Below are 57,671 nucleotides of genomic sequence, written 5' to 3' on the forward strand. Positions count from 1 at the left end.
TTTTGTTCTCTCAGCCGGTTCGCTTAGCGCCCTGTGCCGTGACAACGAGGACGCATTATAGGGAGTTTTCTGAGGCTGGCAATAGTTTTTTGAAAAAAAATGTTCAACAGCATATTTAATAATCAGAGCATCGATTTTAGCGCTATTTATAAACATTTATTGCTCAAAAAACAGATCAAATAGGTACTCTTCTCTTTGTTCTGTTCATTTACCTTTAAAAACACAAAACTGCAGGCATAAAAAAGAGGCCTATTCAGGCCTCTTTTTCAATTTAATGACATCTTCTATATATTATTACTATATATAAAGATACTTTATGACTGTTTTGCAATGATCTGATTGTCATCTAAGTCCAAGATAATTTCTTTACCCGGAACTAATTTACCCGACAAGATATCTTGCGCTAATGGGTTTTCAACCTCTTGCTGGATAGCACGTTTCAATGGACGAGCACCATAGATTGGGTCGAATCCAACTTCACCCAGTTTTTCTAATGCTGCTCCCGTAATAGTCACGTGATAGCCACGCTCTTCTAAACGCTGATACAAACGACGTAATTGAATTTGAGCAATAGCGGCAATATTCTCTTTACCTAATGGATGGAATACCACTACCTCATCAATACGGTTAATAAATTCAGGTCTAAAGTGGTGACCTACAACATCCATAACAATAGTTTTCATTGCCGGATAATCAAGAGTACCGAAGCGCTCTTGAATTAAATCCGAGCCTAAATTTGATGTCATAATGACTACGGTATTACGGAAATCAACGGTTCTACCTTGTCCATCTGTTAAACGACCATCGTCTAATACCTGTAATAAAATATTAAACACATCAGGATGCGCTTTTTCTACCTCATCTAATAAGATGACAGAATAAGGACGGCGACGAACAGCTTCTGTTAGGTAACCACCCTCTTCATAGCCCACATATCCTGGAGGCGCCCCCACTAAACGTGAAACAGAGTGTTTCTCCATAAACTCAGACATATCGATACGCACCATCGCATCATCACTATCAAATAAGAAATCAGCGAGCGCTTTACACAATTCAGTTTTACCAACCCCGGTTGGCCCTAAGAATAAGAACGAACCAATTGGGCGATTTGGATCTGATAATCCAGCACGGCTACGACGAATTGCGTTAGAGACCGCATTTACCGCCTCATCTTGGCCGATAACGCGTCTATGTAATTCCTGTTCCATTCTTAACAGTTTTTCACGCTCCCCTTCTAACATTCTAGACACAGGGATACCTGTCCAACGCGCTAAGATTTCTGCAATTTCAGCATCTGTTACTTTGTTACGTAACAGTTTCATATGCTTATCTTCAGTTTTATTGGCTTCAGCAAGTTGTTTTTCTAAAGTAGGAATTTGACCATATTGGATCTCTGACATTTTTGCCAAATCACCACTACGGCGAGCCTGCTCTAGTGCAATACGCGCTTGCTCTAATTCTGCTTTTATATGCTGAGTACCAGTAAGCTCTGCTTTTTCTGCTTTCCACTCTTCTTCTAAGCTAGAATACTCTTTCTCTTTTTCTGCAAGTTCTTCATTTAACATAGCTAAACGTTTTTTACTTGCATCATCAGATTCTTTTTGCAGTGCTTGCTGTTCAAGTTTTAGCTGAATAATTCTTCTATCCAGTCTATCTAATGCTTCTGGTTTTGAATCCATCTGCATACGTAAACTTGCACCAGCCTCATCGATTAAGTCAATTGCTTTATCTGGCAACATACGATCAGAAATATAACGATGAGACAAAGTAGCTGCTGCTACAATCGCCGGATCCGTAATTTGTACATGGTGATGCAATTCATAACGCTCTTTTAAACCACGCAAAATGGCGATGGTATCTTCTACCGTAGGCTCCGCCACATAAACTTTTTGGAAACGACGCTCTAAAGCCGCATCTTTTTCAATGTATTGGCGATACTCATCTAATGTAGTGGCGCCGACACAGTGTAATTCACCACGTGCCAAAGCAGGTTTCAACATGTTTCCTGCATCCATCGCACCATCAGCTTTACCGGCACCAACCATAGTATGTAATTCATCAATAAACAGAATGACACTACCTTCCTGTTTAGATAAATCATTTAATACCGCTTTTAAACGCTCTTCAAATTCACCACGATATTTAGCCCCTGCTAATAAAGATCCCATATCAAGTGAAAGCACACGTTTATTTTTTAAACCCTCAGGAACTTCTCCATTAACGATCCGTTGAGCTAAACCTTCAACAATCGCGGTTTTACCTACACCTGGCTCACCAATTAATACTGGGTTATTTTTAGTACGACGTTGTAATACCTGGATTGTTCTTCTTATTTCTTCATCACGTCCAATAACGGGGTCAAGCTTGCCTTGTTCTGCTCGTTCTGTTAAATCAACAGTATATTTTTTCAATGCTTGACGTTGGTCTTCTGCATTTTGATCGTTCACTGTTTCTCCACCACGTATTTTTTCAATGGCTAATTCTAAACTGGCTTTGTTAGCTCCGGCGGCTTTTAGCATGTCAGCAACCTGACCACCACTTTCCATGGCAGCTAAAAGAAAAAGTTCTGATGAAATAAATTCATCACCTTTTTTCTGAGCTAACTTATCGCATAAATTAAGATGTTTAATTAAATCGTTTGAAGGGTGAACTTCTCCACCAGCACCTTCCACTTTTGGTAATCGAGATAATGCATCATTAATTCTTTCATTAAATTGTGAGGCATTAACACCTGTGGATGTTAATAGTGGGCGAATAGAGCCACCTTGTTGATTAAATAACGCACTCAGTAAATGTATGGGTTCTATAAATTGATTATCGTTCCCAAGTGCCAATGACTGGGCGTCTGCGAGAGCTTGCTGGAATTTATTGGTTAATTTATCCAGACGCATAACACCTCCAAGTAAAATTCGATTTAAAATTTATCACTGGAGAATAGATGAGGTCATTTAGACAATATTCAAGCTCAAAATGACAATTTTGAGCAAAAATATTTGCCTATATTTGGGATAAGGAAGAATAAACGTTGGAGAGCGTCTATTTGATCCAGATTAATGAGGCCATACGTCCGGTAGTATGTTCACGTCGATAGGAGAAAAAGCGTGATTTATCGCTAACAGTACAAAAGTCCCCACCATAAATCTGATTTACCCCACTTTCCTGCAGAATTATTCTCGCTAACATATAAATATTAGCTAAGTATTTGCCATTGTGGGGAATAAATGCGCTATCAAAGGCAATATTTTTTTCTACAAAAGCGAGACGGACTTCTGCCCCTACTTCAAAAGCATTAGGGCCTATTGCTGGCCCTAACCACGCCATAATCTTCTCATTAGAGGCTTTAAATTGAGCGAGTGTCTGTTGTAATACACCTTGGCAAAGCCCGCGCCATCCACCATGGGCAGCGCCAACTTCCGTTCCATCAATGGTACTAAATAGCACAGGTAAACAATCTGCGGTCATGATAGCGCACACCTTATTAGCACTAGAGGTGTAAAGGGCATCGCCTTCAACGGTATGATTGTCTTGATTATCCAAATTAACCACCTCAATACCATGAACCTGTGTTAACCATAATGGCATTTCAGGTAATTGAGCTTGTTGACAAATGATACGTCTATTTTGTTCTACCAATAGCGCATCATCGCCCACATGTGCCCCTAAATTAAGGCTGTCATAAGGTGGCAAACTAACACCGCCAGTTCTTAATGTGCTACATGCGCCAATATTGTCAGGCTGTGGCCAATCAGGATAAATCAATGAGGTCATTTACCAGTCCATTTCATCTTTAAACTGTTCTGCGTCCACTTTTAGTACGCGAATAAGTTCTACCATATCATCAGGCAACGGTGCATGCCATTCCATTTCAATTCCGGTAATAGGATGATAAAGGCGTAACATTGTGGCATGTAGTGCTTGTCGGTCAAAGCGACGTAACGTCTCACGAAATTCTTCACTAGCCCCTTTCAAAGGACGCGGTCTACCACCATACAGTTGATCACCAATTAATGGATGATGGATATGAGCCATATGGACACGAATTTGGTGAGTTCGACCGGTTTCTAGACGCAAACGTAAGCGGGTATGGGCACGGAAATGTTCCATAACACGATAATGTGTCACCGCAGGTTTTCCCATTGGGTGCACTGCCATATGGGTACGTTTGGTGGGATGTCGAGAAATTGGCTCATTAACCAGCCCTCCTGCTGTCATCCTTCCTGTTGCAACCGCTTCATATTCACGGGTGATTTCGCGACGCTGTAATGCTTCTACCAAGTGCGTTTGAGCGGGAACTGTTTTTGCAACAACCATCAAACCTGTTGTATCTTTATCTAAACGATGAACAATACCAGCACGGGGAACATTAACAATCTCTGGATAACGATAAAGAAGTGCATTTAATACGGTGCCATCAGGATTACCTGCACCGGGATGAACAACAAGATCTCTTGGTTTATTAATCACCAAAATATCATCATCTTCATAGACGATATTTAACGGAATATTCTGAGGCTCCCAACGAACATCCTCTTCGATTAAGGCATCGACTTCAATTTTTTCACCGCCAAGCATTTTTTCTTTTGGCTTATTGATGATTTTATCGTTAACCTGCACTCTATTGTCTAAGATCCACTCTTTTATGCGTGATCTTGAATAATCAGGGAACAATTCGGCCAAAGCCTGATCTAAGCGTTGACCCAGCTGTGAATCTGCGACTGTAGCATTAAGTCGTATTTGTTGAGACATAAATAGTTTCTATATTAAGTTAGTATTTTGACGGCACAGCCGTTTCATTTAAAATGAGTTATAGTATAACCGATTTCAGGGAGCTTCACGGAGAGACTCCCAAACCTATTCAGAGGATAATCAATACGTGATGAGACGCATGAAATACCTAGTGGCAGCGGCCACTGTAAGCCTGTTACTTTCTGGCTGTTCTAGTTCAGACAAAGACGCAACTGCTGATATGTCTCCTTCTGAGCTTTATGCAACAAGCCAAGAAAAATTGCTAGATGGCAATTATGGAGCGGCTATCAAACAACTGGAGTCTCTCGATAATCGCTATCCTTTTGGTCCTTACTCACAACAAGTTCAGCTTGATCTGATTTATGCTTATTATAAATCAGCTGAGTTACCAATGGCGATTTCCGCTATTGACCGCTTTATGCGATTAAACCCAACCCATCCAAATATTGACTATGTTCTATATATGCGTGGGTTAACCGCTCAGGCATTAGATGATAGTGCATTACAAGGATTCTTTGGTATTGATCGCTCAGACCGTGATCCTCAGCATGCAAGAGTGGCTTTCAAAGACTTTAGCCAGTTAGTTCGCTACTATCCTGATAGCCTCTACACAGCAGATGCCACAAAGCGTCTTGTTTTTCTTAAAAACCGTTTAGCGAAATATGAACTCTCTGTTGCGAAATTCTATACCAAACGAGGGGCTTATGTCGCGGTTATTAATCGAGTTGAACAAATGATGCGTGATTATCCAGATACCGAAGCTACACGTGAAGCGCTTGTGTATATGGAAAATGCCTACAAAAAACTAGGCTTAACTCAAGAAGCAGATAAAGTTGCCTCACTGATTGCAGCCAACCCTGCTTAAACGTTTTTACTATCAAAAACAGTAGCCTAGCGCTGCTGTTTTTTTATGCTAATTCAAAGGCTAAAAACTTACTTTTCATCAGACCAACCCTCTTAATATGAACGAATAAACACAACTCTACAAGCACTCTTTTTCAGCTATTTATCATTTGTCACGTTTCTATTACTTGTTATATAAACTTCTAACAAAAAGTGATCTTGATCATGTTTTAAATTGTGTATCACGATATTCTGAACCTATCCAAGATGGAGTAATAAAGAGGTAACTATATGATTATAAATATCACTAGCAAACAAATGGACATTACCCCAGCACTACGTGAACACATTGAAAGCCGTTTAACTAAACTTAACAAATGGCAGGTAAATTTAATCAATCCTCATATTATTCTCACTAAGGATCCAAAAGGTTTTAGTGTTGATGCAAGTATTCATACTCCGAATGGACAACTTGTAGCAAACGCACAACATGTTGATATGTATGCGGCAATTAATGATCTCTTGGCAAAATTGGAACGTCAATTAAATAAAGTTCAGCATAAAAATGAGTCTCGACGTGCGGCCAATAGCTTAAAAGAAGAAAATTTACTCGTAAATGAAATATAAGTAGTGAAGCTTGATTAAAAATTAGAATAATTCACTGACTCAAAACGCCTCTGCGCATCCTCGTGATGCGCTTTTTATTGTATTTTTCTTGACTCCTCACCCATCATCATGTTTGATAGCTATATGTTAAATAGTTAATCAATCCATATAATGATGACTCACTCTTTTTTGCCATTCTTCTTTTTCTTTTTACTCTATTCTTAAAGAGGCTTTGTTTATTTCAGAAAGAAAAGTAAGAACGACAATAGCCTCCAAAAATGGAGGCTTTTTTATTTAAAATGGTACGATACAAAAGTATAGGGCACTAACATGGAAAAACTCGATTTATTAGCAATCAGAGATAAAATCACTGCGCTAGATTCTGAACTACTTTCACTATTAGCTCAAAGACGCCAATTATCGACTGAAGTTGCCCAATTTAAATTAAATACCCACCGCCCTATTCGAGATAAAAACCGTGAGCGTGAACTGCTTGAACTATTAATCGAAAAAGGGAAAAACGTTGGATTAGATGGCTTTTATATCAGCCGTATTTTCCAAATGATCATCGAAGATTCGGTGCTCACGCAGCAAGCCATTTTACAGCAACACCTTAATGCGACTGCAAATGAATCTGCAAGAATTGCTTATTTAGGCCCTAAAGGTTCTTATTCTCATATTGCCGCTCGCCAATATGCAGCCCGCCATTTTGATACTTTTGTTGATTGCACTTGCCATAAATTTGAAGATATTTTTACACTGGTAGAAACAGGACAAGCAGATTACGGTTTACTACCTATTGAAAACACCAGTTCTGGTGCAATTAATGATGTTTATGATTTACTACAAACGACCTCGCTGTCGATTGTTGGCGAAATTCGTATTCCGATAAACCATGCTTTATTAACAGCAGTTAAGAGTAGCCTAGAAGAATTACACACTATTTATAGCCATCCGCAACCATTCCAACAGTGCAGTCACTATTTAAATCAATACCCTCACTGGAAAATTGAATATTGTGAAAGCACAGCCGCGGCAATGGAAAAAGTTGCATTAGCACAATCTCCCCATGTAGCCGCTATTGGCAGTGAAGCTGGCGGATCGCTTTATAATTTAACACCACTTGCTAGTAATTTAGCTAATCAACAAATTAATGTTACTCGTTTTATTGTGATTGCCCGTAAACCTATTGATGTATCAGAACAAGTACCTGCAAAAACCACCTTTTTAATGGCAACGGGGCAACAAGCAGGGGCATTAGTTGATGCTTTAATTACCTTAAAACAATACAGCATTATTATGACTAAATTAGAGTCTCGCCCAATAAATGGTACACCTTGGGAAGAGATGTTTTATATTGATGTACAAGCTAATTTACGGGATATCAATATGCAAAAAGCATTACATGACTTATCAAAAACATCTCGTTCACTCAAAGTATTAGGATGCTATCCTTCAGAAAATATTGTACCCGTTGAAATACAATAGCTTATTACCCTACTTTATAACCAAAAGCCAGATAGCTTATTGTTATCTGGCTTTTCTACTGTTATGACTCCATTCCCAGGATAATTTAGCTAATTATAAAAAACCATACATAGCAGCAAATACCCAGCCAAAAATACAAGAAACAGTGACACCAATTAATCCCGGTAAAATAAAGCTATGATTAATAACAAAACGACCTATACGTGTTGTTCCTGAACGGTCAAATTGGATAGCGGCTAAATCACTGGGGTAAGTAGGAAGAATATAATAGCCATAACACGCCGGTGCTGAAGCAACAATATAGGCAGGATCAATACCAATACCTAAAGCCAAGGGGACTATTGCGGCTAATGCGGCGGCTTGTGAATTAACAAACTTAGAAACAAGTAATAAGACAACGGCATAAGCCCAAGGATACTCACGAACTAATTGTCCTAATGCAGCTTCTATTTCTTTCATATGTGCAGAGAACATGGTTTCTGCCATCCAAGCAATACCATAGACCGCCACAATGGCTATCATACCGGAGCGAAAAACTTCATTTTTAGAAATCAGTGAGGGATTAGTTTTACAAATAATAATAATAGAAGCCCCCGCTAATAACATAAACATTTGAATAACTAATACCATAGATAATGGTTTATTATTAAATACGGGACGTAATTCAGAAAATGCACCTAATACAGCAACAACCGCAATCGCACCTAAGAATATCCACATTGCGACCCAATTTTTCATTGGTAATTTTTTATCTAACAATGTTGCAGTATCACCATAAACGTAATCATGATTCTCTGGTACGGAAATAAAATCTTGGAAGCGCTGATCTTTATCTAACTCTTTACCTCTAAACCAGCTAAAAATCCCAATGGCTAAAATACCAATAAAGGTTGATGGAATGGTAATCGCTAATAAATCTAAAAACTCAAGATGCTTACCATTAAAAGTGACATTACCTAACATTGCCACTAAGGTGACGACCGCAACAGATACAGGACTTGCGATAATTCCCATCTGTGAACCAATAGTACTGGCTGCCATCGGTCTTTCTGGACGAATATTATTTTTAATCGATACATCATAGATAATAGGTAAAATGGTATAAACCACATGTCCAGTACCACATAATATAGTCAGGGTACAGGTAACGAGAGGTGCAACGATAGAAATATACTTCGGATTTTTTCTTAATAATTTTTCAGCTATTTGCAACATCACATCTAAACCACCCGATGCTTGTAACGTTGCAGATGCAGAGACGACAGCAATAATCACTAACATCACATCGACAGGCGGTTTACCCGGAGGTAAATTAAAAATAAAGACTAAAATAACCAGCCCAACTCCGCCTAATAGACCTAATGCAATTCCCCCTTTCCTTGCTCCATAAAATAAACAAACTAATATAATGGCGAGTTGTATTATAAAATCCATCATTAACCCCTTAAAAAACGCATCGGAATAGAAATAAAAAATAATACAATTAAATCGTTAGCACTTTTTGCAAAAAAACAACGTCGACCAATATAATTTACGGCATCTGTTATAGGTATTTTTTTGATCGTTGTTATAGTTTTAATATCCGCTCATTATTTTATGCAAATTTAAGATCTCACCGACAAATAGTTTAAAAAGAAAAGACAATCTTGAACATTTATCATTAGCTAATTAAACCCATAGACAACAATTACATAACAAATAAATTTAAAATAATATAATGTTGTCATTATTATGTGATTACTAAAAATAGAAATTTCATTCATTTTTTCTAAATGTATATTGGTTTTATTCATTGTGAATATTGAATAAGTAAGGAATAGATATGCATACAATTATCATGCTACTGCTAGGTTTGAGCTATTTGAATTTCGTTGATAGTGCTCATAAAGGAAAAGGCTATTACTCCTATTCATTAGATCACCATATAAGTTCAACTCGCTGTACCGTAAGCCCATGCCCCGATCCGAAAGATTATTAAGTTATAACTATCAACGTTAGGAGAAGAAAATGAAGAAATTAATTATTTTTATACTATCAAGTTTATTCGCTTTTTATGCTAGTGCTTATACTTGGGATAATAAAATCAAAGATACCAGCACTGTTAATCAGTATTGTCAACATAATAGCAATACCCAACAATCTACTCGCTGTGTTTGGCCCCCTTGTGATGATGAGTGGTAATATTTATCGCAAGATATAACATATAAAATAAAAAACGAATAACATAACCTGTCATTCGTTTTTCTTACTATAAGTATTAGGTATAGCGTTTATGTATATTTATACTAAATCCGGCTATCATTGGCTTTTTGTAATAACGCACCACTCTCTTTCATAAATTGTGAAGCATAATCACCGAACCAATCACTTACATTATTAAATGAGCCAATAAATTCATCTTTTGTGTTTATATCTAATAAGGCTATAGCTTCACCTAATGAATGATGATATCTACGGATCAAGTTAATGTTTTCTTGTGAAGATAAAATAATATCGGCATATAATTGTGGATCTTGAGCAAAGAGCCTACCAATCATCGCTAGCTCTAAACGATAGATGGGAGAAGATAATCTTAATAAACTGGCTAAATCGACATTCTCTTTCACCAAATGTTGCCCATATGCAAAAGTAGTAAAATGTCGCAATGCTTGGATAAAACTCATATTTTTATCGTGCTCTTGTGCAGTAATAGCCTCGACTCTTGCTCCCCACACCATAAGTTGCTCAAGCAACCACTCAAAATGTGATAAATCTCGCCCTTCACAATAAGCGATTACTTGTTTTGCTAAACTTGGCACATCTGGACCAAACATTGGATGTAGTCCTAAAACAGGACCATTATGTGCTTTTAACATCGCCTCTAAAGGCGCTTGCTTGATTGAGGCTAAATCTACCAATAAACAATTTTCTGGCAAGGGCGGTAATTGTTCAATAACATCAACCGTTAAATGGATTGGGACACTGATTATCACCATACCGGCATCCGCAAAAATAGCCGGAGATTTACTTTGCCACTCATCCGCTTCAAGACTTTCCACTTGATAGCCAGAAAGTGTAAAGAGACGAGAAAAAAGTCTCCCCATTTTTCCGTTCCCCCCCACAATGACAATTTTGCCTAATTGGGGATTAAGTGTTTTAAAGCCTTTATCATTTTCTTTGCTATATGACTCTCTCATTACTCGACGTAAAACATCTTCAATTAAATCAGCAGAAATACCCATTTTTTCTGCTTCATTACGTCGAGAAGCAAGCATTGCGGCTTCTCTATCTGGTGCATAGATAGGTAACCCGTAGCGATTTTTAACTTCTCCCACTTCTGCTACCAATTGCATTCTTTTGGCGAGTAAAGAAAGCAATGTTTTATCCACCTGATCAATTTGCTCTCGCAAATTTTGTAATTCTTCAGCCATCTATGCTTGCCTCTTCTTATTAAAGTGTTATTGGGTTAGCTAACTTTTCTTAGTTGCGCTGCACGCTGTGCTAAAACTGGCGAAATTTGCTGATGCAGATTTCTTAACACCGATTCAGTGGTTTCCCAGCTAATACATGCATCAGTAACAGAAACACCGTACTTCATCTCACTACGGGGCTGCTCTGATGACTGATTGCCTTCATTAATATGGCTTTCTAACATAATTCCTGTTATTGATTGATTACCTTTTTTAATTTGCTCAATCACTGAATCAACCACGACAGATTGACGACGGAAATCTTTATTTGAATTACCATGACTGCAATCGATCATCAATGATGGTGTTAATCCCGCTTTTATCATATGGGCTTCACATAACGCGACATCTTCTTCATGGTAATTAGGTTTCTTACCCCCACGCAAAATAACATGTCCATCAGGATTGCCTTGTGTTTGTAATAAACAGACTTGTCCTGATTGATTAATGCCCATAAAACGATGTGGCATAGAAGCAGCTTTCATCGCATTAATAGCCGTATCTAAATTACCATCTGTGCCATTTTTAAAGCCGACAGGCATTGATAAACCTGATGCCATTTCACGATGGGTTTGAGATTCGGTCGTTCTTGCCCCAATAGCTGACCAACTAAATAAATCACCTAAGTATTGAGGATTGTTAGGATCTAAGGCTTCCGTAGCTAAAGGTAAACCTAGCTGAACCAACTCTGTTAATAGTTTACGGGCAATATGTAAGCCTTTTTCCATCTCAAAACTACCATCCATAAACGGATCACTAATTAAACCTTTCCAACCCACTGTTGTACGAGGTTTTTCAAAATAGACACGCATCACAATATACAGACTATCACTTAACTCAGACGCTAAGACTTTTAGACGTTTTGCGTAATCTAACGCAACATCGACATCATGAATAGAACAAGGGCCACATACCACTAATAAACGCGGATCACGACGTTGAACAATTTCAGAAATAGTTTGACGTGATTGAGTAATGGCATGCAGATCATTACGACTCAACGGGTATTTTTGTTTTAACTCTTCCGGTGTAATTAACACCAGCTCTTCGCTGATGTTGACATTATTGAGTGCGTCTTTTTGCATGATCATAATCTTTACCTTTTTTATGTCTGTCATTGTGATTTTTGTGTGTCTAAACGATAAGATAACATGCAATGTAAATAAATCAATCCATATTTTCAATAAAAAAGGCGTAATCGTAATGATATGTTTACATAAGAGGGGTGCTATTTAATTTATTTTTATAAATCAATATATTATCAATATCAAAACAACACAAAAAAATGTGATTAAGATAAAACAAAAATAGCAAACTGTAATTTTAATTTTACAACCGCAAGAAATTGGCTTTCACCTAGCAGATGAAACGACTTTATAAGAGATGTTATTTAGTGGTGAGGAAAATAGGTAAGGAAGTGAGCTATTATCGAGTGCTTATAAGAAGATAGAAAATATTAGAGGAAATAGAGCAGGTTATAGTCAAAAAAAGGCCAGCTGATGCTGGCCTTTTAACCATAACTTTCGGATGTGCGAAAGCGTATTATTTAGCGTTAAGACGCTCTTTAATACGTGCAGCCTTACCTGAACGCTCACGCAGGTAGTACAGTTTAGCTTTACGAACCGCACCACGACGTTTAACTGTGATGCTATCTACGACTGGGGAGTGAGTTTGGAATACACGCTCAACACCTTCGCCATTAGAAATTTTACGAACAGTAAATGCAGAGTGCAGACCGCGGTTACGAATAGCGATAACCACGCCCTCGAATGCCTGCAGACGTTTTTTAGAACCTTCAACGACCCATACCTTAACTTCTACATTATCGCCTGGACGAAATGAAGGTACATCTTGCTTCATTTGTTCTTGTTCGATTTGTTTAATAATATTGCTCATAATAACTCTCTTACCCTAGGTAAACTGATATTAATGACACTTTGTGTCAGACTTACTCTGCTGTTCTTTGCAAATGTTCCTGCTGGAATTCTGCTAACAGCACTCTTTGCTCGTCAGTCAGAGCTAGGCTTTCCAGAAGCTCAGGTCTTCTTAGCCAGGTCCGGCCCAGCGATTGTTTCATACGCCAGCGATTAATATGAGCGTGATTACCAGACAGTAACACTGCCGGAACCGCCATACCATCTAACACCTCTGGACGAGTATAGTGAGGATGATCCAGTAATCCTTCTGCAAAAGAGTCTTCTTTCGCCGAAGCCGCATGTCCAAGAACACCGGGAACAAAACGTGCTACTGCATCTATCATTATCATGGCAGGGAGTTCCCCACCACTTAATACGTAATCACCAACAGACCACTCTTCATCGATTTCGGTCTGAATGACACGCTCATCTATTCCTTCGTATCGACCGCAAACCAGAATTAATTTCTCATTTGTGGCCAATTCGCAAACACCTTGTTGATCGAGTTTGCGCCCTTGAGGTGATAAATAAATCACCTTTGCACCATCACCTGCCGCAGCTTTTGCTTGATGAATAGCTTCCCTTAACGGTTGTACCATCATCAACATACCGGGACCACCGCCATAAGGGCGATCATCTACTGTATGATGTCTGTCATAAGTGAAATCTCGGGGATCCCAACATTCCACATTCAGCAGACCATGCTTCACTGCCCGACCAGTCACCCCGTACTCGGTTATAGCGCGGAACATTTCAGGAAATAGGCTAATTACCCCAATCCACATTTGCACTGTCCCACTGTTGAGAACCGTTAACCGGAGAATCTAAAAACCAGGATCCCAATCAACGATAATTTTTTTCGCTGAGAGATCGACTTTCTTGATAACCTGCCCATCAAGAAACGGAACTAACCGCTCCCTGACACCGAATGCATCTTTCAGATTTGCTTTGATTACCATGACGTCATTTGAGCCCGTTTCCATCATGTCGTTAACGACACCTAAATCGTAGCCCTTGTCAGTTTCTACCTGACAACCCATAAGATCTTTCCAGTAATACTCACCGTCTAGATCAGGAAGTTGTGTAGCACTTACGACAATTTCAAAATTAGTCAAAATATTTGCAGCATCTCTGTCGTCAATACCTTTTAGCTTGACGATAATATCTTGATTGTGGTGTTTCCAAGTTTCTATCTCAATGGATTCCCATTGACCATGTCGTTGAATAAACCACGGTTGATATTCAAAAATGTTTTCGGCATGTTCGGTGGAAGAAAAAACTCTGAGCCAACCACGGATCCCGTAAGGTGAGCCCAACTTACCCATAACAATAGGTTCTACAGGCTCTTTAAAGGTTTTTTGTTCGCTCATTGTTACCACCGCGACAGATTAAGCGCTTTTCTTCGCTGATTTGATCAGGCCAGCAACACGTTCTGAAACAGTTGCGCCTTGAGCAACCCAATGTTCAACACGGTCTACGTCTAAACGTAATTCTTCTGCATTACCGGTTGCCAGTGGGTTATAAAAACCTACACGTTCAATAAAACGACCATCACGCGCATTGCGGCTATCGGTCACGACTACTTGGTAAAACGGACGCTTTTTTGCGCCGCCACGAGCTAAACGAATTGTTACCATAACATCCTCATTAGTTAACAAAACAACCAGACCCCATCGAGGAATGGCGTCCGGTTGTCATATAAAAAGCCCGAAAAGTTTACTCACTTTGGTGAAAAAAGCAATCCAAAGCGACGTTTTTTTCGGACTTTTTGCTTTTAGCGACCTGGAAAGCCTGGTGGCATCATACCTTTCATGCCACGCATCATCTTAGCCAAGCCACCCTTCTTCATCTTTTTCATCATACGTTGCATATCATCAAACTGCTTTAATAAGCGGTTGACGTCTTGCACTTGTGTTCCCGATCCCATCGCAATACGACGTTTACGAGAACCTTTGATGATTTCAGGTTTTTGACGCTCTTTTTTCGTCATTGAGCTAATAATAGCTTCCATTTTGACTAAAATTGAGTCGTCCATTTGTGATTTCACCGCATCAGGCACCTGAGACATGCCGGGCATTTTACTTAGCATACTCGCCATGCCCCCCATGTTTTTCATTTGCTTTAACTGATCTAAGAAATCATTTAAATCAAAACCGTCCCCTTTTTTTAGTTTAGTTGCCAGCTTTTCAGCTTGCGCTCGGTCAACTTTACTTTCGATATCTTCAATTAATGAAAGAACATCGCCCATGCCTAAAATACGTGAGGCAATACGATCGGGATGGAAAGGTTCTAATGCTTCTGTTTTTTCACCAACACCGAGGAATTTAATTGGTTTCCCTGTGATATGACGAATAGATAATGCGGCACCGCCACGAGCATCACCATCAACTTTAGTTAATACCACCCCTGTTAAAGGGAGTGCTTCATTAAAGGCTTTTGCGGTGTTGGCAGCATCTTGCCCTGTCATTGCATCAACAACGAATAGGGTTTCTACTGGATTGATTGCTTTATGAAGTAGTTGGATCTCCTCCATCATGCCTTCATCAACATGTAAACGACCCGCAGTATCCACCAGCAATACATCATAAAATTGGAGCTGAGCATGTTTTAACGCATTGCTAGCAATGGTGACGGGATTTTCTTGTACCGTTGAAGGGAAAAAGTCAATACCAACCGTTTCGGCTAAGGTTTCCAGTTGTTTAATCGCTGCGGGACGATAGACGTCAGCAGAAACTACTAATACTTTCTTCTTCTTTTTCTCTTTTAAAAATTTACCAAGTTTAGCAACACTTGTCGTTTTACCCGCACCCTGTAAACCTGCCATTAATACCACGGCAGGAGGCTGAGCTGAAAGGTCAAGATCGTTATTAACCTCTCCCATCGCATTTACCAGCTCATTTTGTACAATTTTGACAAACTCCTGACCTGGGGTCAGACTTTTGTTAACTTCATGACCTACTGCACTCTCTTTGACACGTGCAATAAACTCACGAACCACGGGCAAAGCCACATCAGCTTCTAATAAAGCCATACGCACTTCGCGCAGTGTGTCTTTAATGTTTTCTTCGGTCAGTCGGCCTCTGCCGCTGATATTGCGCAATGTGCGCGATAATCTGTCACTTAAATTCTCAAACATTATCTTAGCTCAGTGTTAAAGTTGGGCTTGTCTGTCGTCTATTTCATCGATTATATCACGATGACGCGCAGATCTCTGCATAGAGATTTACGCTTAATGACTTCAATAGTTGGAGCGGAATTCACCTAGCGCTATACTAAACAATTATGTACCCTATTATGTAAGCGAAACTATGCCCGTTATATCAATCTCTATCGTTGCTGTCTGCGCTTATTTACTCAGTCTGGTGTTTATTCTCCCCAGTTTGCTGAGAAAAGAGCAAAATGGATACCGTGGATTAGCGCTGCTTTTTGCGGTGGTCGCCCTTGTGACCCATGCTATCTCATTAAAATTTTTGATTTTCCGTCCACATAGCGGGCAAAATCTGTCACTCACCAATTTAGGGGCGGTGGTCAGTTTAATGGTCTGCGTTATCATGACCATTGTTGCTTCCCGTGGTAGAGCTTGGTTTTTGCTGCCTATTGTTTATTGCTTTTCCATAGTCAATCTCATTATTGCCGCCTTGATGCCAGGTGAGTTTGTCACCCACCTTGAAAGTAGCACATCGCTCTTTATTCATATTGGGCTTGCTTTATTAAGTTACGCCACTTTGTTAATTGCTGCTTTATATGCCTTACAACTCAGCTGGCTCGACTATCAACTAAAAAATAAGAAACTAAAATTTTCACCACAAATGCCACCATTAATGTCAATTGAACGTAAAATGTTTCATATCACCCAAGTGGGGGTGGTATTACTGACATTAACCTTGTGTACCGGCCTGTTATATATGGATAATATTTTTGGTAAAGAAAATATCCATAAATCAATATTTTCTATTATTGCGTGGTTTGTCTACATCATTTTATTATGGGGACACTTCCGTGAGGGTTGGCGTGGGAAAAAAGTGGTTATTTTTAACCTGATCGGTGCCATTATTTTGACATTAGCTTTTTTTGGTAATCGTTTATTGCAAGAGTTAATGCTTAATTAATCTTTTCATTTTAAGGTAGCAAAAGGAACTCAATTTTGGAGCATGTGTCGACAACAACGCTCATTATCATACTTATCGGTATGATCTTTGCCTCAGCCTATTTTTCAGGCACTGAAACTAGCATGATGACTATCAATCGTTATCGGCTACGCCACGCGGCCAAGCAAGGTAATCGCTCAGCCAAAAGAGTAGAAAAACTATTACAGCGTCCCGATAGATTGATTAGCTTAGTATTAATTGGTAATAACCTGATTAATATTGTCGCTTCCGCTCTCGCCACCATTGTGGGAATGCGTTTATATGGCGATGCAGGCGTTGCTATTGCAACAGGTGTATTAACCTTTATCATTCTTATTTTTGCAGAAGTACTACCAAAATCTATCGCAGCGCTTTATCCCGAACGAGTTGCTTACCCAAGTAGTATTTTTCTGTCACCTTTACAGAAAATTATGTTACCCGTTGTGTGGTTTTTTAACCAAATTACCTTAGTGTTTATGCGCATTTTCGGTATTAAATCCCCTGTAATACAAGGTAATGCGGTGTCAAAAGAAGAACTACGCACCATTGTGAATGAATCAAAATCGAAACTGTCACAGCGTAACCAAAATATGCTGATTTCTATTTTGGATTTAGAAAAAGTGACTATTGGCGATATTATGGTGCCGAGAAATGAAATTTTTGGTATTGATGTCAATGATGAGTGGAAATCCATTGTCAGACAGTTAACTCACTCCCCCCATGGGCGTATTGTCCTTTATCGTGATACCCTCGATGACGTCATTGGTATGCTACGAGTACGCGAAGCTTACCGTCTTATGACAGAGAAGAAAGAATTTACTAAACAAATTTTGATTAAAGCTGCTGATAAAATCTATTTTATCCCAGAAAGTACGCCACTTAGCTTACAACTAGTTAATTTTCAACGTAATAATGAAAAAGCCGGTATTGTCGTCGATGAATATGGTGAAATTCAAGGATTAGTCACCGTTGAAGATATCCTAGAAGAGATTGTCGGTGATTTTACTACCTCAATGTCTCCTTCTTTAGCAGAAGAAGTGATCCCACAAAAAGATGGTTCACTATTAGTGGATGGCACAACTAATATCCGAGATATCAATAAAGCCTTTGCTTGCCATTTACCAGAAAATGAAGCTCGAACAATTAATGGGGTTATTATTGAAGAGTTGGGTGATTTACCCGTAGTAGGTGCCAAAATAACGATTGATGGTTATGAATTTGAAGTGTTGGAAGTGCAAGACAATGTGATTAAGAAAGCCTTGATCCGCCATCTTACGCCCTCTCGTCACTAGCGATTATTAATAGCGGTTCAATGTAATTGGCGTTGGCCGTTATGATACCCCCCATCAAATTAAAAGAGACAACAAATCAAGATCAAATAGCTTGAGTTATTGTCTCTTTATCTATATCGCAACTGTAACTAGATTTGTAACTCTTTGAGTTTGTCTTCTGGTAGTGCTAATTCATCATTATGATTAATGCCAATAGTGTGAGATAAAATGTCTCGTGCAATATCTTGAGCTTCAGCTAACGAGTGCATTTCATAAGTTCCGCATTGGTAGACATTAAGCTCAGGAATATGGTTTTGATCTTTAACCTTCAATACATCTTCCATAGCTGCCTTCCATGCATTAGCAACACGTTGCTCATCAGGCTGACCAATTAAGCTCATATAAAAGCCTGTACGACATCCCATTGGCGAAATATCGATGATCTCAACACCTTCACCATTTAAGTGATTACGCATGAAACCTGCAAATAAGTGCTCTAACGTATGAATTCCTTTCTCAGGCATGGCTTTTTTATTTGGGACAGTAAAGCGTAAGTCAAAAACGGTAATAGTATCACCAGAGGGTGTTTTCATCGTTTTAGCAACGCGTACCGCAGGTGCAGACATACGTGTATGGTCAACAGTAAAGCTATCCAATAACGGCATAAAAAACCTCCTAAGAAAATTTTTAAATATTTTTAAGAGAACATGAAACTTTCTGCGAGCGCCTCGGTCTTAGTAATGAATACGCGCAAAATGTTATCATCCCTATTTCTCTATAGAATTTATTCAGCCACACAAATTTTAGTGTGGCTTTTTTCTATCTGAGTTTTAAGAAGCCACACCATCATTATTTGGCCCGGCATGGAGCTTCAAATATTCATCGAAAGAAATGGTATCACTCTTTTCTAAGTCTGCCTGACGTTTAATAGATGAAATTCTCTCATGTTCAAAAGCATCATCTGTTAACACTTCATAAGCGGTATTGACTAATTGTTGATGATATTCTTCAGCTAAAGATAGACCATAACCACCAATACCTTGTGCTTTAATTTTTTCTAATAATCTGCCAGAGAAGGTTAATTGCGGATTATCAAACATTTCCTCTAACTTAAGGCAAACTTCTAGATATTTAGTTCCAGAACAGCTATCTAATACCTTAGCTACGCGCTGTAAGTCAGCAAAAAGCGCTTTCCCCACTTGTGCTAATGGCTCTTTTCTTTCACCACAACCCATGCCAATAACTTGACCTGGCTTACGCCCTTCTAGAATAACGTTATTCCAATTTGCACGACAGCAGGCCAATTCTTCTGCATTCATTTCTGGTGCATCCGCTAATACACACCAAATCAAGAATAAATCTAAGAAACGGATTTGTGTTTCATCAACGCCGATAGGCGTAAATGGATTGATATCTAATGAGCGAACCTCGATATATTCGATACCACCACGTAATAATGCATCAGAAGGTGATTCATCCCCTTTGACTACGCGTTTAGGACGAATAGGCGCATATAATTCATTTTCAATTTGTAATACGTTAGTATTTAATTGAATATACTTACCGTCTTTCTTTACACCTAATTTAGCAAATTCTTCTGACGGTTTATGAATGGCCTTTTTCAAACCTTTCACATAAGTCTCTAGATGATTAAAAGTAATATCTAAATCACTCTGTGACTTATTGGTATAGCCTAAATCACTTAAGCGCAACGAAGTTGCATAAGGTAAGTATTTTGCGCCTTTAGGGGTATTTTCAAAGGGTAAATTGGTTTTTCGACCTTTTAAGAATGAACCACAAATAGCTGGCGAAGCACCAAAGAAAAAAGGAATTATCCAACCAAAACGGTAGTAATTACGGATCAAACGTAAATAACCGTCTGAAATCGCCTCTTTACCTGTTTCTTCATCGGTGATATTTGCCCACGCTTGCCAAAATTCGATAGGTAACGAAAAATTGTAATGCACACCAGAAATAGTTTGCATTAACGCACCATAACGATTTTTCAGCCCTTCACGATATAACGTCTTAAAACGCCCAACATTAGAGGTACCAAATTGCGCTAATGTTATTTTATCTTCGGCTTCAATAAAGCAAGGCATACTCATCGGCCACATACGCTCATTGGTTAAATGACGTGCCGTATAGCGATGCAAATCACTTAAAAAATGTAAGGTGTGATCAATATTATCGTCAACAGGAGTAATAAACTCTAACAGAGACTCAGCAAAATCTGTCGTGATCCATTTGTGAGTGAGTGACTTACCTAGCTCGACAGGGTGTCCTGTAGCCGCTAAATGACCATCAGGAGTAACTCTTAAGGTTTCTCGCTCTATACCACGGTGGATACCACATAAAACTTTAGGATGGGCTTCCAACCAAGAAAGCGCTTTAGATACGTCCGGGATCAAAGGTGACCTCCCGCGTTGGTTAATGTTAATAAGTAGATAACAGTTACTTTATCGCAAAGTCACCAAATTGTCGCTGATTAGATGATATCGGCGTTATTAGTTGATGCGAAACAAATCGATAATATATAAACAATGCAGGAAAAAGAAAAAGCAAAAAGCCCCGCGATAAGCGAGGCTTTAAAGATGGTGCATCCTGGAGGATTCGAACCTCCGACCGCTCGGTTCGTAGCCGAGTACTCTATCCAGCTGAGCTAAGGATGCAGTCGTACTAATTTAACTAAGATAAGCTAACTTTATAAAAAGATGGTGCATCCTGGAGGATTCGAACCTCCGACCGCTCGGTTCGTAGCCGAGTACTCTATCCAGCTGAGCTAAGGATGCGTCGTTATCTTTTTTGCCTCTCACATTACATTGTGCAATGTCGAGAAATAAGTGGTGCATCCTGGAGGATTCGAACCTCCGACCGCTCGGTTCGTAGCCGAGTACTCTATCCAGCTGAGCTAAGGATGCACGTTGTTTTATTTTACTCTTTTAATGCAAATTATTCACTATTTGCACCAAAATAAAAACCCCATACATTTAATCATGGGGTTGGAATATGGTGCATCCTGGAGGATTCGAACCTCCGACCGCTCGGTTCGTAGCCGAGTACTCTATCCAGCTGAGCTAAGGATGCAAATCTAAATGGCGGTGAGAGAGGGATTCGAACCCTCGATGCAGCTTTTGACCGCATACTCCCTTAGCAGGGGAGCGCCTTCAGCCTCTCGGCCATCTCACCATATTTAGAACCACTCGAAGAAGTTCTTTGTGAACATCTCGTCTCTGTGTGGCGCACATATTACTTTCTCAGCCTGAGAAGTCAAACAATTTTTCTCAACTTTTTACGAATATAGGTTCGTTTGAACACTTCACAAACAAACTGATGCGTTTATCAGCAAGAAAGGCTAAAAAAGAACTGAATACCATGATATCGCTGATGAAAAATCATTCAAGCATTTTATCTCATCGACGAATAATTTTATTCCCCCTGCTAATAATTATGAATCGAATGATAAGCAGTAAAAAGACTTTCAATTCTGTCAATCAGAATAAGCGGATAGTGTAATAATAAATACAGTTCAAAAGAGCGAGGTGAAGAACGAGAAAGAAAATGGAAAGTTCTATAGAAAAGAAAAGCGCCCAGACCCGGCAAAAGTGTGGACGCTTACGAAGAAAGGGTAACTAGCTAAAAATAAGAGATTGCTTAGTAGTTATCTGTGGGCTGAGTTTTCTCGGCCTGAATTCGTTGATAGATCTCTTCACGATGGACAGATACTTCTTTGGGGGCATTTACGCCAATACGTACCTGATTACCTTTAACCCCTAAAACGGTTACGGTTACATCATCGCCTATCATAAGCGTTTCACCAACTCGACGAGTTAGAATAAGCATTCTTTGCTCCTTGAAAATTTACAAGAGTCGGGTCTCTAGAATTTCCCGGCCATTATCCATCATACATTGTCAATTCGTATAATCATTATTTATCACATATAGCCCATACTTCATAACAAAATATAAATTTTGTGATTGATTATTTAACGGATTGTCAATATTACATAAAGCGTTACCCCTAAAAACTAGGGATAACGCTTTTTCAGGTAGCTATCGCTTAAAGATGCGATTCTACCCACTCGTCAACACTCGCTAAAGCAGCGGGTAACGCTTCAACATCTGTACCACCAGCTTGTGCCATATCAGGGCGACCACCACCTTTACCACCGATTTGCTGAGCGACAAAACTAATTAGCTCACCTGCTTTTATTTTAGCAGTCAAATCCTTAGTCACACCGACAATTAAGCTCACTTTACCATCAGAAATAGTAGAAAGTACAATTATTGCTGAACCTAATTGATTTTTTAAATCATCAACCATTGTTCTTAACATTTTTGGTTCAACATTATTCAGTTCACGAACTAAAAGTTTGATACCTTTCACATTCTTAGCTTGGCTTCCTAACGAGGAGCTTTCTTGAGCTGCTTGCTGATCTTTCAGTTGTTGAAGTTCTTTTTCTAATGAACGGTATTTTTCTTGAACCGTTTTAATTTTCTCAACTAAATTACTACCATCACTTTTAAGTGCATGTGCCACAAGAGAAATCAGATCCGATTGCTCATGAACACTTTCAATCGCTGTAGCCCCCGTAATCGCTTCAATTCGGCGAATACCGGCCGCAGTCCCTGATTCACTCATAATGCGGAATAAACCAATATCACCCGTTCTGGCTGCGTGAGTACCACCACAAAGTTCAGTTGAGAAATCACCCATGGTTAAAACACGAACACGTTCTTCATATTTCTCACCAAAGAGTGCCATCGCACCTTTTTGCTTCGCATCTTCAAGATCCATTAACTCGGTGACAACCGGCGAGTTAAGGCGGATTTGCGCGTTAACAATGTCTTCAATTTCACGTAACTGTTCTGGTTTTACTGCTTCAAAGTGAGAGAAGTCAAAACGCAGATATTTATCGTTAACTAAAGAGCCTTTCTGGGTAACATGAGTGCCTAATACTTGGCGTAATGCCGCATGCAATAGATGCGTTGCTGAGTGATTTAAGCGAATAGCATCACGACGAGCCACATCAATGACTGCATTGATCTTATGATTAACAATAAAAGATCCAGAAATGACTTTACCAATATGACCAATAGCCTTGCCATATTTTTGCGTGTCGGTAACTTCAAACTGGCTATCTTTGCCAATCAGAAGACCTTTATCACCTACTTGGCCACCAGACTCAGCATAAAAAGCCGTTTTATCTAAGAAGATAATCCCTTCTTCACCTGCTTTAAGCTCAGTGACTGTTTGACCATTATGGAAAATCGCATTAATAGTACCTTGTTGCTCATTATGGTCATAACCTGAAAAATCACTGCGACTATCGACTTTAATCAGTTCGTTATAGTCAGTACCAAAACCGCTAGATTCACGAGCACGTTTACGTTGCTCTTCCATTGCCAGTTCAAAGCCTTCTTCATCAACTTTGATATTTCTTTCACGGCAAACATCCGCAGTTAAATCTAATGGGAAACCGTATGTATCATAAAGACGGAAAGCCGTTTCACCCGCTAAAGTATCACCGGTTAATTTTTCTAGCTCTTCATCTAATAACTGTAAACCGCGCTCTAAAGTACGTGCAAACTGCTCTTCTTCCGTTTTAAGTACTTTTTCAACGATTTCTTGTTGATTCTTAAGCTCTTTACCGGCTTCAGCCATTACATCAATAAGCGGTGCAACGAGTTTATAGAAGAAAGTATCTTTCGCACCTAACATATAACCATGGCGTACAGCACGACGGATAATACGACGTAGCACATAGCCTCGACCTTCATTAGAAGGAATGACACCATCACAAACAAGGAAAGAACAAGAACGGATATGGTCGGCAATCACACGTAATGATTTATTTGCTAAGTCTGTCGCATTAGTCACTTCAGCAACGGATTTAATGAGTGCGCGGAATAAATCAATATCATAGTTAGAGTTAACATGCTGTAGTACAGCAGTAATACGCTCTAATCCCATTCCCGTATCAACAGAAGGCTTCGGCAATGGATCCATCGTACCATCTGATTTACGGTTGAACTGCATAAAGACGATATTCCAGATCTCAATATAGCGATCACCGTCTTCTTCAGGTGTCCCTGGCGGTCCCCCCCAAATATGATCACCATGATCGTAAAATATCTCAGTACATGGACCACAAGGCCCCGTATCTCCCATTTGCCAGAAGTTATCTGAAGCAAATGGTGCGCCTTTATTATCACCAATACGAATAATGCGCTCAGCTGGAACACCGACTTCTTTATTCCAGATATCATAAGCTTCATCATCAGTGGCATAAACGGTTACCCAAAGTCTCTCTTTAGGTAAGTTAAACCACTCTTTGCCAGTTAATAATTCCCAGGCAAAGTTAATGGCATCATGTTTGAAATAGTCACCAAAACTAAAGTTACCTAACATTTCAAAAAATGTATGGTGACGTGCTGTATAACCCACATTTTCTAAATCATTATGTTTACCACCCGCGCGCACACAACGTTGCGCGGTTGTCGCTCGGGAATAAGGTCGGTTGTCCAATCCAAGAAATACATCTTTAAATTGGTTCATCCCTGCGTTTGTAAACAGCAATGTTGGATCATTATTTGGAACCAAAGAACTGCTTGGTACTATTTGATGTCCTTTAGTATGAAAAAAGTCGAGAAACGCCTGACGGATCTCAGCGGTGCTTTTGCTCATAATTATCCCGAAATCAAGCTGGAAAAACAGAAATTAGAAATCTAGTTAGAGGAGGTTTAGTTTTACCTCTACTTAGCCAACGAATACATAAGTAGGGATAAGATAGAATTTCTTCGCTCAGAAGTAAAACCCCCGATAAACTTATTCGAGTTGACATTGTAAATCGTCTAGTAGTTTTCTGAAAGTAGCAACATACTTCAAGATAGGTCGTTTTAACCAAATCGAGGCGAATTTTGTAAGATATGAGAAGGTAATGACGATAATTTCATAATAAAACTATTAAATAATTTTTTCGTCATTTTTAGTTTATTATCAATAGCATTTTGCTCCTTTGCCCGCAACAGCTATCCTAAATCTGTATTATCAAAAAAAGCCAATATTCCCATTACATATTTAATTTTAATGAATAAAAATCCCGCCAGAATCATTTAACTAAATATATTTACTGATAAATTTAAAATAATAAAGTAGCAAAAATCCATTTTTCTCGCAGTCAAAGAGATTGATTATCTATATAGATAGATGCTAACAAGTTATTTTAATGCTGTTTTTTCAAACATGATAAAAGAAATATGATGTTATAAATAACCAATAGAATACATCACCAAATCTTCACTATATAAACACTTACATAGTGTAAAACCACCCAAAGATAAAAATATTGTTATTGCTGATAAAATAGTAATAAATTGCAAAAAAAAAGAAAAACAGTGAAAAATAAACTAATTTTTCACTACCACTGAGTGGTTAATTTTTACATAAAACAAAAAGGAAGCTTTTTTAAGGCTTCCTTTGATATCTGACCAAATTTTATACAAACAAGTTATTCAATGGGATGCTGTCGTGATAATGGCCAATGATTTAAGGTCTATTTTCACACAAACAGCATGACAACCAGCTAATTACTCTTTTGTGTCGTCAGCATCACTGTCTGACTCTTCACCTGCAAAATCCGCAGCACTTGTGAATTCACCAGCATGATTTAACAACATTTCACGCAATTTAGTGTTTAACTCATTGTACATTTCAGGATGTTCTTTTAAGTAATTGGTTGCGTTAGCTTTACCTTGACCAATTTTTTCGCCATTGTAGCTATACCAAGCACCCGCTTTCTCTACTAACTTATGTTTAACACCTAAATCAATCAGTTCGCCATAGGTATTAATACCTTCACCGTACATAATTTGAAATTCAGCTTGTTTAAACGGTGCAGCCACTTTATTTTTAACAACTTTAACGCGAGTCTCACTACCAATGACTTCATCACCATTTTTGACGGAGCCAATGCGACGAATGTCTAAACGAACAGAAGCATAGAATTTAAGCGCATTACCACCGGTCGTGGTTTCTGGGTTACCAAACATAACGCCGATTTTCATACGAATTTGGTTAATGAAAATCAGCAGTGTATTAGAGTTTTTAAGGTTACCCGCTAGTTTACGCATAGCTTGGCTCATCATACGTGCGGCTAAACCAACGTGTGAATCACCAATTTCACCTTCAATTTCAGCTTTTGGTGTTAATGCTGCCACGGAGTCCACGACAATAACATCGACCGCACCAGAGCGAGATAATGCATCACAAATTTCCAGTGCTTGTTCACCTGTGTCAGGTTGAGAGCAGAGTAGATTATCGATATCGACACCTAGCTTTTGAGCATAAATTGGGTCTAATGCATGTTCAGCATCAATAAATGCACAAATTTTTCCTTCACGCTGAGCAGAGGCAATAACTTGTAGAGTCAAGGTTGTTTTACCAGAAGATTCAGGGCCATAGATTTCAACAATACGGCCACGTGGCAATCCACCTGCACCTAAAGCAACGTCTAATGATAAAGATCCTGTAGAGATAGTTTCTACGTTCATGGAACGGTCTTCGCCCAGACGCATGATAGAACCTTTACCAAATTGCTTTTCAATTTGACCAAGTGCTGCGGCCAATGCTTTTTGTTTGTTTTCATCAATAGCCATGTTATCTCCCTCTGGGCAGTGAAGCATAAAGATGGGTCACTACCATTAAAACGTATATGATTTTGCTTGTTGAAACTCATTATACTGTATAATCATACAGTATCAAGTTAATTATTAATAATTTCTTTAAGAATTGATTTTAAAGAGAAAATCACAGATTTGGCTCTCACCTCCTCTCGTGATCCACTAAAAATACAGTGTTTAGCAACCACTCGAAGCCCCTCTGGGGTTTTTATTGCAAAGCCAAACCAAACTAAACCAACGGGCTTCTCTTCACTACCGCCGCCGGGACCTGCAATACCACTAACCGATACAGCATAGTCTGCATTTGCTGTTAGCAGTGCCCCTTTTGCCATCTCACAGACAACTTGTTCACTCACGGCACCAAAATCAGACAATGTTTGCTCATCAACACCAATCATGTCATGTTTAGCTTGATTACTGTAAGTCACAAAACCTCGATGATAATAATCCGAGCTACCTGCTATATCAGTAATGACTTTTGCAATCCATCCTCCAGTACATGATTCTGCAGTAGTTAACGTTTTTTTTCGCTCTAGCAGTGCCTGACCGACTTCAATGCTCAGATGGGTCATTTCATCATTATTTATCATGAAGGTTGTTTCACCTCGACTCTCAATTAACGTTATTCAGCTCTCTTTCTTGTGCAATCCCACAACCATAATCCACCAATTGCTAGCGCAAAGATAGCACCAAAGCCAATACCAATTGTAATAACGGAAATACCCATACTGGTGACTAGTGAGAACAAACCTAGCATCAGTAACATTGCGGTATTCTCACCTAAATTTTGTACAGCAATGGCATTCCCCGCTCCCACACTATGCTTTCCTTTATCTTGTAGCAAAGCATTTAATGGTACAACAAAGAAGCCACCAAAAATGCCAATAACAACTAAGATAAAATAGGCTGGAATAATGGTGGTTTGTAATGAGAAGTAAACAACACCTAAGCCAATTAAAACCCCGGCAGGCATACAACGGCGGACCGTTTTTAATGTGACAAACTTAGCGGCTAAACCAGCGCCAATCACGATACCAATCGCCACCATCGCATTTAATATTGTTGGTGTTGTATTATCAGTCATTCCCAAAGCTATAGGCACCCATTGCACTAATAGAAAACGCAATGTGACGCCGGCCCCCCAAAACATACTTGTTCCTACCAGAGAAAAACGGCTCTCTTTATCTCGCCATAAAGAGCCACAAGCAGCTAAGAATTGATTGAATATTTTTTTAATATTCCAGCCTCGACCTATTTGAGCAGGTGATAACTTGGGAATGCTAAAGTTAACCAATACAGCCAAAGCATACATTGTCGCACAGACAGCTAATGCTAAGATAATGCTCCAATCGGAAAGAAGCCCACCAATCACAGAGCCTAATAAAATTGCCGCAATAGTTGATGCTTCCATTAAGCCATTTGCTTTGACTAAACGCTCGCCATCGGTTAACTCACCTAAAATACCATATTTAGCAGGCGAATAAATGGCAGCGCCGATCCCCACTAAGGCGTAACCTAAGAATGGATCGGTTCCAATACAAATAAGAAAAGCACCGGCAAATTTTAACGCATTACCAGTAAGCATCACCCTACCTTTAGGCTGGCGATCGGCAACTTGTCCAACAAAAGGAGCTAAGAGAATATAAGCCAGCACAAACACCATTTGTAAAATAGGCTGGCTCCATTCTGGATAAAATGCTGATTTAAATTGAGCGAGTATGGCAAATAACAAAGCATTATCCGCAAATGCAGAAAGAAACTGTGATAATAATACTGCTTTCATGCCCTTACTCAGTAATGGGGGCTGACTTATATTCTCTGACATTAATTATTTTCCTGTTCAGCGAGTTGCTTTAACGAGACAAAATCCGTTTTGCCACTTCCTAAAACAGGAATTTCTTTGAGAAAACGAATATCTTTTGGTACCGCAATTTCTGCCACACCAGTGGATTTAGCTAATGCCGATAACATACTGCGATCAAGTTGCTTATCGGTTGTAAAAAGCACTAATGACTCACCTCGACGTGGATCATTTACCGCCACCACAGCATGGTTGCCTTCCGAGGCTTTAGCCGCTAATTGCTCTACACTTTCAAGAGAAACCATTTCTCCCGCTATTTTTGCAAAACGTTTTACACGCCCTTTAATAGTGCAAAAACCTTCGCTATCAATAGCAACGATATCTCCCGTATCATACCAACCCGCTTCTTCGATACCTTCGGCATTTATTGCTGTAGGCTGCTCTAATTTATAAGGGGATTCAACGCGCAAATAGCCAAGCATGATATTAGGACCACGCAGTTGTAATCTTCCACCATCCGTAATGCCGCTTATAGGAATTAAACGCCCTTCCATGCCTGGTAATAAACGCCCCACGGTATATGGCTTAGCACTCATTGGTACATTAATGGAGACAACAGGAGCACATTCAGTGACCCCATAACCTTCTAAAATACGAATACCAAATTTATCCTGCCATAATACTCGTGTCGATTCGGACAGTTTTTCCGCCCCTGCAACCACATATCTTAGTCGAGCAAAATCATAAGGATGAGCAAATTTGCCATAATTGCCTAAGAAAGTTGAAGTACCAAATAATACTGTACAATTTTGGTCATACACTAATTCAGGTACTACACGATAATGTAGTGGGCTTGGGTAGAGGAATACTCGTGCCCCTAAGCAGATAGGTGCTAATACACTTACCGTTAAACCAAAAGCATGGAATAACGGTAATGCAGCCATAAATTTATCTCTGGGTGAAAAGTCAGCAATAGCGCGAATTTGCTCTACATTCGCCAATAAACTGGAGTGGCTATGAACGACACCTTTCGGTGTGCCTTCAGATCCAGAAGTAAATAAGATAACTGCTGCATCCGTCGATTTTTGCGCTAACATCGCTTTATGAGGAGTGAGTAAGTGCTGTGCAATCCAGCGTTTATCTTCTCTAGTAATGCTATCTTTGAGATCTTCAAGATAAACCCAGTTTGCATCCGGAGTCTGTTCTGGAATATGTAATAAATTTCCTTTCTCTAAAAATTGGCGTGAAGTAAAAATCGTTTTAATGGATGCCGCTTTCATGGCATTTTGTACACCTAAGCTACCTGCAGTATAGTTAAGCATCGCCACAACCCTTTGGCGCATTGTCGCCCCAAATAAAGCCGCAACCGTAACGGTAGTATTAGGAAGTAAAAGGCCAATTCGTTCATTAGGTTCGGTATAGCGTTCAATAATACGACTAACACCTAATATTTTTTTCAATAGGCCCTGATAACTATCCTCTTTCATATTAATATCTGAAATAAGAGGACTGAAACGACCAAACTGAGACATTCCTTGTAAAAATGCCTCATAGAGCGTGATATTAGGACGTGCTTGCATAATAGCATCCATCATAATATCACGGAGCTTTTCTCCCGATAAGCGACGGCGCTCTGCTGATTTTTCCGCTGTAGGCATAGGTAAATCAACCGCCGGTAGCACTTTTATTGTGATTTTAGGAAAGAGCTTTGCTTTTATATTTAACGTTTTACGCACTCGAGAAAAGTAGCTAAATTCAGCACCTTCTATTCTAACAGGGATAACTTTTGCCCCTGATTTAGCAGCAATAAACGCAGCACCTTCATAAATCTTCATCAAACCAATAGTTACCGTAATTCTCCCTTCAGGGAAAATAACAACAGGACGGCCTTTATCGACCTCTTTAACTAATTGGCGAACCGCCATTGGATTAGCGGGATCTAAAGGAACAATATCCGCATAACGACTGAGCCATTTGGTATGTTTGGCATTAGCCACTGAGGTGTAAACAGCAAAGACAGGGTTAATCGGTAAAAATAAACGCAATAATATACCATCAATAAACGATGTATGATTTGGCGTAATAATGCATTTTTCATATTGTGAAAACTGATTAATTAGTCCTTCAATTCTTACTCGAAATAAGAATTTAAATAGTGTTTTAAAAAACGCTATCAACATCATATCCATATCTCATTTTGCTATAATTAGCCTTACTATAAATAGGATATGATGAAAATAAAATAGTTGTCTTTTGTTTTCGTCTTTATATAGGACAACTTCCTAATTATTTAGCGAGTTTTGCGAGAATGACCTCAATAATATCATTAATAGATAATCCAGCATCAACAATAATATCTGCGCATTGCATATATAAAGGCTCACGCTTAATTAAAACATCATGTATTTCTGAAACTAATGTTTTTCCCGTCAAGCTAGGTCTTTGTGCCTCATTAGGATCTTGAGATAAACGCTCAACTAAAGTTTCAAGTGAAGCTTGTAAATAAACAATTACACCTGAATTTTTCATATAAACACGGTTTTTTTCTGCCAACACTATCCCTCCCCCCGTTGAAATAACTTGGTTAGGTTGGCTAACTTGAATAAGCGCATCTGATTCAAGTTGGCGAAAGACATCCCAACCTTCCGCTTCAACCATAGAAGAAATAGTTTGTTGATATTTATCTGTTATCCAATTATCTGTATCAATAAATTGATAATCTAAAGATAGAGAAAGCGCTTTACCTACTGTTGTTTTTCCTGCACCTCTAGGTCCTATAAGGTAAATTGTACTTTCCATAAATGCACTCTCTCCGCTGTGTTAACCTGCTAAATGGGTGTAATCTAAAATTTACAATATGTAAAGTATTAAGTATCATACCTCACAATACAAAAAAATAAAGCCACACTTTATGAAAGTATGGCTTAGCTATTTAAGGGATTATTAGCGACGTAATGTATTGTCGCCGTAACCAATCCATTTATAGGTGGTTAGAGCATCTAATCCCATAGGGCCTCGTGCATGTAGCTTTTGTGTACTCACCGCTACTTCAGCACCTAAGCCAAACTGTCCACCATCTGTAAAACGTGTGCTAGCATTCACATATACCGCAGCAGAATCAACTTGGCGTACAAAGCGATCAGCATGACTGATAGATTGCGTTAAAATAGCATCTGAGTGCGCGGTACCATATTGGCGAATATGAGCAATTGCCGCTGTTAAATCATTAACGACTTCAACATTCAGATCCAGTGATAACCATTCATCACAATAATCTGCTTCAGTCACATCGACGACCGTCGCACGTCCCTTTTTCAATGCAGTTATAGCGCGTTGACTGGCATGCAAAGTAACCTTTTGTGCTGCCATCGCATCACTTAATTGAGGTAAGAAACTCTCCGCAATAGCTTCATGTACCAATAGCGTTTCTAACGAATTACATGCACTTGGACGCTGAACTTTAGCATTAATAATAACATTTAATGCTTGGTCTAAATCAGCACTTTCGTCAACAAAGGTGTGACAAACACCAATCCCCCCCGTGATCACAGGAATAGTGGATTGTTCACGACATAACTTATGTAATCCTGCACCACCTCGAGGAATAAGCATATCAATATACTCATCCATTTTTAGCATTTTTGCGACTAATTCACGATCTGGCTTATCGATAGCTTGAATAGCAGCCGCAGGAATAGCGCATGTTTCTAGTGCTTGCTGGATCACCGCGACAACGGCTTGGTTAGTATGGTGAGTCTCTTTTCCGCCACGGAGAATAGCCGCATTCCCTGTTTTTAAGCATAAAGATGCTACATCTATAGTCACATTTGGACGAGCTTCGTAAATAACGCCAACAACCCCTAAAGGGACTCGGCGGCGTTCTAAACGTAAGCCACTGTCTAACAAACGACCATCTATCACTTGACCTACAGGATCTTCTAGATGGCAAACTTGGCGAACATCATCAGCGATCGCTTTTAAACGTTCTGATGTGAGTAATAAACGATCAAGCATTGCAGCATTAATATTAGACTCTCGTGCCGCCACCATATCTTTTTCATTAGCAGCAAGAATAATGGCTTCTTGCTGTTCTAATAAATCAGCGATGACTAACAGTGCCTGATTTTTTTGTTCGGTTGATAGCTGAGCTAAGTGCCAAGAAGCTTCTCGCGCCGCTTTTCCCATTTGTTCTAACATATTTATACTCCCTAGCTCACAATCATATCATCACGGTGAACCGCAACACTGCCATACTCATAGCCTAAAATTTGACTAATCTCTTGCGAATGGTGCCCCGCAATTAAGCGTAGCGCATCACTATTATAATGCGCGACACCATGAGCAAGATCTTTTCCTTGCAAACTTTGAATGCGAATAACACACCCTCGAGAAAAGTCACCTTTAATTTCTTTAATACCTTTAGGTAAAAGAGAACTCCCCTGCTCTTTAATCGCCTTTTCAGCCCCATTATCAACAATGATAACCCCTGCGACTGGAGCACCAAAAATCCATCGTTTACGCGTTTCAAGGGGGCTTTTTAAACCATGAAAGAGTGTTCCGACAGGTTCATTATCAATAACTTTACTGATAACATCAGGCTTAACACCGGCGGCAATAACAACGTCAATACCAGCACGCCCTGCAACAGTGGCCGCTTGTAACTTAGTTGCCATACCTCCAGTACCTAAACCAGAGACACTATCACCGGCCATTTGACGTAATTCATCGTTGATATCAAAAACTTCTGGAATAAGCTTCGCATCCGGATTGCTACGAGGATCGGCCGTATATAGACCTTCGATATCAGTAAGTAACAGGAGTTTATCAGCGCCACCTAGAATGGCAGCTAATGCCGAAAGATTGTCGTTATCCCCTACTTTTATTTCTGCAGTAGCAACGGCATCGTTTTCATTGATAACAGGAATAATCTTGTTATCTAATAATGCATGCAGTGTATCACGCGCATTCAAAAAACGTTCTCTATCTTCTATATCCGCGCGAGTTAATAACATTTGCCCAATATGAATACCATAAATAGCAAATAGCTGTTTCCATACCTGAATTAAAGCACTTTGCCCCACAGCGGCTAATAGTTGTTTAGATGCTATTGTTGCGGGCAAATCGGGGTAGTTTAAATATTCACGCCCTGCCGCTATTGCTCCCGACGTGACAATAATTATCCGGTGCCCTTTTTCGTGTTGTTTTGCACATTGGCGAACCAGCTCTACAATATGAGACTGATCCAGACGTCGTGAACCACCAGTCAGTACACTTGTCCCTAATTTAACAACCAGCGTTTGGCTGCTACTCATAACATTTACCATTTTTTGTTGATTTAAAAGATCATACACTGTTTTATCAGGAGAGAAGCGTTATGCCAACTGACATAACGCAAAATCTATGAAAAGTTGCCCTAACACAAAATTAGGGCTTAAGGGGAAGAGGAAAATTGCTCATTTTTTCATCTGGAACTAGCGTCATCTCTAATTCACTTACCGCCACTTGTAGAAAATCATGAAAACGAATAAGTGTTTCATGTATTGATTCAATCACATCTTTTTTACTTATTACTTGATTAACCCAATCGCCATTTTTATCGAATAGGCCAATTTGGTAATAATAAATTAACTGTTCACCATTACGTTCAAGTTCCATCCACCAGCCCCAAAACTCTCGTTTTTCTGGTGTGACTTTCTTATTTACACAAACAGCTAAACAATCAAAAAAAAACTGGCTTTCTTGGCATTGTTGCTCACGGATATAAGGTCCTATTTGAGCAAAACGCTTTAATAACTTACCTCGGGTAGGGTGCAAAGATGAAGTCATAAATTCAGTCTCCTTATCACCTCTACTGTTATATAATCTATTATAATTAGCAAGTTATTGTTTGAAATTATTTATATTAATTTAGCATAGATCCAATCTGCACTTTTAGTTAATGCCTGTTCAAGCCCTTTATAAAGTGGTTTTTCTTTTATTTCTACTATATCGCCATCCATAGAAGAGCGAGCAATGAGCTGCGAATCTTCTTTAGGACTAATTTCATCCCCTTTCCAATAAACACTCATCATCGGCACTGGCATACGACGACCAATCAACCCTTGGTTTTTCAGTGAATAACTACTTAACGATAGTCTGAGATTGTTTTCATCTATATTTAATAATCCTAAGCGACTCGCCAGTACATCAAGATACATAATGGGGATTTTCTTCTGTAATTCCGCTTGAGTAAAAAAGGCATGAATTAATGGCCCTAATGCCACAACACCTTTAATCAATTTTGGATAAAGATAGGCTAAACGCACCGCAATATTGGCACCAAACCGAAATCCCATTACGCCCACTCGAGTGTGATCAATCCATGGAATATCTCCCAACTGCTGTAAAATATCACCATGCAATTGACAGGTATTTTCGCTGATTTTCTGCTTAACAGAATAACCAATAGATGGCATATCTACGGTTAACATCGCGATACCTTTTGGTGATAAGTAGCGCCTAAAAAAGTTAACATAATCACTTTGTAAACTATCTAACCCACCACAAAAAATGACTGTTGGATAAGGCCCTTTACACTCTTTAGGTAGATGTAAAAATCCACTGGTAGTTCCTTTACCTGTTAATTTAAATGTCAGTTTTTTTACTTCAAATGAAGAGAATTTCATGGCATTTTCAAAAGCTTTCATCGCCAATACTACCGCTTGATCAGCAAGAAAATCGCCATTAATAAATGGATAAGCAGCAATACTATAAAGGTTTGCCGCCCGTAACCAACAATCAGCGGCTGCTTCCTCTGAGGTCTCTCGTAACGCTTTTTGTTGCCAAATCATTGCTTGATGAGACCATTCAAATGACCAGTTGCCACGTCGATAGCCAACGACTGTATCAATAAATTTATCATCACTGCGTGGCGCATCAAAAATAGCAATGCGACTTAATACTTCTTCGATCTCTATAGGGGAAATACCTCGCCAGATCCACTGTAGACGTTGAATTGTGCGATACCAATTTTGCTGGCTCATCCCATTAAGTACAGAGTACGAATCAATATTAGATTTAGGGTGTGTGTACTGTATTAACGTTGAGGTTTCCGCATGTTTAGCACGAGGTTTAAATAACGTTTCAGAAAGATTTGTATTATTTGCCATATCACTCTTCAAATCAGTGTGTATCGTATAATGAGGCTCAAAATTCTGCTCACATCATAACATGGATTTCACTTCTACAGTGGAATAGCAGATCAACATCAGCACGAAGAGATAGGAAAAGCGTAAAGTCATCAAAAATAAAGCCGATATAAAAAATCCTCGCATAGGAACTGGGGTCAGTTCAATAAACGAGGATTTTATCAATACAGTTGGACTAACTGATTAAGATAAATTATTTTTTATCACAAACAGGGGGAACAAACATAACGCCCATATCCCAAGGTTGTTCAATCCAGGTATTTTGTGGAATATCAACCACAAAATCATCAACTAACGGACGCCCTTCTGGCTTAGCAAAGATAGTGACAAAATGTGCTTTAGGATACATTTCACGGATAACTTTTGCGGTGCCACCTGTATCAACTAAATCGTCAACAACGATAAAACCTTCACCATCACCTTCTGCTTTTTTTAAGATTTTGAGGTCACGTTGATGGTCATGATCATAGCTAGAAATACAGACAGTATCCACATGGCGGATACCCAATTCACGAGCAAGTAATGCGGCAGGAACTAATCCACCACGACTGACGGCAATAATGCCTGTCCATTGTTCGACTGGTAACAAACGTTGTGCCAATTGACGGGCATGTATTTGCAACATATCCCACGTTACAACATATTTTTCGCTCATAATATTGTGATCCTAGCTACTTGAAATTCGAGAGAAGCTTTTTTGCGGAAAAAAAGGTTGCGCGAGATTATAGTGATTTGAGCGTTCAAAAACCAGAGAAAACATAAAAATGGTCGAGATAATCCTCATTTTTCCTGATATGTATTTTTTTTGTCTAAAAAATACGCAATAAAAAAGCGAACACCAACACAGAAGTCCAAATTATTAGATAGATACGTAAGAGAATGACGCATTCATCAAAAGAAAGTGATATTCTCAATTATATTTGGCGAATAACGCTCAGAATAATAAAGCTAACCCTTAAGAAAGCGGTAGGCTATTCATAACACAGATGCTGTTAGAGGAGATCCATCGTGTCTGAACTATCTACTCTATCCCCACAACCATTATGGGATATTTTTGCAAAAATTTGTTCAATTCCACACCCTTCATACCATGAAGAAGCCTTAGCGTCCCACATTATGGCTTGGGCGACAGAAAAAGGTTTATCTGTAGAGCGCGATGCGGTGGGAAATATTTTAATCCGTAAACCTGCCACCAAAGGTATGGAAGATCGTAAAACAGTCGTTTTACAAGCGCACTTAGATATGGTGCCACAAAAAAATAACGATACCGAACACGACTTTACCAAAGATCCTATCCAACCTTATATTGATGGTGAATGGGTAAAAGCGAAAGGCACCACATTAGGTGCAGATAATGGTGTTGGTATGGCTTCTGCACTTGCTGTATTAGCTGACGATACTGTTAAACATGGCCCCTTAGAAGTATTGTTAACCATGACAGAAGAAACTGGAATGGATGGCGCTTTTGGACTACAGCCTGGTTGGTTACAAGCGGATATTCTGATTAATACAGACTCAGAAGAAGAAGGCGAAATCTATATGGGTTGTGCCGGTGGTATTGATGTTAAAACCACGGTAGACCTCACTTATGAAGCTATTCCTGCAAACCATATCGTCAAAAAACTGGTACTAAAAGGCCTAAATGGCGGCCACTCAGGTGGTGATATTCATTTAGGTTTAGGTAATGCAAACAAATTATTAGCGCGTTTCCTTGCTGAACATGCGGATGAATTAGCACTAAAATTAATTGATTTCCATGGTGGTACACTGCGTAATGCTATCCCTCGTGAAGCGCATATTATTTTTGCTATTCCTGCGGATAAAGCGACTCAATTAAATAGCATTACCACAGAATTTGAAGCGCTATTAAAAAGTGAATTAGCCATTGCTGAAAAAAATCTAGCTATCGAATTAACAGATACTAGCACCGAAAAACCAGTATTTACTGCTGATTGTCAATCTCGCACCATCAATTTACTTAATGCTATGCCAAATGGTGTTATCCGCATGAGTGATGATGTGGAAGGTGTGGTTGAAACCTCATTAAACGTCGGTGTAGTGAGTATTGTTGACGATAAAGTAGAAATCCTATGTTTAATTCGCTCTCTGATTGATAGCGGTAAAACTTATGTTGTTAGCATGCTGACAGCATTAGCCAAACTTGCTCAAGCAGATATCGAAACCAAAGGTGGTTATCCTGGCTGGAAACCTGATGCGGATTCACCGGTTATGCACTTAGTACGTGACACTTATCAACAACTATTTGATAAAGTGCCAAATATTATGGTGATCCATGCAGGTCTTGAGTGCGGTCTATTCAAAAAACCTTATCCAGATATGGATATGGTTTCTATTGGGCCAACTATTCGCGGTGCACACTCACCGGACGAGCGAGTACACATTAAGAGTGTTGGCCAATACTGGCAGTTACTGACTGCCATTTTAAAAGCGATCCCGGCTAAATAATTCTACTTAAAAACAGTTATCAAACCCGCTTAATAAGCGGGTTTTTTGTTATTTTATCTCCCTATAACTTATTCCCAACCCACCTTATAAAAGCCAATTCTTATACTATTTTGTAATAAAAAACTAACACTAATAAAAATAATTTATAGAATAATAATAATTAGTATTAATATTTACATAATGGTATTTTCACCATTACCGCATTTTAGGTAAAGAAAAATTAAAAATTTAAAGGGATCAACAGTGTCTAAAAAAATTATTGCTACCAACCTATTACTTACTCTCCCCTTCAGTCTGTTATCGTTACAAATTCATGCCGCAATGACACAAAATTCACCTGATAAAATCATTGTTACCGCATCCCCCTCACAAGATCCGCAAGGACCAATTTCAGGTTTAGTGGCAACAAAAACACTATCAACAAATAAAATACTTAGTGATATAGATAAGACACCACAATCAATCAGTGTCATTACACGCGACCAGATGGATGCGCAAGATGTCAGTTCAGTCTCTCAAGCATTGCGGTATACACCTGGCGTTTTCACTGAATATCGCGGCAGTTCAAACCGAAATGATGAAATCTTTATTCGTGGATATAGCTATGCCCCCCGTTTTCTTGATGGACTTAGTTATGGTATGGGAGCCTCATCTTCTACAGGAGCTATTGACCCTTGGCTATTAGAGAGAGTTGAGCTGATCCGTGGCCCGTCTTCTGTTCTATATGGTCAATTAAATCCAGGTGGTCTTGTGGCAATGACCAGCAAAAGACCCACTTCAACAACCATTAATCATATTCAAGCACGTGTAGGAAATGATAAATTAGCAGAGACAGCTTTTGATTTTGCAGGCTCATTAAGTGATGATAATCGTATTCTCTATCGCCTTAATGGATTAGCAAAAACACAACATACTCAAATTAAAGACTATAAAGAAGAACGATTTGCCCTTGCCCCTGCCATCACTTTTTTGCCAAATGAGCAGACACGTTTAACGTTATTAAGTTTTATTCAACAAGAGCCCGAAGCGGGATACCGTAATTTTTTGCCAGCTTATGGTACGGTCAAAAAAACACCAGAAGGCACCATTCCATTTGATTTCAATGTAAATAATGCTGATTATCACCAATCATGGCGTCAACAATATGGCGTTGGTTATGAATTTGAACATGAATTTAATGATAGATTAAAATTGATCCAAAATGCCCGTTATAGCCATATCAAACAAAAATATAAATATCTTGTTTTTGGTTCATTAAGAAAAGATAACCCTTATATTCTTGAGCGCCGAGCTCAACAGGAAAAACGAGAAACAGATACATTTGGTATTGATACTCGACTACAAGCTGATTTTGATACTGAAAAATTAGCGCATACAGTAATTATAGGTATTGATTATCAATGGAGTAAAAATAAAGACAATTTATTGCAAGCGATGGGCCCAGAATATGATCTGGATTGGCGAAATCCTAATTATCATTATCCTATTGATATCAGTTTACAAAAACCGGTGACAAATCAATTACAAAAACACGACCAGTTAGGGATCTATTTGCAAGATCAGATCCAATGGAAAAACTGGATCTTATTAGGGGGATTACGCCAAGATTGGGCGCAAGTTCGTACCTATGATCACATCAAAAACAGCAAAGACCAACAAGACGATCAGAAGCTAACCGGTCGAGTGGGTCTACTCTATGCCTTTGATAATGGTATTTCACCTTATATTAGTTATAGCACCTCTTTTGAACCTAATTTACAGACACGAAGAGCTCCGGGTAGTGCACCATTTGAGCCAAGTGAAGGACGTCAATTAGAAGCAGGAATAAAATACCTCACCCCAAATGAACAGACATTAGCAACACTCTCCATTTACCAATTACAACAACGTAATGTGACTAACTATAACGCCGAAAAAGCCTATTTTGAGCCAGTGGGTGAAATTAGAAGCCGTGGTATTGAAGCGCAAATTAATAGCCAATTAACTGAAAATATATCATTTATTAGTAGCTATGCTTATACCGATACTGAAGTGAGAAAAACCATCACCGCAGGTACACAAGGAAAAGAATTACCACGGGTTCCTAAACATATGGCATCATTTTGGGGACAGTATGATGAAACATCAGGGCTATTTAATGGTGCTAAAGCGGGCTTTGGTGTGAGATATATCGGTGTATCTCAAGGTGACACTAAAAATACGATTAGTGTACCTGCAGTCACTTTGTACGATGCCATGGTAGGTTATTCTTTAGGCGAATTATCCTCCTCTTTAAAAGGGGCTGAAGTTCAACTAAATATGAATAATATTGCCAACAAACACTATGTTGCCTCTTGTGCGGGTGAAACTGCCTGTTTTTATGGCATTGGCAGAACCATGACAGCAACGATAAATTACCGCTGGTGATCATCTATTAATTAAAAAGTATATTTAAATACATTAACCATAGTGCGCCTTGATGCTCGCTATGGTTTTTTAATACTTATAATGCTAAAAGAAGTTGTCGTTCCATTTGTGGATCTTGCAACGTAACATGAAAACCGACTAATCTTACTCCCCTGCCATTTCGACGTTCATGCCATGCCTGATAAGCAATATCAATTAAATCCGTTTTTTCTAAAATAGGATGAGAATGCTCTTGGGTGGTTAACTGAAAATCATCAAATTTTAATTTAACCCCTTGTCTCGCAATTCTAAGATCAGGTTTCACTCGGCTTAATCGTTTTTCTAATTCATCATATAATCCATCAAGCAATGCTAAACACTCATCCCATGAATCAATATCTTCAGCTAGTGTGCGCTCAACACCAACAGATTTTCTTAAACGTTCAGGATTGATTAATCGCTCATCAATACCATGGCTACGCTCCCATAAGCTTTGCCCAAATTTACCTAGATTTCTCACTAAGGAAATAACATCCGTACCACGAACATCAGCACAGGTTTCTAATCCCATCTCTTGTAATCGAGCAAAGGTGACTTTTCCTACTCCCGGAATTTTATTTAATGGTAATTTTAAAATAAAGTCATCCATCTGTTCAGGGGTGATCACATATTGTCCATTCGGTTTATTTAAATCAGATGCTATTTTGGCGAGAAACTTAATCGGCGCAATACCGGCGGAAGCCGTGAGGTTAAGTTCAGCAAAAATTTGCTGGCGGATCTGTTGCGCTATCAATGTGGCAGAGCCGTGACAGTGTTTGCTATCAGACACATCAAGATAAGCTTCATCTAATGAAAGCGGCTCTATTAAATCTGTATAACGGGCAAATATTTGACGAATTTTAGCTGAAGTCTCTTTATATAATGCCATGCGACCGGGCAATACTTTTAAATGAGGGCATAATTTTAATGCCGTAGCCGTTGACATGGCACTACGGACACCAAAACGGCGAGCAGGATAATTAGCAGTACAGATAACACCTCGACGAGAAGCATTACCACCGACTGCAATAGGGATCTCTTTTAATGTAGGGTTATCTCTCATTTCAATCGCAGCATAGAAACAATCCATATCGACATGAATAATTTTCCGCATACAATCACCTCACGCCATTTACTGTTTAAATATACAGTAAATAACCATTAACTACAATTTTTATTCCCTGATCTATACCTATTTTAAGTGATATTAGTGATTATTATTTTAATTAAGTACGTTTGTTTATAGAAATGTCACACAGTAATGATAGATTACTTTTAACTTATTCTGCTCTTTTTATTTTTATCGTAATTATTTGAAAATCAAATATAAAACAAGGAAATAGAGTTATATGATCAAAATATTTATTGCAATTTCATTCCTCTTTTACTCAGTATTTGTTATGGCTTCTCCTAAAATTATTGCACACAGAGGTGGCACAGCGGATGCACCTGAAAATACCGAAATTGCTATCAAAACAGCACTAAGCAATCAAGCTGATGCAATTTGGATAACCGTTCAACTGTCTAAAGATAATGTCCCTGTTCTTTATCGTCCAAGTGATCTAAAAAGCCTCACTAATGGGCAAGGGGCAATTTCAACCTTTACTGCCAAAGAATTGGCGCAATGGGATGCAGGATATAAATATGGGGAAGCACAACAATTTCCATATCGCAATAAAGGAGTTACTATCCCGACATTGGAGTATATTCTGACTCAATTTCCTAAAACACAATTCTATATTGACTTAAAATCACCTGATGCCGATCCCGTTATACAAGGCAAAGCATTAGCTTCGGTATTAAGCAAACATAATGCGTTAGAAAGAACGCGTGTTTATTCTACCAATAGTGCTTTTTTAGATGCGTTACCTGATAACGTACAACGCTTTGAAAGTCGTGATGTTACCCGCGATATCTTAGCCAATATTACTATGGGGCATATCTGTTTACTGCCAGAAAATCTTGATATCACACGTTGGTATGGCCTTGAACTGCACAGAAAAGTTGAGGTTGTTGAAAAATATACCTTAGGTGAAGCTCGTTCAGCGGCTGTATTAAGTTGGGACAAAGATGCGATGTCTTGTTTTCGTGCGGGGGGTAATGCGCATATCGTTTTATTCGGTATCAATACTGAGAAAGATTATTTGCAAGCAGTAGAATTAGGTGCTGATGCAGTTATGGTTGATTCTCCAGCTAAAATAAAAGCATTTAGAAAAGAGTAAACATCGTTGCGACATTGGCGCTTTTTTACCTTACTACATTTCTCTTCTACACTTAATAGTGTCAATAAACAGAAATAAGTTAGGTGGAATAAGATGTTAAATAATAAAGCTTCTGGTGACTGGAATTTATTTAAAGGAAAAGTGAAAGAAAAATGGGGAAAACTCACCCATGATGAACTGGATATTATTGAAGGAACCAGAGAGCAACTGATAGGGAAACTCCAAGAGCATTATGGCTATTCTTATGATGAAGCGAAAAAAGAAGTATTAGAGTGGGAAGGCAGTAACCCTTATCCTTGGAAGTAGCAGCGACTTAATCACGCTATTAAAAAGCTTAATATCCTTATCTGAAAGCGATTTTTCTAAACAAAAAAGAGTGGCGTATAAAATATACGTCACTCTTTTATTTTAGCTATTACTTGATAAATCCATCGTTAGCAAAAAAATGCATCGATAACCAAATTATAAGATGCGATTTTTCTGCAATAGCTCTTGGCGAGCAGCTTCTTTCGCCATTCTTTTTTTACGAGCATCACAAGGTTCAGGACAATCACACTCTTTCTCAATACCAATAGAGCCTAAACCACCACAACTGCCCTGAATACTTTTACGTTTAACAATATATCCTAAAGCCATTCCAAAGAATGCCAGTAAGAACAAGATGAAGGCAAAAAGAAATATTTTTAACATAACCTTCTCTCCTTAAATTCTACTTTTTCAAGAATGGGGCGAATGCCTTACTATAACGCTCTTCAAACCCATTTTCAGTTTTAACTATCATAAAAACAGGAATATTTAATTTATTTGCTACCTCTAAGCCCTTTTCAGGCCCCAGAACATTTAACCCTGTTGATAAACCATCAGCACTCATACAAGTAGGTACAATTACGGTAATAGAAGCAAGGTTATGTTTGATTGGGCGACCTGTTGTAGGATCAATCGTATGAGAAAAACGGACGCCATCTTCTTCAAAATAGTTACGATAATCTCCCGATGTCGCAATCGAATTATCACCCGGTTCAATAATTAATTGTACACTCTGTGTGGTGCCATCATTAGCAGGTTTTTCAATCGCAATACGCCAAGGTTTATCATTACCATTAACACCTTGTGTTCTCACCTCACCACCAATATCAACCATATAATTGGTAATATTTTGAGAAATCAAATATTCGGCAACAGCATCAACACCGTAACCTTTAGCAATAGAAGAGAGATCAACATAAAGCTCAGGTATTTTTTTAATTAATGTATTACCTTCCACAGCAAGGTAATCAATTCCCGTCCATTTTTTACGTTTAGCTAGTTCATCGGCTGAAGGTTGATGAGTAAAACGTCCTTCAGGGCCAAATCCCCATAAATTGACTAAAGGCCCAACAGTAACATCTAAAGCCCCATCCGTAATTTTATTAATACGTATCGCTTCACTAACGACTTTAGCAGTAGCGGGTGAAACTGGGAATGGCGTATTAATTTCACGACTTTGATTGAAACGACTTAATTCAGATTGAGGACGATACGTTGACATTTGATCGTTCACTTCTTCAAGAATACGATCGATTTCTGTTTGTAAGACGCTTTGTGAAGGTGAATCACTACTAGGAACATATTTAATTGAATAGTAAGTTCCCATCGTTTCGCCTTCTAACACCTGCTGTTTTTCACCACAGGCTGATAAGAAAACCAGTGCACATAGCATCAAGATCCCATGCATCATCTTTCTTTTTAACATATATCTCTCTTCTGATCATGAGCGCCCACATTAGTGGGCGCTTGTCATTTCATACTGTTATGCTTTATCTACTTTATGTGAAAAATCAACCACCAAAGTCATCCAGCATAATATTTTCATCTTCTACGCCTAAATCTTTAAGCATTTTGATCACCGCAGCATTCATCACTGGTGGTCCACACATATAGAATTCACAATCTTCTGGTGCTGGATGATCTTTAAGGTAGTTTTCATAGAGCACATTGTGAATAAAGCCGGTGTAACCCGTCCAATTATCTTCCGGTAATGCATCTGACAGCGCAACATGCCAAGTAAAGTTTTCATTCTCTTTAGCCAGCATATCAAAATCTTCTGTATAGAACATTTCACGCACAGAACGAGCACCATACCAGAAGCTAATTTTACGTTTAGAATGTAAGCGTTTTAGCTGATCAAAAATATGTGAACGCATTGGTGCCATACCAGCACCCCCACCAATGAAGATCATTTCCGCATCAGTTTCTTTTGCGAAGAATTCACCAAATGGCCCTGAAATTGTCACTTTATCACCCGGTTTTAATGACCAAATATAAGATGACATAATTCCCGGTGGCACATCAGGATTACGTGGTGGCGGTGTCGCAATACGCACGTTTAACATGATAATGCCATGCTCTTCAGGGTAGTTCGCCATGGAGTATGCACGCACGGTGGTCTCTTTAACTTCAGAAACATAGCGGAATAAATTAAATTTATCCCAATCTTCACGATACTCTTCAGGAACATCAAAATCTTCATAGCGCACTGTGTGAGGAGGACATTCAATCTGAATAAAGCCCCCAGCACGGAAAGGTACCACTTCACCTTCAGGAATTTTTAACACCAACTCTTTAATAAACGTGGCTTTGTTATCATTTGAGATAACTTCACATTCCCATTTTTTAATCCCGAAGATCTCTTCGGGTAGCTCTAATTTCAGATTATTTTTAACGTTAACCTGACAAGCTAAACGGCAACCTTCTTTAGCTTCACGCTTATTAATATGAGAAAGCTCAGTAGGAAGAATATCTCCACCACCTTCAAGTACTTTTACGCGGCATTGACCACAAGAGCCACCACCACCACATGCAGATGAGATAAAAATACCTTCGTTTGATAATACGTTGAGTAATTTATCACCGGCTGGCGCATGGAAACTTTTTTCAGGATCTCCATTCACCTCAACTTCAATATCCCCTGTATTGACTAACTTTGATTTTGCAAACAAAATCAATGCAGTTAGCACCAATACAATCAGGGTAAACATCGCAACACCTAGAATAATTATATCCATGAGTTCTTCTCACCCTTTATAGCTGAACACCAGAGAAGGACATGAAACCTAATGCCATCAACCCTGTGGTGACAAAAGTAACTCCTAATCCCTTCATACCTGACGGTACATCCGCGTATTTCATTTTTTCGCGAATAGAAGCCAGTAATACGATAGCTAACATCCAGCCAATTCCAGAGCCGAAACCATATACAATAGATTCACTAAAGTTATAGTCACGTTGTGCCATAAAGGACACACCACCAAAAATAGCGCAGTTAACAGTGATCAGTGGCAAGAAGATCCCCAATGCGTTATATAGCGAAGGGAAGTAGCGATCTAAAATCATCTCGAGGATCTGTACCAGAGCCGCAATCACACCAATGAAAGTGATAAAGTTTAAGAAACTTAAATCAACACCTTCCATTAATGCATTCGCGCGTAGTACATAGTTGTACACCAAGTTATTCAAAGGTACAGAAAGACCCAGAACAACGGTTACCGCAATACCTAATCCAAATGCTGTTTTTACATTTTTAGATACCGCAAGGAAAGTACACATCCCTAAGAAGAACGCCAGTGCCATATTTTCAATAAAAACAGCACGAACAAATAAGCTTATATAATGTTCCATGGCAATTAGTCCTCTTCAACCTGTGCAGGTTTTAATGTACGTAATCCCCAAATTAGCAAGCCAATAATAAAGAAAGCACTTGGCGCTAACAGGAATAAGCCATTAGGTTGATACCAACCGCCGTTTTGGATAGATTCCATCACCGTAATGCCAAATAATTTACCTGAACCAAATAGCTCACGTAAAAATCCAACAAGGATCAAGATAACCCCATATCCTAGGCCATTACCGATACCATCCATAAAGCTTTCGATAGGTGGTGACTTCATCGCATAGGCTTCAGCGCGTCCCATCACGATACAGTTAGTAATGATAAGACCAACGAAAACAGAAAGCTGTTTAGATATTTCATAAGCGTACGCTTGTAAAACTTGGTCTACCACAATTACTAATGAAGCAATGATCGCCATTTGCACAATAATACGTACACTGCCGGGGATATAGTTGCGGATCAGTGAAATAAAGAAGTTTGAGAATGCCGTCACTAATGTTACCGCAATGGTCATTACTAGTGCCGTCTCAAGCTTGGTTGTTACTGCTAATGCAGAACAGACCCCTAATACCTGTAAGGCAATCGGGTTATTATCTAACAACGGCCCGAGTAAAACGCGTTTGATCTCTTTTGTATCAGCCATTGATCTCTCCTTCACGAACTTTTTTCAGGAATGGGCCGAAACCTTTATCACCTAACCAAAAATCGAACATATGTTGAACGCCGTTAGAGGTTAAGGTTGCACCTGAAAGGCCATCAATACCATAAGGACTATCTGATGCCCCGCCACGTACGATTTTAATAGCAGGCACACCTTCTTCATTCAGTAAGCGTTTACCTTTCCACTGTGCCTTCCATTGCGGATTATCAACTTCTCCACCTAGCCCCGGCGTTTCACCATGAGAATAATAGGTAATCCCCTTCGCTGTTACACCATCAATATCTACCGCAACAAAGGCATACATGACCGACCATAGGCCTGAACCATAGACGGGCAGTACCACTTCTTGGGTTTTACCTTGATCATCAAGAACAAAGTAAACTTCTGCGGTATTGGCACGACGACGAATTTTTGCAATATCTTCTTCAGGTGATAGTGCGATAGAAGTTTCATCGCTACGTAGTTCGCTATTTAAATCAAAGTCGCCTTTACTGTCTGTCAATTCGCCAGTTTTGAAGTTTACAATCTTAGCTTTAATGCGTGTATCGTAAACTTTGAGTACTTCACTGGCGCTCATCTTAGGCACCAATAAACCAGCAACATCTAGAATATTACGTTGTTTATCCAGTAGCTTTTGCTCTTCTTGCTTAGATTTAAGTCCAACAGCAGAGCCAGCCACTACCACGGAACAAACAAGACATAGAATAAATACAACGAGGAACGTTCTTCCGACGCTATCTTTGTTTTTTTCTTTAGCCACGAGCTTTTCTCCGCTTAATATTCGCCTGAACAACCACATAGTCAAACAGCGGTGCAAATAAGTTGGCGAATAAGATTGCTAGCATCATTCCTTCTGGGTAAGCCGGATTGACGACACGGATTAGCACAGCCATTACGCCAATTAAAATACCGTAAGCCCATTTGCCTTTATCAGTGAATGAAGCTGATACCGGATCGGTTGCCATAAACATCATACCAAATGCAAAGCCACCTAATACGAGGTGCCAGTGCCAAGGCATTGAGAATAATGGATTAGAGTCAGAACCAATCAAGTTAAACAGATATGACATTGCAATCATACCCACCATCACACCGGCAACAATGCGCCATGATGCGATACGAGCAAATAAAATGATTGCGCCGCCAATTAGGATCATCAGTGTTGAGACTTCACCAATAGAACCGGGGATATTTCCAAGGAATGCATCCATCCAAGAAATAGGCTGCTGAGTGACATTATTTAACAATGCACTTTGACCAGAAACAGACCATTGAGAGAGAGGGGTTGCACCAGAGAAACCATCAGCGGCAGTCCAAACAAGATCACCTGAAATTTGTGCCGGATAAGCAAAAAAGAGGAAAGCACGCCCTGCTAATGCGGGGTTTAAGAAGTTACGTCCTGTTCCACCAAAAATCTCTTTTGCAATTACGACACCAAAGGTGATACCTAAAGCAGCCTGCCATAATGGTAATGTGGGTGGCACAATTAACGCAAACAGAATAGAAGTAACAAAGAAACCTTCGTTAATTTCATGTCCGCGAATAAGGGAAAATAACACTTCCCAGAAACCACCTACCGCAAATACAACAAGATAGATAGGTAAAAAGTAAGTTGCCCCAAGGAGCATTTTACTTCCCCACCCAGCATCTGGTGTCAATGATGCACCTAAATACTGTGCAAGTGCATAGTGCCAATCAGAAGCAATCACTTGCTGTAACTCAGCACCACTATACAACTGATTAAGAGCAGGGATCGCTTGTTGACCAACGTTATACATTCCCCAGAACATCGCTGGGAAAACAGATAACCAAACAAGGATCATCATACGTTTTAGATCGATGGTATCGCGTACATGCGAACCATTACGTGTCACCGTACCCGGCGTATAAAAAACCGTTGTGACCGCTTCATAGAGTACATACCACTTGGCGTATTTACCACCGGGCTCAAAATGGTGCTCTACTTTTTCAAATAAATTTTTCAACCCCATGAGTTACCCTTCCTGCTCAATTTTGGTCAATACTTGGCGCAGTGCTGGGCCATACTCATATTTGCTTGGACAAACATAAGTACATAATCCCAAATCTTCTTCGTCCAATTCCAAACAACCTAATGCTTGAGCACTGTCAGTATCACCGACAATCAAATCACGTAACAAATGTGTTGCCATAATGTCTAATGGCATAACACGCTCATAGTTACCAATTGGCACCATTGAACGTTCACCACCATTCATTGTGGTTGTAAATGCAAAACGTTTGTTCTTTAAGAAGTGACCAATTGTGGTACGTGTAATGGAGAATTTATTAGTACCTGGATAACCCCAACCAAATAACTCTTTTTCACGACCTTCGCGTAATACAGAGACTTGGTTATGAAAACGGCCTAAATAGTGATGCGCTTCGTCCGATTTCCAACCCCATAAAATAGAGCCAGAAATAATACGATTATCACCATCGACTAATTGATCTTTCGTTAATTCATAAAGATCAGCACCTAAACAGGTACGTAATAATCGAGGGGCTTTAACTTGAGGTCCCGCTAATGCAACAACACGCTCGGTATATAAAGAGCCAGTAGTAAAGAGATACCCTATCGCAATAACATCTTGGTAGTTAAGATGCCATACCATTTTTTTCGCGCTGACTGGCTCTAAGAAATGGATATGAGTACCCACTAATCCCGCAGGATGAGGGCCAACAAATTGGTTATAGCTAATTTGTCCATCATTGAGTTTTGCCGGTGCTTTTTCACCATGACAAACATGCACCTTACCCTCTGTTAATTTACTTAAAACAATCAGACCATCGTTAAAAGCCTGCTCGTTTTGTTCAATGATCACAGTAGGATCTGCCGCTAATGGATTAGTATCCATCGCAGTGACAAAAATTGCCACCGGCGTGGTTCCTAATTTAGGGGAACGACTGTATGGACGTGTTCTTAACGCTGTCCATAAACCTGAATTTACTAGGTTTGTTTCTACTTGTTCACGGGTCAATTCTGAAAGTGATGAGCTATCATAACTGTCGAAAGTGACTTCTTCATCGCCGTCAACTTCAATAACAACGGATTGAAGTACACGGCGCTCACCGCGGTTAATGGCAACAACTTTACCACACGCAGGGCTTGTGAATATTACACCGGGGTTCTTTTTATCTTCAAAAAGAACCTGCCCTTTTTTAACATGCTCACCTTCCGAAACCATCATAGAAGGACGCATTCCGACATATTCTTCACCTAGCAAAGCTACGTGTCGAATCGCGGGTCCGTCTTCTATCACTTGGGCAGGCGCTCCTGCAATTGGGAGGTCGAGTCCTTTTTTAATTTTAATCATAAGATTTGCACAAGTTTATCAGTTAAACCCTAAGCTACAAATTCACCCCGAAAATGTAGCGACTCTGTAATAAAAACACCTTAAGGTAGTTTGATACCCTAAGTTATTTATCTCCGATAATTGTTACTATTTTCTCTTATTCTGCCGATCTGAATTTTATCATCTCAGTTTCAGCCTGTCTGACTATTCGAGTGATTTAGCTCAAGCAAATGGGAATATTATTTTGACTGAAACGTTAACAATTCGCATAAACCGAATTAAAATATCACATTTCTCGACCAACGATTAAGTTTTATACAGAATATTTTGTAATAGAAAAGAAACCATAGTAGATTTAAATTTACAAATTGATTGCTTCATTGCAATCTACAATCTAGTTTATCAACAAATTTTAAGCCTTTTTTTTGATAAAACCATGACCAGTCACGCAAAACAATTAATCATATTTTTAACAATAATATTAACCTCATTATTTGTTAATGCCGAAAATAGTTCAAAATTTCTTATCAAACCTGTTAAAAAAAGTACAGGAGAGCCCATCTATATTCAAATATTTAAAGAAGAAAACTTACTAGAACTGTATATAGAAAAACAGGATGGACAATTAGAGAAAATACGTACTTATCCCATTTGTAGCTATTCGGGAGGATTAGGTCCGAAGAAATATCAAGGTGATTTAAAAAGTCCCGAAGGCTTTTATCAAGTTAATCGAACTCAGCTTAACCCAAATAGTCGGTTTTATCGAGCAATTAACCTAGGATTTCCTAATCAATACGATCAAGAGCAAGGTTATACCGGTGATTTCTTGATGATCCACGGTGCTTGTAAATCAGTGGGTTGCTACGCAATGACCGATACTGTGATGGATGAAATCTACCAATATGCCGAACTTGCGCTGAAAAATGGCCAACCGAGCATTAATATTCATATTTTCCCTTTTAAAATGACAGCCGAAAATATGAAAAAATTCCAATACTCTGCCAATATGGATTTTTGGCAACAGTTAGCACCTGCTTACCAATATGTGGAAGAATACAAAAAAATCCCAGCAATTAGTGTAAAAAACGGTCGCTATTTGGTGAATAATCGTGAGGCTATTTCCACATTAAATTTAGCTAAAAGTATCGATAGTAAATGGTTACAAAATTCGCAACCCACGATCAAATAAAACAAACTCACCAACAGGAATTTTTTGCCAAGATTCATTACCTGTTAAGGGTAATGTCGATATTACCGACACAATATCATCCGCTTTAGTGTGTTGCTGAAAATCAATTTCAATATCTTGATCCAGCAATTTGGCCTTACCAAAAGGAGCTTTACGGGTTATCCAGTGTAAATTAGTTGAACAATATGCCATAACAAACCGGCCATCGGATAACAACATATTAAACACACCTTTTTGTCGCAATTGATCAGCTAAAATAGCAATGAAACGAAAGACAGCCGGCCAATTAGATGGTGTTCTCTGGTAACGCTTTTCAAGCTGATTTAATATCCAGCAAAAGGCTTTTTCACTATCAGTCTGTCCTACCGCTCTAAAACGCCCTGTATCCAGTGATTGATAACCTTTAAGTTGTCCATTATGAGCATAAGTCCAATTTTTACCCCACAGTTCACGGGTAAAAGGATGCGTATTTTCTAAACTGACATTACCTCGATTAGCTTGGCGAATATGCGCAATGACAGCATGTGATTTAATGGGGTATTCTTGTACAAAACGAGCGACGGGTGAAACGGCACTAGCTTGTGGATCTTTAAATGTACGACATCCTAATCCTTCATAAAAGGTGATACCCCAGCCGTCTTTATGAGGGCCAGTTTTACCACCACGAGGAATGAGGCCACTTAAACTAAAATTGATATCAGTGGGTACATTTGCACTCATGCCCAACAATTCACACATCGCCCGCTCCTACTTACTCACGCTTTAATTATTCATATAAGGCAATATTACTATATCGTTATTTTTCCATTTCTTTTTCAATCAGCTGGATCAGAATATGAATAACTTTGATATGGATTTCTTGAATACGGTCGGCATAACCAAAATGAGGGACACGAATTTCAATATCTGCACTCCCTGCCATTTTTCCGCCATCTTTACCTGTTAGAGTAATAACTTTCATACCTTTTTCACGAGCGGCACTAATGGCTTTAATAATATTGCCTGAATTACCGGAAGTTGAGATCCCCAGTAATACGTCACCCTCTTTACCTACCGCTTCCACATAACGTGAAAAAACATATTCATAACCAAAGTCGTTACTCACACAAGAAATATGGCTCACATCAGAAATTGCGATAGCAGGATAACCGGGTCTATTTTCACGATAGCGCCCCGTTAATTCTTCTGCAAAATGCATGGCATCACAGTGTGATCCCCCATTACCACAGGATAAAACTTTGCCACCTGCTTTAAATGAGTCTGCTAATAATACAGCTGCTTTTTGAATGGCTTCAATATTCGCATCATCTTGTAAAAAACGAGAGAGTGTATCTGCCGCTTCAGTTAATTCGCCACGAATAAGATCTTGGTACATAGGATTTTTACTCCAGAAAAGGGATCAAAAAATATCTATTTCTCAGTGTAACGGATCCAATGATACGAAAGAAGCACCTCTTTACCTACAAATGCTAACTTCTCTCATTTACGAATAATTTGTGAGCTACATTGTAATTAGAATGTAAAAATATTGCTAAAACTTGGTGACTGCATTAGATCTAAATAACACATAACAGGTCTGACCTCTGATGTCTTGCAAATACAGGAGTTTTATTATGACCCTACTCAGTATTGTGCTTTTCTTAGTTCTCATCGGTATACTTAGTTACCGAAAATACAGCCTTGTAGTAAGCAGTATCTTACTTATTGCTTATACTTTCGTGATGGGTTTAGCCAATATCTGGAGCTACTGGCTACTACTGCCCGTTGCATTGATATTATTACCATTCACTCTTCCTTCTATTCGCAAAGCATATATTTCTGCCCCTGCACTAAAGGCATTCCAAAAAGTGATGCCATCTATGTCTAAGACAGAGCAAGAGGCCATTGATGCGGGAACAACATGGTGGGAAGGTGAATTATTCCGTGGAGCACCAGATTGGAAACAACTTCACAATTATCCTAAGCCACAACTTACCGCTGAAGAACAAGCTTTTCTGGATGGTCCAGTTGAAGAAGTTTGTCGCATGACCAATGATTTCCAAATCACACATGAACTAGCTGATTTACCTCCTGAGATTTGGCAATATTTAAAAGACCATCGCTTCTTTGCGATGATTATCAAAAAAGAGTATGGCGGATTAGAGTTTTCTGCCTATGCACAATCTCGTGTACTGCAAAAGCTCGCGGGTGTTTCTGGTATTCTCGCCATCACTGTAGGTGTACCTAATTCATTAGGTCCAGGTGAGTTATTGCAACATTATGGTACTGATGAGCAGAAAAAACGTTACTTACCTGGTTTAGCCAAAGGTGATGAAATTCCATGCTTTGCATTAACCAGCCCTGAAGCAGGCTCTGATGCTGGCGCTATCCCTGATAGTGGTGTGGTTTGTATGGGGGAGTGGCAAGGTGAGCAAGTCCTTGGTATTCGTCTCACATGGAATAAACGCTATATTACTTTAGCACCTATAGCCACAGTATTAGGACTCGCTTTTAAACTTCGCGATCCAGACCATCTACTGAGTGATGATGAAAACCCCGGTATTACTTGTGCTTTAATTCCAACCGACGTAAAAGGGGTAGAAATTGGTCATCGCCATTTCCCACTCAATGTTCCTTTTATGAATGGTCCCACTCGTGGTAAAGATGTTTTCGTTCCTATCGATTTTATTATCGGTGGTCCAAAAATGGCAGGCCAAGGTTGGAGAATGCTGGTGGAATGTCTTTCAGTCGGTCGTGGTATCACACTGCCATCTAACTCCACTGGAGGCTTAAAAAGTGCAGCAATGGCAACAGGTGCTTACTCTCGAATTCGTCGTCAATTTAAGCTTCCTATCGGGAAGATGGAAGGAATTGAAGAGCCATTAGCGCGCCTTGCTGGTAATGCTTATCTCTTGGACGCAGCTTCAACCTTAATTACCACAGGTATTATGTTAGGAGAAAAGCCTGCCGTACTTTCTGCAATCGTAAAATATCATTGTACCCATAGAGCGCAACGCGGGATTATTGATGCAATGGATATTGTTGGTGGAAAAGGGATTTGTCTTGGCCCTTCTAACTTTGTGGCTCGCTCTTATCAAGGCTCCCCCATCGCCATTACGGTGGAAGGCGCTAATATTCTCACTCGTAGCATGATCATTTATGGACAAGGGGCTATTCGTTGCCACCCTTATGTTTTAGATGAAATTGCAGCGGCTAGAGATAATAACTTACACGACTTTGATCATGCCTTATTTGGTCACTTAGGCCATGTTGCCAGTAATACATTACGTAGCCTTTGGTTAGGTATCACTAATGGTCGCTTAAGTACCGCGCCAACAAAAGATGAAACTCGTCGTTATTACCAACAAATTAACCGGCTCAGTGCCAACATGGCGTTACTTTCTGATGTTGCCATGGGGGTTTTAGGTGGTAGTTTAAAACGTCGTGAACGTATTTCTGCAAGACTTGGCGATATTTTAAGTCATATTTTCCTCGCCTCTGCGGTGCTAAAACGTTATGAGGATGAAGGTCGTAATACCGCTGATTTACCACTGGTACACTGGAGTATTAAAGAGTGTTTATACCAAGCAGAAAATGCCATTGATGAGCTATTACGCAATTTCCCAAATCGTTTTATTGCAGGAGCTCTGCGCGCCATTATTTTCCCTCTGGGTAAAGTGCAGAAACTGCCTTCAGATAAGTTAGATAGTAAAGTGGCTCAAATTATCCAACAACCTTCTGAAACCCGTGATCGTATTGGTAAAGGGCAATTCCTCACACCCAGTGAGCACAATCCTCATGGTTTAATGGAAGAAGCTCTGCTCGATATTTTAGCTGCAGAGCCACTGTTTGAACGTATCTGTCGACTCTATGAAAAGAAATTTAGCTTCACTCAATTAGATAAATTAGCGGATAAGGCTTTAGCTGATAAACGAGTGACTCCCGAAGAAGCAGATATCTTACGCAAAGCGGAGCAAAGCCGTTTACGTAGTATTAATGTGGATGAATTTGACTTTGATGCCTTGGCGGTGCCGGCAAAAAAGTCGTCAACTGACACAATAAAAACAGATAAAGCAGCCTAATTATGCCGTTATGATCGTCAATAAATAGTCTGCCATTTAACGACTGAAACACGGATACAACACCTCATTATTTTAATTTAATAATGAGGTGTTTTTTATTGGGAGATGATCACACTGGGAGGAATAGTAAAAGTTACAGGTTAATTTCTAGCGCTAATAGCTCTTCAATGGTTTGACGACGTCTAATTAATTGAGGTATGCCCTGTGAAATTAACACTTCAGGAATAAGGGGACGACTATTATAGTTAGATGACATTGATGCACCATAAGCCCCCGTATCATGAATAACTAAGTAATCACCAACTTCTGCCGGAGGCAATAAACGAGGAGCAACCATTCCTCCTTCTTGCTGGGTAAACACATCACCAGATTCACAAAGAGGCCCCGCAACTATGGTTTCTTGTTGAAACTCGCTAGATTTTAATTGGCCGTATTTATCTAATAATGTGATTTGATGGTAACTACCATACATAGCTGGGCGCATTAAATCACTAAACCCTGCATCCACCAGCACATAATGACGATTTCCCATCGACTTAACCGCCCTTACTTGTGACACTAACACGCCAGACTCAGCCACTAAAAAGCGTCCTGGTTCAATTTCCAGTTCAATATCATGCCCAAGGTGTTGCGCTATACGTTGACGAGCACTATCCCATAAAGAGAAATAGTGGTTTAAATCGACTCTTTTATCTCCTTGCTGATAAGGTGTTGACAATCCCCCACCGGCCGAAATGGCTTTGATATCAACATTAGAGGTGAGTACTTGCTCAACCATTGCATCACAGACACTCGCTAAATGCTGATAATCAACCCCTGAGCCAATATGCATATGGAAACCAACCAAACTCAAATTGTATTGATTAATCACCGCTAATGCTTCTGGCACATCTTCATACCAAATACCATGTTTGCTATTTTCCCCACCCGTATTGGTCTTTTGGCTATGTCCATGGCCAAACCCAGGATTTATTCTTATCCATACCGCGTGCCCTTGATGACGTTCTCCAAGTTGGCGAAGCATATCAATAGAACCAGCATTAACCGGAATATCTAATTCAACCACACGTTCAATCGTCTTTTCATCGAGTAAATCGGCGGTAAAGACAATTTCACTACGCTCTCGACCACCTTGGAAACCGGCAACCAACGCCCGCTCAATTTCACCTAGTGAGACAGAATCAACTTTAACGCCCTGCTGTTTCATTAACCGTAAAATATGAATGTTAGAGCAGGCTTTTTGTGCAAAACGAACCACATCAAAGGCTTTTAATTGCTCAATATGTTCAGAAATAGTCTCACCTTGATAGATCCATAATGGCGTGCCATAAGTTTGTGCTAATTGAGATAGGATCGCATTGTTGGATGTTGTCATCATTTTTTACTCAGCAATGTAGGGTGAATAAAAATATTATTAAGCAATTAAAGCGGGAATAAAAATATCAAATTAGCTATAGTCTATTCATCTGTGATATAGGATAAAATTTATGAAAACTCCATTTAGTTGGCGACATATTGAAATTTTTCATGCAGTGATGACCACACAAAACCTAACCGAAGCGGCAGATT

Annotated in this window: 51 protein-coding genes, 5 tRNA genes and 1 other annotated feature (1 of these 57 running past the window's edge); of the genes, 14 read left to right on the forward strand and 42 right to left on the reverse strand. The window is 39.3% G+C overall.

Annotation, left to right across the window (positions count from 1 at the left end; genetic code table 11):
* Positions 1-314: 314 nt before the first annotated feature.
* The 3 genes from clpB to rluD form a co-directional block, all read right to left on the reverse strand.
* Positions 315-2,891, reverse strand: coding sequence for an ATP-dependent chaperone ClpB (gene clpB / locus GWI58_RS14340; protein WP_004244758.1), 2,577 nt, complete (start codon positions 2,889-2,891; stop codon positions 315-317).
* A 145-nt stretch (positions 2,892-3,036) separates the two neighbouring features.
* Entirely contained in the window at positions 3,037-3,768 is a 732-nt protein-coding gene (gene yfiH / locus GWI58_RS14345) for a purine nucleoside phosphorylase YfiH (protein ID WP_046335091.1), read from the reverse strand.
* Positions 3,769-4,746, reverse strand: a complete 978-nt coding sequence (gene rluD / locus GWI58_RS14350; RefSeq protein ID WP_004244761.1) for a 23S rRNA pseudouridine(1911/1915/1917) synthase RluD — start codon at positions 4,744-4,746, stop codon at positions 3,769-3,771.
* A 130-nt stretch (positions 4,747-4,876) separates the two neighbouring features.
* Here rluD and bamD point away from each other — a divergent pair, with 130 nt between their 5' ends.
* The 3 genes from bamD (at position 4,877) to pheA (ending at position 7,683) form a co-directional block, all read left to right on the forward strand.
* Positions 4,877-5,611: an outer membrane protein assembly factor BamD gene (bamD, locus tag GWI58_RS14355; RefSeq protein ID WP_012367573.1), complete on the forward strand. Its 735-nt coding sequence runs from the start codon at positions 4,877-4,879 to the stop codon at positions 5,609-5,611.
* A gap of 269 nt (positions 5,612-5,880) precedes the next feature.
* Positions 5,881-6,216 carry a ribosome-associated translation inhibitor RaiA gene (gene raiA, locus GWI58_RS14360; RefSeq protein ID WP_004244763.1) on the forward strand — a complete coding sequence of 112 codons (336 nt, stop codon included), beginning with the start codon at positions 5,881-5,883 and terminating at the stop codon, positions 6,214-6,216.
* A gap of 155 nt (positions 6,217-6,371) precedes the next feature.
* Positions 6,372-6,490 (forward strand) — a sequence feature (Phe leader region).
* Positions 6,491-6,525: 35 nt separating this feature from the next.
* The gene (gene pheA / locus GWI58_RS14365) at positions 6,526-7,683 is read left to right on the forward strand and encodes a bifunctional chorismate mutase/prephenate dehydratase (protein ID WP_004244764.1); all 1,158 of its coding nucleotides are present in this window, start codon (positions 6,526-6,528) and stop codon (positions 7,681-7,683) included.
* 93 nt (positions 7,684-7,776) lie between these two features.
* Here the strand turns inward: pheA and GWI58_RS14370 are convergent, their stop codons facing one another.
* Positions 7,777-9,117 carry an anaerobic C4-dicarboxylate transporter gene (locus GWI58_RS14370; protein WP_036973372.1) on the reverse strand — a complete coding sequence of 447 codons (1,341 nt, stop codon included), beginning with the start codon at positions 9,115-9,117 and terminating at the stop codon, positions 7,777-7,779.
* 388 nt (positions 9,118-9,505) lie between these two features.
* On the opposite strand from GWI58_RS14370, the gene GWI58_RS17765 reads away from it, so the two are divergent.
* Both GWI58_RS17765 and GWI58_RS17770 read left to right on the forward strand, forming a co-directional pair.
* Positions 9,506-9,661 carry a hypothetical protein gene (locus GWI58_RS17765; protein ID WP_004247407.1) on the forward strand — a complete coding sequence of 52 codons (156 nt, stop codon included), beginning with the start codon at positions 9,506-9,508 and terminating at the stop codon, positions 9,659-9,661.
* A 29-nt stretch (positions 9,662-9,690) separates the two neighbouring features.
* Positions 9,691-9,864, forward strand: a complete 174-nt coding sequence (locus tag GWI58_RS17770; RefSeq protein ID WP_004244766.1) for a hypothetical protein — start codon at positions 9,691-9,693, stop codon at positions 9,862-9,864.
* Positions 9,865-9,968: 104 nt separating this feature from the next.
* Here the strand turns inward: GWI58_RS17770 and tyrA are convergent, their stop codons facing one another.
* From tyrA to ffh, 7 genes are all read right to left on the reverse strand, one after another.
* The gene (tyrA, locus tag GWI58_RS14375) at positions 9,969-11,093 is read right to left on the reverse strand and encodes a bifunctional chorismate mutase/prephenate dehydrogenase (RefSeq protein ID WP_161769300.1); all 1,125 of its coding nucleotides are present in this window, start codon (positions 11,091-11,093) and stop codon (positions 9,969-9,971) included.
* A gap of 35 nt (positions 11,094-11,128) precedes the next feature.
* Entirely contained in the window at positions 11,129-12,223 is a 1,095-nt protein-coding gene (locus GWI58_RS14380; protein ID WP_004247405.1) for a 3-deoxy-7-phosphoheptulonate synthase, read from the reverse strand.
* 451 nt (positions 12,224-12,674) lie between these two features.
* A complete protein-coding gene (rplS, locus tag GWI58_RS14385; RefSeq protein WP_004244769.1) occupies positions 12,675-13,028 on the reverse strand; it encodes a 50S ribosomal protein L19 in 354 nt (117 codons plus the stop codon).
* Between the two features lie 52 nt (positions 13,029-13,080).
* Entirely contained in the window at positions 13,081-13,833 is a 753-nt protein-coding gene (gene trmD, locus GWI58_RS14390; RefSeq protein ID WP_004244770.1) for a tRNA (guanosine(37)-N1)-methyltransferase TrmD, read from the reverse strand.
* Positions 13,834-13,872: 39 nt separating this feature from the next.
* Positions 13,873-14,418, reverse strand: a complete 546-nt coding sequence (gene rimM / locus GWI58_RS14395; RefSeq protein WP_004244771.1) for a ribosome maturation factor RimM — start codon at positions 14,416-14,418, stop codon at positions 13,873-13,875.
* Positions 14,419-14,436: 18 nt separating this feature from the next.
* The gene (gene rpsP, locus GWI58_RS14400; protein ID WP_004244772.1) at positions 14,437-14,685 is read right to left on the reverse strand and encodes a 30S ribosomal protein S16; all 249 of its coding nucleotides are present in this window, start codon (positions 14,683-14,685) and stop codon (positions 14,437-14,439) included.
* Positions 14,686-14,822: 137 nt separating this feature from the next.
* Entirely contained in the window at positions 14,823-16,184 is a 1,362-nt protein-coding gene (gene ffh / locus GWI58_RS14405) for a signal recognition particle protein (protein WP_017827485.1), read from the reverse strand.
* A 172-nt stretch (positions 16,185-16,356) separates the two neighbouring features.
* Here ffh and GWI58_RS14410 point away from each other — a divergent pair, with 172 nt between their 5' ends.
* Together GWI58_RS14410 and GWI58_RS14415 are read left to right on the forward strand one after the other, a co-directional pair.
* Positions 16,357-17,157: a cytochrome C assembly family protein gene (locus GWI58_RS14410; protein ID WP_004244774.1), complete on the forward strand. Its 801-nt coding sequence runs from the start codon at positions 16,357-16,359 to the stop codon at positions 17,155-17,157.
* Positions 17,158-17,192: 35 nt separating this feature from the next.
* Entirely contained in the window at positions 17,193-18,467 is a 1,275-nt protein-coding gene (locus GWI58_RS14415) for an HlyC/CorC family transporter (RefSeq protein ID WP_094960249.1), read from the forward strand.
* Between the two features lie 128 nt (positions 18,468-18,595).
* Here the strand turns inward: GWI58_RS14415 and luxS are convergent, their stop codons facing one another.
* The 19 genes from luxS to gpt form a co-directional block, all read right to left on the reverse strand.
* On the reverse strand, positions 18,596-19,111 hold the full coding sequence (luxS, locus tag GWI58_RS14420; protein WP_004244776.1) for an S-ribosylhomocysteine lyase: 516 nt from the start codon (positions 19,109-19,111) through the stop codon (positions 18,596-18,598).
* Positions 19,112-19,276: 165 nt separating this feature from the next.
* Entirely contained in the window at positions 19,277-20,857 is a 1,581-nt protein-coding gene (gene gshA, locus GWI58_RS14425) for a glutamate--cysteine ligase (RefSeq protein ID WP_004244777.1), read from the reverse strand.
* A 184-nt stretch (positions 20,858-21,041) separates the two neighbouring features.
* Positions 21,042-21,118 (reverse strand) — tRNA-Arg (locus tag GWI58_RS14430).
* A gap of 43 nt (positions 21,119-21,161) precedes the next feature.
* A tRNA-Arg gene (locus GWI58_RS14435) sits at positions 21,162-21,238 on the reverse strand.
* A 52-nt stretch (positions 21,239-21,290) separates the two neighbouring features.
* A tRNA-Arg gene (locus GWI58_RS14440) sits at positions 21,291-21,367 on the reverse strand.
* An 89-nt stretch (positions 21,368-21,456) separates the two neighbouring features.
* Positions 21,457-21,533: transfer RNA gene (locus GWI58_RS14445), tRNA-Arg, on the reverse strand.
* 9 nt (positions 21,534-21,542) lie between these two features.
* Positions 21,543-21,635: transfer RNA gene (locus GWI58_RS14450), tRNA-Ser, on the reverse strand.
* 465 nt (positions 21,636-22,100) lie between these two features.
* A complete protein-coding gene (csrA, locus tag GWI58_RS14455; protein ID WP_004244778.1) occupies positions 22,101-22,289 on the reverse strand; it encodes a carbon storage regulator CsrA in 189 nt (62 codons plus the stop codon).
* 217 nt (positions 22,290-22,506) lie between these two features.
* Positions 22,507-25,134, reverse strand: a complete 2,628-nt coding sequence (gene alaS / locus GWI58_RS14460; protein ID WP_004244779.1) for an alanine--tRNA ligase — start codon at positions 25,132-25,134, stop codon at positions 22,507-22,509.
* A 902-nt stretch (positions 25,135-26,036) separates the two neighbouring features.
* Entirely contained in the window at positions 26,037-27,104 is a 1,068-nt protein-coding gene (gene recA, locus GWI58_RS14465) for a recombinase RecA (RefSeq protein WP_004247401.1), read from the reverse strand.
* 107 nt (positions 27,105-27,211) lie between these two features.
* Entirely contained in the window at positions 27,212-27,718 is a 507-nt protein-coding gene (gene pncC / locus GWI58_RS14470; protein WP_004244782.1) for a nicotinamide-nucleotide amidase, read from the reverse strand.
* A gap of 32 nt (positions 27,719-27,750) precedes the next feature.
* Positions 27,751-28,953: a lysophospholipid transporter LplT gene (gene lplT / locus GWI58_RS14475; protein WP_094959646.1), complete on the reverse strand. Its 1,203-nt coding sequence runs from the start codon at positions 28,951-28,953 to the stop codon at positions 27,751-27,753.
* The gene (aas, locus tag GWI58_RS14480; RefSeq protein ID WP_017628345.1) at positions 28,953-31,112 is read right to left on the reverse strand and encodes a bifunctional acyl-ACP--phospholipid O-acyltransferase/long-chain-fatty-acid--ACP ligase; all 2,160 of its coding nucleotides are present in this window, start codon (positions 31,110-31,112) and stop codon (positions 28,953-28,955) included. Before aas ends, lplT begins: the two co-directional genes overlap by 1 nt.
* 103 nt (positions 31,113-31,215) lie before the next feature.
* Positions 31,216-31,728 carry a shikimate kinase AroL gene (aroL, locus tag GWI58_RS14485; protein ID WP_004244785.1) on the reverse strand — a complete coding sequence of 171 codons (513 nt, stop codon included), beginning with the start codon at positions 31,726-31,728 and terminating at the stop codon, positions 31,216-31,218.
* A gap of 144 nt (positions 31,729-31,872) precedes the next feature.
* Positions 31,873-33,126, reverse strand: a complete 1,254-nt coding sequence (proA, locus tag GWI58_RS14490; protein ID WP_004244786.1) for a glutamate-5-semialdehyde dehydrogenase — start codon at positions 33,124-33,126, stop codon at positions 31,873-31,875.
* Between the two features lie 11 nt (positions 33,127-33,137).
* A complete protein-coding gene (gene proB, locus GWI58_RS14495) occupies positions 33,138-34,241 on the reverse strand; it encodes a glutamate 5-kinase (RefSeq protein WP_004247396.1) in 1,104 nt (367 codons plus the stop codon).
* Positions 34,242-34,353: 112 nt separating this feature from the next.
* Positions 34,354-34,755 (reverse strand): sigma factor-binding protein Crl, encoded by a 402-nt coding sequence (gene crl / locus GWI58_RS14500; protein WP_094959645.1) that lies wholly within the window; start codon positions 34,753-34,755, stop codon positions 34,354-34,356.
* Positions 34,756-34,826: 71 nt separating this feature from the next.
* Entirely contained in the window at positions 34,827-36,077 is a 1,251-nt protein-coding gene (gene frsA / locus GWI58_RS14505) for an esterase FrsA (RefSeq protein WP_094959644.1), read from the reverse strand.
* Between the two features lie 232 nt (positions 36,078-36,309).
* Entirely contained in the window at positions 36,310-36,771 is a 462-nt protein-coding gene (gene gpt / locus GWI58_RS14510; RefSeq protein WP_004244790.1) for a xanthine phosphoribosyltransferase, read from the reverse strand.
* A 353-nt stretch (positions 36,772-37,124) separates the two neighbouring features.
* Here gpt and GWI58_RS14515 point away from each other — a divergent pair, with 353 nt between their 5' ends.
* Positions 37,125-38,582, forward strand: a complete 1,458-nt coding sequence (locus GWI58_RS14515; RefSeq protein ID WP_004252266.1) for an aminoacyl-histidine dipeptidase — start codon at positions 37,125-37,127, stop codon at positions 38,580-38,582.
* 243 nt (positions 38,583-38,825) lie between these two features.
* Positions 38,826-40,988 (forward strand): TonB-dependent siderophore receptor, encoded by a 2,163-nt coding sequence (locus tag GWI58_RS14520; protein ID WP_161735684.1) that lies wholly within the window; start codon positions 38,826-38,828, stop codon positions 40,986-40,988.
* 76 nt (positions 40,989-41,064) lie between these two features.
* Here the strand turns inward: GWI58_RS14520 and dinB are convergent, their stop codons facing one another.
* A complete protein-coding gene (gene dinB, locus GWI58_RS14525; RefSeq protein ID WP_004244794.1) occupies positions 41,065-42,120 on the reverse strand; it encodes a DNA polymerase IV in 1,056 nt (351 codons plus the stop codon).
* Positions 42,121-42,355: 235 nt separating this feature from the next.
* Here dinB and GWI58_RS14530 point away from each other — a divergent pair, with 235 nt between their 5' ends.
* Together GWI58_RS14530 and GWI58_RS14535 are read left to right on the forward strand one after the other, a co-directional pair.
* On the forward strand, positions 42,356-43,228 hold the full coding sequence (locus tag GWI58_RS14530; RefSeq protein WP_004244795.1) for a glycerophosphodiester phosphodiesterase family protein: 873 nt from the start codon (positions 42,356-42,358) through the stop codon (positions 43,226-43,228).
* Between the two features lie 93 nt (positions 43,229-43,321).
* Entirely contained in the window at positions 43,322-43,534 is a 213-nt protein-coding gene (locus GWI58_RS14535) for a CsbD family protein (protein ID WP_004244796.1), read from the forward strand.
* A 156-nt stretch (positions 43,535-43,690) separates the two neighbouring features.
* Here GWI58_RS14535 and nqrM read toward each other — a convergent pair whose 3' ends face one another.
* From nqrM to GWI58_RS14575, 8 genes are all read right to left on the reverse strand, one after another.
* Positions 43,691-43,918, reverse strand: a complete 228-nt coding sequence (nqrM, locus tag GWI58_RS14540) for a (Na+)-NQR maturation NqrM (protein WP_004244797.1) — start codon at positions 43,916-43,918, stop codon at positions 43,691-43,693.
* A 19-nt stretch (positions 43,919-43,937) separates the two neighbouring features.
* Positions 43,938-44,960, reverse strand: a complete 1,023-nt coding sequence (locus tag GWI58_RS14545; RefSeq protein ID WP_004244798.1) for an FAD:protein FMN transferase — start codon at positions 44,958-44,960, stop codon at positions 43,938-43,940.
* An 85-nt stretch (positions 44,961-45,045) separates the two neighbouring features.
* On the reverse strand, positions 45,046-46,272 hold the full coding sequence (gene nqrF / locus GWI58_RS14550; RefSeq protein ID WP_004244799.1) for an NADH:ubiquinone reductase (Na(+)-transporting) subunit F: 1,227 nt from the start codon (positions 46,270-46,272) through the stop codon (positions 45,046-45,048).
* A 16-nt stretch (positions 46,273-46,288) separates the two neighbouring features.
* Complete coding sequence (gene nqrE, locus GWI58_RS14555; protein WP_004244800.1) at positions 46,289-46,885, reverse strand: NADH:ubiquinone reductase (Na(+)-transporting) subunit E; 597 nt, start codon at positions 46,883-46,885, stop codon at positions 46,289-46,291.
* A 5-nt stretch (positions 46,886-46,890) separates the two neighbouring features.
* The gene (locus tag GWI58_RS14560; RefSeq protein ID WP_012367566.1) at positions 46,891-47,520 is read right to left on the reverse strand and encodes an NADH:ubiquinone reductase (Na(+)-transporting) subunit D; all 630 of its coding nucleotides are present in this window, start codon (positions 47,518-47,520) and stop codon (positions 46,891-46,893) included.
* Positions 47,513-48,298 (reverse strand): Na(+)-translocating NADH-quinone reductase subunit C, encoded by a 786-nt coding sequence (locus GWI58_RS14565; protein ID WP_004244802.1) that lies wholly within the window; start codon positions 48,296-48,298, stop codon positions 47,513-47,515. The genes GWI58_RS14560 and GWI58_RS14565 overlap by 8 nt, the downstream gene beginning before the upstream one ends.
* The gene (locus GWI58_RS14570) at positions 48,291-49,529 is read right to left on the reverse strand and encodes an NADH:ubiquinone reductase (Na(+)-transporting) subunit B (RefSeq protein ID WP_004244803.1); all 1,239 of its coding nucleotides are present in this window, start codon (positions 49,527-49,529) and stop codon (positions 48,291-48,293) included. The genes GWI58_RS14565 and GWI58_RS14570 overlap by 8 nt, the downstream gene beginning before the upstream one ends.
* A 3-nt stretch (positions 49,530-49,532) precedes the next feature.
* Positions 49,533-50,873 (reverse strand): Na(+)-translocating NADH-quinone reductase subunit A, encoded by a 1,341-nt coding sequence (locus tag GWI58_RS14575; protein ID WP_004247390.1) that lies wholly within the window; start codon positions 50,871-50,873, stop codon positions 49,533-49,535.
* 415 nt (positions 50,874-51,288) lie between these two features.
* Between GWI58_RS14575 and GWI58_RS14580 the strand changes: the two genes are divergently transcribed.
* Positions 51,289-52,041 carry a L,D-transpeptidase family protein gene (locus tag GWI58_RS14580; RefSeq protein ID WP_161769301.1) on the forward strand — a complete coding sequence of 251 codons (753 nt, stop codon included), beginning with the start codon at positions 51,289-51,291 and terminating at the stop codon, positions 52,039-52,041.
* Here the strand turns inward: GWI58_RS14580 and GWI58_RS14585 are convergent.
* Both GWI58_RS14585 and lpcA read right to left on the reverse strand, forming a co-directional pair.
* Positions 52,012-52,779: a class II glutamine amidotransferase gene (locus GWI58_RS14585; RefSeq protein ID WP_004244806.1), complete on the reverse strand. Its 768-nt coding sequence runs from the start codon at positions 52,777-52,779 to the stop codon at positions 52,012-52,014. The genes GWI58_RS14580 and GWI58_RS14585 overlap by 30 nt on opposite strands.
* A 58-nt stretch (positions 52,780-52,837) precedes the next feature.
* Entirely contained in the window at positions 52,838-53,416 is a 579-nt protein-coding gene (gene lpcA, locus GWI58_RS14590; RefSeq protein ID WP_004244807.1) for a D-sedoheptulose 7-phosphate isomerase, read from the reverse strand.
* Positions 53,417-53,654: 238 nt separating this feature from the next.
* Between lpcA and fadE the strand changes: the two genes are divergently transcribed.
* Positions 53,655-56,102 (forward strand): acyl-CoA dehydrogenase FadE, encoded by a 2,448-nt coding sequence (fadE, locus tag GWI58_RS14595; protein ID WP_004247387.1) that lies wholly within the window; start codon positions 53,655-53,657, stop codon positions 56,100-56,102.
* A 133-nt stretch (positions 56,103-56,235) separates the two neighbouring features.
* Here the strand turns inward: fadE and lysA are convergent, their stop codons facing one another.
* On the reverse strand, positions 56,236-57,480 hold the full coding sequence (gene lysA, locus GWI58_RS14600; protein WP_004244810.1) for a diaminopimelate decarboxylase: 1,245 nt from the start codon (positions 57,478-57,480) through the stop codon (positions 56,236-56,238).
* 109 nt (positions 57,481-57,589) lie between these two features.
* Here lysA and GWI58_RS14605 point away from each other — a divergent pair, with 109 nt between their 5' ends.
* Positions 57,590-57,671, forward strand: the 5' end (the start) of a protein-coding gene (locus GWI58_RS14605) for a LysR family transcriptional regulator (RefSeq protein WP_004244812.1). It continues 845 nt past the right edge of the window; 82 of the gene's 927 nt are visible here — the first part of the coding sequence; it begins with the start codon at positions 57,590-57,592; its stop codon lies off the right edge, out of view.

This window comes from Proteus sp. G2674 (assembly GCF_009915195.1).
Taxonomy (GTDB): Bacteria; Pseudomonadota; Gammaproteobacteria; order Enterobacterales; family Enterobacteriaceae; genus Proteus; species Proteus mirabilis.

Coding starts and splice junctions, on each gene's coding strand:
- pheA (WP_004244764.1), top strand. CDS start 6,526: ATGGAAAAACTCGATTTATTAGCAATCAGAGATAAAATCACTGCGCTA.
- bamD (WP_012367573.1), top strand. CDS start 4,877: ATGAGACGCATGAAATACCTAGTGGCAGCGGCCACTGTAAGCCTGTTA.
- raiA (WP_004244763.1), top strand. CDS start 5,881: ATGATTATAAATATCACTAGCAAACAAATGGACATTACCCCAGCACTA.
- crl (WP_094959645.1), bottom strand. CDS start 34,755: ATGACTTCATCTTTGCACCCTACCCGAGGTAAGTTATTAAAGCGTTTT.
- gpt (WP_004244790.1), bottom strand. CDS start 36,771: ATGAGCGAAAAATATGTTGTAACGTGGGATATGTTGCAAATACATGCC.
- GWI58_RS14570 (WP_004244803.1), bottom strand. CDS start 49,529: ATGGGGTTGAAAAATTTATTTGAAAAAGTAGAGCACCATTTTGAGCCC.
- clpB (WP_004244758.1), bottom strand. CDS start 2,891: ATGCGTCTGGATAAATTAACCAATAAATTCCAGCAAGCTCTCGCAGAC.
- GWI58_RS14585 (WP_004244806.1), bottom strand. CDS start 52,779: ATGTGTGAATTGTTGGGCATGAGTGCAAATGTACCCACTGATATCAAT.
- lpcA (WP_004244807.1), bottom strand. CDS start 53,416: ATGTACCAAGATCTTATTCGTGGCGAATTAACTGAAGCGGCAGATACA.
- proB (WP_004247396.1), bottom strand. CDS start 34,241: ATGAGTAGCAGCCAAACGCTGGTTGTTAAATTAGGGACAAGTGTACTG.
- tyrA (WP_161769300.1), bottom strand. CDS start 11,093: ATGGCTGAAGAATTACAAAATTTGCGAGAGCAAATTGATCAGGTGGAT.
- aroL (WP_004244785.1), bottom strand. CDS start 31,728: ATGGAAAGTACAATTTACCTTATAGGACCTAGAGGTGCAGGAAAAACA.
- dinB (WP_004244794.1), bottom strand. CDS start 42,120: ATGCGGAAAATTATTCATGTCGATATGGATTGTTTCTATGCTGCGATT.
- GWI58_RS14370 (WP_036973372.1), bottom strand. CDS start 9,117: ATGGATTTTATAATACAACTCGCCATTATATTAGTTTGTTTATTTTAT.
- lplT (WP_094959646.1), bottom strand. CDS start 28,953: ATGTCAGAGAATATAAGTCAGCCCCCATTACTGAGTAAGGGCATGAAA.
- frsA (WP_094959644.1), bottom strand. CDS start 36,077: ATGGCAAATAATACAAATCTTTCTGAAACGTTATTTAAACCTCGTGCT.
- GWI58_RS14580 (WP_161769301.1), top strand. CDS start 51,289: ATGACCAGTCACGCAAAACAATTAATCATATTTTTAACAATAATATTA.
- GWI58_RS17765 (WP_004247407.1), top strand. CDS start 9,506: ATGCATACAATTATCATGCTACTGCTAGGTTTGAGCTATTTGAATTTC.
- rluD (WP_004244761.1), bottom strand. CDS start 4,746: ATGTCTCAACAAATACGACTTAATGCTACAGTCGCAGATTCACAGCTG.
- nqrF (WP_004244799.1), bottom strand. CDS start 46,272: ATGGATATAATTATTCTAGGTGTTGCGATGTTTACCCTGATTGTATTG.
- GWI58_RS14560 (WP_012367566.1), bottom strand. CDS start 47,520: ATGGCTGATACAAAAGAGATCAAACGCGTTTTACTCGGGCCGTTGTTA.
- GWI58_RS14545 (WP_004244798.1), bottom strand. CDS start 44,960: ATGTTAAAAAGAAAGATGATGCATGGGATCTTGATGCTATGTGCACTG.
- GWI58_RS14575 (WP_004247390.1), bottom strand. CDS start 50,873: ATGATTAAAATTAAAAAAGGACTCGACCTCCCAATTGCAGGAGCGCCT.
- GWI58_RS14410 (WP_004244774.1), top strand. CDS start 16,357: ATGCCCGTTATATCAATCTCTATCGTTGCTGTCTGCGCTTATTTACTC.
- pncC (WP_004244782.1), bottom strand. CDS start 27,718: ATGATAAATAATGATGAAATGACCCATCTGAGCATTGAAGTCGGTCAG.
- alaS (WP_004244779.1), bottom strand. CDS start 25,134: ATGAGCAAAAGCACCGCTGAGATCCGTCAGGCGTTTCTCGACTTTTTT.
- trmD (WP_004244770.1), bottom strand. CDS start 13,833: ATGTGGATTGGGGTAATTAGCCTATTTCCTGAAATGTTCCGCGCTATA.
- rplS (WP_004244769.1), bottom strand. CDS start 13,028: ATGAGCAATATTATTAAACAAATCGAACAAGAACAAATGAAGCAAGAT.
- rimM (WP_004244771.1), bottom strand. CDS start 14,418: ATGAGCGAACAAAAAACCTTTAAAGAGCCTGTAGAACCTATTGTTATG.
- nqrE (WP_004244800.1), bottom strand. CDS start 46,885: ATGGAACATTATATAAGCTTATTTGTTCGTGCTGTTTTTATTGAAAAT.
- yfiH (WP_046335091.1), bottom strand. CDS start 3,768: ATGACCTCATTGATTTATCCTGATTGGCCACAGCCTGACAATATTGGC.
- GWI58_RS14380 (WP_004247405.1), bottom strand. CDS start 12,223: ATGATCATGCAAAAAGACGCACTCAATAATGTCAACATCAGCGAAGAG.
- ffh (WP_017827485.1), bottom strand. CDS start 16,184: ATGTTTGAGAATTTAAGTGACAGATTATCGCGCACATTGCGCAATATC.
- GWI58_RS14530 (WP_004244795.1), top strand. CDS start 42,356: ATGATCAAAATATTTATTGCAATTTCATTCCTCTTTTACTCAGTATTT.
- fadE (WP_004247387.1), top strand. CDS start 53,655: ATGACCCTACTCAGTATTGTGCTTTTCTTAGTTCTCATCGGTATACTT.
- nqrM (WP_004244797.1), bottom strand. CDS start 43,918: ATGTTAAAAATATTTCTTTTTGCCTTCATCTTGTTCTTACTGGCATTC.
- proA (WP_004244786.1), bottom strand. CDS start 33,126: ATGTTAGAACAAATGGGAAAAGCGGCGCGAGAAGCTTCTTGGCACTTA.
- lysA (WP_004244810.1), bottom strand. CDS start 57,480: ATGATGACAACATCCAACAATGCGATCCTATCTCAATTAGCACAAACT.
- rpsP (WP_004244772.1), bottom strand. CDS start 14,685: ATGGTAACAATTCGTTTAGCTCGTGGCGGCGCAAAAAAGCGTCCGTTT.
- GWI58_RS14535 (WP_004244796.1), top strand. CDS start 43,322: ATGTTAAATAATAAAGCTTCTGGTGACTGGAATTTATTTAAAGGAAAA.
- recA (WP_004247401.1), bottom strand. CDS start 27,104: ATGGCTATTGATGAAAACAAACAAAAAGCATTGGCCGCAGCACTTGGT.
- luxS (WP_004244776.1), bottom strand. CDS start 19,111: ATGCCGTTATTGGATAGCTTTACTGTTGACCATACACGTATGTCTGCA.
- aas (WP_017628345.1), bottom strand. CDS start 31,112: ATGATGTTGATAGCGTTTTTTAAAACACTATTTAAATTCTTATTTCGA.
- GWI58_RS17770 (WP_004244766.1), top strand. CDS start 9,691: ATGAAGAAATTAATTATTTTTATACTATCAAGTTTATTCGCTTTTTAT.
- csrA (WP_004244778.1), bottom strand. CDS start 22,289: ATGCTTATTCTAACTCGTCGAGTTGGTGAAACGCTTATGATAGGCGAT.